Below are 57,424 nucleotides of genomic sequence, written 5' to 3'. Positions count from 1 at the left end.
TATCTGGCAGAAAACCAGCCCTGCAGATGCCAATAATATGTGTACCTGGGCCATGCGTTGTCTGCTGATTGAAGATGGTGACCGACTAATTTTAGTAGACAATGGCATAGGTGATAAGCAGGACGAGAAGTTTATGGGACATTACTACCTCCATGGTGAGGATACCCTCGACAAATCACTTGCAGCAAAAGGCTTCTCCAGAGCAGACATTACTGATGTATTCCTGACCCACCTTCATTTTGACCACTGCGGAGGATCCATTGTACGTGAAGGTGATAAACTTAGACCTGCCTTTAAAAATGCGTTTTACTGGAGTAATGCCAAACACTGGGACTGGGCAGTAAACCCTAACGATCGGGAAAAGGCTTCCTTTTTAAAAGAGAACATCCTCCCAATTCAGGAAAGTGGCCAGTTGCGCTTCATAGAAGATGTTGAAGGTGTCCGCTTTCATGAAGGCATTAATATTCGTTTTGCTTACGGACATACTGATGCGATGATGTTGCCACAAATTCAATACAAAGGACATACCATCGTGTATATGGCAGATTTACTCCCTTCTGTCGGACATATACCCCTACCCTATGTGATGGCTTATGATATGTTTCCTCTAAAAACCCTCTCGGAAAAAAAATCCTTTCTTCAGGAAGCCGCAGAAAAACAATATATCCTGATGCTAGAACATGATGCGGTAAACGAATGTTGTACAGTTCAACAGACAGAAAAAGGCATCAGGCTTGATCGTACCTTCGACCTGGCCAGTCTGTAATCAAACTTATTTTAAAATCCAGCAGGCGGAGCGCAAAACTCCGCCTTTTTTTATTTCCAACTAAGGTGCTTTTCTTTTAAATACGATCCTGCATTAATCATTAGTTAAGCCCACTAAACAGGTGCTTTTTAGCTCTTCTGAACTTGCTAATGTTTTGCTTTTATGTTGCTCCGACAAGAGCAAAGTAATACAAATTCAAAGCAATAGCAAAACAGTAGCAAAACAAATAGCGAATTCCAGCCCCATAAAATCCATTGAAAAAATTGGATCTATTTCAGCATTCTTGCTGACATTCCAGGGCAGCGTTCAGCCCGTTTTTCAAAATACTAAAATACTCTTAAATATATTAAATAGAAATATTTATTTCCACAAAAGACTTGTTTTATTCACCTAATAAAACACAAGAAAATGGCATATTTACCAGGTATGCGGTAGAAACTCACTGATACTTAATATAATGATCATCATTAGATATTGTTTTAATGTATTATTTTTTATAAATTGAAATAAAATTTCAACCTGGAAACAGAAAAAACCAAATACAAATAAACGATTATGGGAAAATTCGAAATCAAAACAAGGAAAAATGGCGAATTTCAATTCGATTTGAAAGCAGGTAATGGTCAGGTAATCCTAAGCAGTGAAGGCTATACGACTAAAGCGAATTGTCAGAACGGAATTGAATCCGTGAAAAAAAACTCCAAAGATGACAGCAAGTTTGAAAGAAAAACTGCTACCAATGGAAAACCTTATTTCAACTTAAAAGCGACAAATGGGCAAGTAATTGGTACTAGCGAGATGTATGAATCTGAAGCGAGTCGCGACAACGGAATTGAATCTGTCAAAAAGAATGCACCAGAGGCAGAAGTTTCAGACCTCACCTAGTCGTTGTAAATAACGATCCAACAGCCTGTCAGTTTCATTTAAAAAACTGACAGGCTTTATTTACTATCCTTCTTTACGGTATTCTAAAAGATCTCCAGGTTGACAATCCAATGCCATACAGATGGCCTCAAGTGTTTCGAACCGAATGGCCTTTGCTTTCCCGGTTTTTAAAATGGAGAGGTTCGACATGGTAATCCCTACCTGCTCCGTTAATTCTGTCAATGACATTTTGCGCTGCGCCAACACCACATCTAAATTCACCACTATCGCCATATGTTATATCGTTAATTCCTGTTCTTTTTGCAGCTCGTATCCCTTTTTGAAAACATACATGATGGCCATGGCCGTCATTCCGGCTGCAAATAAAACATAGTTAAAATCAAATTGGTAACTTACCTGATAGGGAGTAAAACTAAATAATTCCTGTTTCTTTAGAAAAAGAATCACATCAGCAGTCCACAACAACACACTTAAAGCAATGGCATAAAATCCTATTTGTTTAATTCTATCTATATTTTTTAAGGTAAAGATCTCCCCTTTAGAAGAGTCGTCCAGAAAATAGTATAATTTACTGAACACTTTGAAGCTAATAATGAGCACTATCAATCCAAGTAAAGCAATTAAACCGGCGTAAATTGAAATCATCATATTGTCTTGCTTAAGATTATAAACAGTTCCTTCCACGAGCCGTTGCTGCTGTAAATTAAAAACATAGCCTGCCTTTCCAGTAATATGCAGAACATCTCCTGTTTTATAGATGACATTCTGGAATACAGCTTCCTTAAAACGAGGTTCTGCAGTTTGCAATTCATCAAATGAATTCCAGCCTTTCATAAAAGCTGAACTATGATCATAGATGGCTAGAATCAGTAAAACACCAGAAACCAGGATCAATACCCCCTTAATCATCCGAATAAATTTAAGATCTTTTCTCATTTTAAAAGTTTTTGCAGTATTTATCTGGTCTTTTCATTTTTTGTCAGCTGACAGTTTCGCTGCCTTTCAGGAAATTAAAATTCCGTACTAAAGAATTTCACATTCTGACTTCTGCTAGACAAAGCATAATTCTAAACAAACATAATGGATTATTTATTATAAATCAAAATATCTTTATTGTAAAACAATAAATATACACCTATTCACAATACCGCTATAAAATACTGACAAAAGTATTTTGGAATAATTATTGCTACTTAAAATTTGTAGAAATAGCAGTTGTAAACTGTAACATTTTCAGGAATTTAAGTTTTCAAATTGCCTTTAAATTCTTACTTTTGCAAGTTCAAACACATAACGAGTACCAAAGCATATAAATGAGACAACTCAAAATCACGCAATCCATTACCAATCGCGAAAGTCAATCTTTAGACAAATACCTTCACGAAATTGGTAAAGTAGATTTAATCACAGCCGAAGAAGAAGTAATATTAGCAAGAAAAATTCGCGAGGGAGATCAGGCCGCATTAGAGCGTTTAACCAAGACCAATTTACGTTTCGTAGTTTCTGTAGCGAAACAATACCAAAATCAAGGTTTAACACTAGGAGATTTAATCAACGAAGGTAACCTGGGTTTAATTAAAGCTGCAAAACGTTTTGATGAGACTAAAGGTTTCAAGTTCATCTCTTATGCTGTTTGGTGGATTCGTCAGTCTATATTACAGGCGATTGCTGAACAAAGTCGTATCGTTCGTTTGCCATTAAATCAGGTGGGTTCATTAAGTAAAATCAGCAAGGCTTTTTCTAAGCTTGAGCAGGAATATGAGCGTGAGCCTTCTCCGGAAGAATTGGCCGACATCTTAGAAACTACAGTAGATAAAATCTCTGACACACTAAGTAACTCAGGTCGTCACGTATCTATGGATGCGCCATTTGTGCAAGGTGAAGAAAATACATTATTAGATGTATTGGAAAATCATGAGCCAAATACAGATAGCAGTTTGATCAACGAATCGCTTTCTGAAGAGATCAAACGTTCTCTTTCGACTTTAACAGAGCGTGAGCGTGAAATCATCGTACTTTTCTTCGGATTGAGCACAAACCATCCCCTATCTTTAGAAGAGATCGGCGAGAAGTTTAACCTGACCCGTGAGCGTGTACGTCAGATTAAAGACAAAGCTTTACAACGCTTACGTCATACTTCAAGAAGTAAAATTTTAAAATCTTATTTGGGCTAAGTCAATTAGTTCCTTTTAACACCTTGTGTGATAAATTTATAAAGTAAAAAGGTTGGGTATCTCGCTCAATCTTTTTTACTTTTGTGGCATTCTAACCAAAAATATTGCCACATGCTAAAGAAGTACCAATCCGAATTCCAAAATTGGATTGAAAAAGAAAAAAAAGCCATCGAGCTGATTAATGTCGTAGGCCAACTCTGGTTCGACAGATCCATTGAACTTGTATTGTTCCGCAAACCTTTATTTGATGTTGGAAGTAGCGAAATTCTTGCTCATCACCAATATGCAAAACAAATCAGTGGAAAAGACATCAGTATTTATGAGACGCTGGAATTGGCACTGACCATTTCAAAATGCAACCTTGCCCCTTCCCGTATTGACATTGGCCGACTAGCTTCAGAATGGTTGGACGACAATGGAAACTATCCCACCATTCATGATTTTGTGGTGAGTAAACTGAACAAACACATCGGTAAAGACAAAAGAAACTTAGTTCCTAAAGATGTTGTGTTGTTTGGTTTTGGCCGTATTGGCAGAATTGCTGCCCGTGAGCTGATTTTACAGGCAGGTAAAGGTGAACAATTGCGATTAAGAGCAATTGTAACCCGCAGTTACAGCGATGAGGAGCTCATCAAAAGAGCAGAGCTTTTAAGGACAGACTCTGTTCATGGGCCATTCAATGGAACAATTACAGAAGATTTCGAAAATAAAGCTTTGATTATAAATGGACAAACCATCTATTTTATTGAGGCAAAAGAACCGGAAGATGTAGATTATACCTCCTACGATATTCATGACGCATTACTCATCGACAACACAGGTATTTTCCGTGACCGTCCCAGCCTGAGCAGACACCTGGAGGCAAAAGGAATCAGCAAAGTTTTATTGACCGCTCCTGCAAAAGGAGACATCCTGAATGTGGTTGCCGGAATTAATGACGCATCAATTGATTATGAAGCAGAAACCATTTTATCCAATGCTTCCTGTACCACCAATGCCATTGTACCGGTATTGAAACTAATTGACGATGCTTTCGGCATTGAAAAAGGCCATATTGAAACCGTTCATTCTTATACCAACGACCAGAATTTACTGGACAACTATCATAAAAAATATAGACGAGGCAGAGCTGCTGCATTAAACCTGGTAATTACAGAAACCGGTGCAGATAAAGCGGTAGCAAAAGTAATCCCTCATTTGGGTGGTAAGCTTACTGGAAATGCAGTACGTGTTCCTACACCAAATGTTTCCCTGGCCATCTTGAACCTGTCGTTGAACACGATAACCTCCAAAGAAGAAATTTCTGAAATACTTAAACAAGCTTCTTTATTTGGTGATTTATCAGAGCAAATCGAATATTCTATCTCAAATGAGTTGGTGAGTACAGATTTGATTGGAAACAGTCATGCCTCGATTATTGACGGTCCGGCTACCATTATGGCGAAAGATAATAAATCAGTGGTATTATATGCCTGGTATGATAACGAATATGGTTATACCAGACAAGTAATTCGCCTGGCGAAGAAGTTAGCTGGTGTTGTGAGACTCACTTACTACTAGCCAATTACCTCTAAAACATTTGATATTCATCTGTTTTGAAGGAAATAATTTTTAAAAAAAAGGCAGATGTATTTATACCTGCCTTTTTTCTTAAAAAACAGTAATGCAGCTCAGATTACACGCAATCAATAGTGCAGCATTAAAACTGCGGCAAATGTGGTTTCGTTTGCATGATGTCCTCGATATCCGTCATCACTTTTTCAGTAAGCAAAGGCAAGACTTCCAGCGTAGTCAGGTTCTCTTTGAGCTGTGCTGTTTTTGAAGCGCCTAAAATTACAGTGCTTACATTCGGATTTTTTAAGCACCAGGCCAAGGACAATTTAGCCAGAGGAATGTTCAATTGATCTGCCAATCCCTGAAGTTGCTCAGCTTTTTTCAGCTTCTCTTCATTTAACACGGCATCCTTCAACCACTCCATCCCTTTCAATTCCAGACGGGTATCTTTTGTGACACCGCTGGTATATTTCCCAGATAACAACCCGGAAGCCAGGGGCGACCAGATCGTGGTCCCTAATCCGTACTCTTTAAATAACAGAAGGTATTCATTTTCCAGCTTATTGCGCTCCAAAAGATTGTATTGTGGCTGCTCCATAGTTGGCCCAATTAAATTATACTGTCTGGCAACACGAATCGCCTCCATAATTTCTGAAGCACTCCATTCTGAAGTTCCCCAATACAGAATTTTCCCTTGCTGTAACAAAGTATTCATTGCCCATACGGTTTCTTCAATCGGAGTATTTTTATCTGGCCTATGGCAAAAATAAAGATCCAGATAATCTACCTGTAGCCTTTTTAAAGCCCCATGACATGCCTCTATCACATGTTTACGGGAGAGGCCCATCTGATTTGGACCTTTGTTTTCTGTCCCAAAAAACACTTTACTGGACACCAGGAAGGACTCCCTTTCCCATTTATGAGCTTTAAGGATTTTCCCCATGACGATTTCAGACTTCCCCGCTGCATAACCTTCTGCATTATCAAAAAAGTTTACTCCTGCATCGTACGCAATCCCCATTAATTCATCAGCAGTCTGATCACTGATCTGTTGTCCAAAAGTAAGCCAGCTTCCCAAAGAAAGTGCACTAACCTGTAAACCTGATTTACCTAAACGCCTGTATTCCATCTCTTGTTGTTTTTATGTTTCTGATTCAGCCCATTTAACGGACAATTAACAAACATCATATCTGAAATTAAGTTTTCCCTGCTTGTTATTTAGGCAGTTCCCCCGCATTTTTTTACCTTTATATCACAAGCCCCAATAAAATGAGAGTTTACCTCCTGATTCCTTTATTTGCATTGCTGAGTTGTAATGCCCAGAAAAATCCCGGTCAAGCACAAAGCATAACTAGCTTTTCCAAATCAGATCAGCAATTACTAAAGGATGTGGAGACCTTATCTTCTGATCGTTTTGAGGGACGAAAGACCGGTACAAGGGGGGCTGAAATGGCTAGGACATACATTGCTGAGCGATTTAAAGAAATTGGCTTAAAACCAATTCCTTCTCGCCCTGGCTACGAACAGGCTTTCTCATTTAAAGACCGAAAAGGAGCTAAAACTGAGGGGATAAACATGCTGGCTTATATTCCAGGTAAAACTGAGGAAATTATCGTGATTTCTGCACATTACGACCATGTAGGGATCATCAATAACCAGGTGTATAATGGTGCCGATGACAATGCTTCTGGTGTGGCCGCATTACTGAAAATTGGAGCGCATTACCTCAAAAACAAGCCCAATTATAGCCTTGTTCTGGCTGCTTTTGATGCAGAAGAAATGGGATTACAAGGCTCCAGGGCATTTGTCAGCGAAGCAATCGTAGCCCTGGACCAGACCAGGTTAAATGTAAATATGGATATGATCAGCCATAATGACAAAAACGAACTTTATGCTTGTGGTACCTTTAAATATCCGGAATTAAAGAAATACTTCATCACCAGTAAACCTACTATAAAAGTAATCTTAGGACACGATGACCCAAAAACTGGCAATGAGGACTGGACCAATCAGAGTGATCAGGGTTCTTTTAATGCAAAAGGGATACCCTTTTTATATTTTGGAGTGGAGGACCATAAAGACTATCATCAGGCCTCAGATGAATATCAAAACATCAATAAAAAGTTCTTTACCAATGCTGCCGCTTCCATTCTGGAAATCATTAACAACATTGATAAAGAACGTCATCTGCAATCTATTTTCAGAGAAAAATTGCAGATTAAAAAGCAATAGGATTAAAATTCTATTGCTAAAAGGCTACTTAAAGGGATATGAATCCCATTTTTTAATTGCAAGTATTTTTCTGTTACCTGCCATACCGTTGTAGAAACGGTTTTAGGCCCTTCTTTGGTATTAAAGGAAATATCTGCTTTTGATTTAAATTCATTTCCAAGGCGTTGCGCAGAATTCAACTTATCTCTTAATTCTTCAGAATGGTTCTGTTCAGCAGGTATGATCTGGCTGATGTCTATTGCTTCTTTTTCTATTAATTCCCCTATCATAATTCGCTGGCTTTTTGTAATAAATATGCGTTTCTAAATTTAAAATCGCAATAAATTGCCATAGATCAAAGTCATTTTTCAGCTATTGTGTAAATAATAGTTTACATTATTTTTAACTACACTGAATCATAAGCATTTATTTTTTCAGTTTGTAACGTGTTTCCACCATACCTGAGGGGCCCATATTGTCATTCGAAAAATTGGTTTTCATCATTTTCAGCGGAATATCAGCACTTCCAGCAATGCCATTTGAGGAGCTGCGACTGGCCACAGCAGATTTAGCTACCGGCGCCAATATGGAAAGTGCTTTTTCCAGGTAACTCTCATTTGGATCTCCGAAATCATGGGTGGCATCATCAAAAAGAACAAAATCACCAGTATCCATATAATCTGGTATCATTCCGCTGTAATAACCGCCCTCTCCATTTTTATTTTTGCTCTCAAAACTTGGCAGATAAACTGAATAATGTTTATCCAATGTAATCGGAAAGAATCCAACTGGTTTACCATAAGTTGTTTTTCCTACAAGTTTTACACTCTGCATGTATGGTTTAATACTATTGATCAACAGCTCACTTGCGGAAGCGGTATTATTAGAAACCAGAAATATAATGTTCTTCAATCCGTTTAATGATCCTTTCTTTGAAAAAGAATAAACATTTCCTGCATCAGACCAATCCACATCATTCAAAGTATACATTTTACCAGTACTGGTATTATATTGGATTTTACCATTGGCATCTGTCAATGGCTGATTGGCGAGAATGGTAGCTTTTCCATTCTTCATCGTGCTATTGTAAGTTTCACTGAACATCACTCCCGAGGTACCTGCAGGAGCAAGCAGATTCAACAGATACTCTGCAGTTTGCACAGATCCTCCCCCATTATATCGTAAGTCAATTACCAGATCAGTAATATTATTGGTTGCAAAACTGGCAAAAACGGGATCAATTCTCGTATCTGATGGGCTCTTACTGTCAGGGTTTGTCAACACCGAAAAAAGCGAATAAGCCAGATACCCCACCTTTTTACCTCCCTGTTCAATCACTTTCGAGGTAAACACCGGACTGCTGGTGTATTTTTTAACACTAAGTGCCACATCCGTAAAGGTGGTTCCATCTGGTCTGACCCCAGAAACAGTAGTACTAGTAGTAGAACCATTTAATAAGCCATTGATCGTTCCTACTTCCGCAGGGAAGTTAGTTCCTATTGAAAGGCTTCCAATTTTGGTAATCTGAGTTCCACGGGTGATTTTTGCAAGATCAGCAGGAGAATTTGGATATACCGCCTTTACATAAATCTCATAACCTGTATTGTCGCCATAACCTTGAAAATTTAAAAAGCCCATATCGAAACCAGTGTCCGATAGATCTACACTGGCTACCTTACCTGGAGCCAAACTCTGGTTACCATTTGCAGTATCTTCATCCCTGATGAATGCATATTTCGGACTGCTGGAACCTGCAACAGTTTCAAATCCGGAGTAAGTGGTAATGTTAAACAACTCACTATTGAAATTGGCCAGATCAGTCCCCAATTTTGTATAGGTTCTGGGGTCAAAAACATCATAACTAGGTAGCTTATCGTTCCAAAGATAAATCTGTTGCGCATATAAAAACAGGGAATCATTGGTCAGGGCTCTACGGTCGTTAGTAGGTGTCTGTTTGCTATTCGGTCCCAATACCGGTGGTGTCACCGGAGGTTCTGGAACGACTTTATTTTTTTTACATGCACTAAAGCTAATCAGAAATAGGGCAAAAGCTACAAATAGCTGTCTTTTTGAGGTGGCATTATTTATCATTCCTAGAGATTTTCTAAAACAAAAATAACATAATAGTTCCTCATTACAGCATGACTATCAAAGCTTTTAGTATGATTAGCCTTTTAATAACAGGTCTACAGACAGGTATTCGATCTTTAGATTTTTTGCCGCTTCCTCATCTTCGGCTTTAATTCCGATCATTAATACTTGTTCCGGACTTAATTGATGACGCTCCATAATGAGCGATAAGCCCTTTGTGCCTGGTTTTGGTTCAGATTCTTCAGAGAAATAAACGATCAGGTTCTTTTCCAAACCATTCCATTCTATTTGTCTGATTTTATTCAGTTGCATAATGGCATCACCATCCACAAATAAAAATACTTGTTTGCCTGCGGCTACAATTTCCTGTAAGAAAGTCAGCACTTTACTAAAAATCAGCAGTTTCAAAGGTAACTTTGCATTTTGCATCAACAGGTCAAAATTCATTTTATACTTCTCCGGGATTTTGAATTCCGCAGCAGTTTTTTCAAATAAACCCTCAGGCCCATGAGCTAAATATTGCTCCTGCATATATTTTACAATATCTGAACCGTTTAACTGCTCGCCATATTCAATAAATTGAGCAAACAGGTAGTAAACCTGTAATAAATAATCCTTTTCTGGATAAACAACATTGTCGAGTTCAAAAACGAATGCTTGTTTTTCTTTTAATAATTGTGCTGGCATCATGAGCTAAAATGATTAAGAATTGATGGTAAATAAAACTGGCTTTAGGCCCTCCGGGCTATCAACGGTATAAAACACACCATTCAATTTTTCTTTAAGTCCGAGTTCCTTTTGTGCTGTAGATGCATTTTCAGGAAATTTCAATACTCCATCCTGGTAAAACGCCCAATCAGCAGTCTGCTTTTCAGTACTTAGAAATCCAGGTAAATCCTGAGGTTGAGGAAGTAAAACCTGAATGCCAAATTCTTCGAAAAGCACCATAGCCTTCGCTACCGCATCAATTTCAAAATCATAAATTGGTAAGAACATTTCAACATTTTCATCCAGGCAGTTGTTCAGCAAGGTATGCGCAGTAGTGTCATCATTTCTTAGGCCTAGGGAATGCATTTGATAAGCCTTAGAAGAAAGAGCAGGCATATCGCCGTAATCAGCAAGTACGATATGGTGGTTGGCAAAAGCTTTCAGCAGCTTTAATGCTGAGGCAGATTTACCTCCTGTAATTAATATTTTCATTGGAATATATATTGTATTTCAATCCTTAATCAGCGATGATAAGGAAGTTTTATATGATTAATCCGTCCTTCATAGTGACCACCCGGTCAGAGATTTCTGCCAGTCCTTCATTGTGGGTCACGATGACGAAGGTTTGTTTAAAATTATCACGGAGGGTGATGAAAAACTCATGCAAGGCATTGGCATTGGCCGAGTCCAGATTTCCGGAAGGTTCATCTGCCAGGATAATCGCCGGATGATTTACCAGTGCTCTGGCAACAGCAATTCTTTGCTGCTCTCCTCCCGACAATTCATTGGGTTTATGCATTGCCCTATCCTTCAATCCAAGAAGATCTAGCAGTTCCATTGCACGAAGTTCTGCCTCCTTTTTACTGGTTTTCGCTATAAATGCAGGAATGCATATGTTCTCCAAAGCACTAAACTCTGGTAAGAGGTGATGGAATTGAAAAACAAAGCCTATATTTTTGTTACGAAATACGCTCAATAATTCTCCGGATAGCTGACTAACCTTTACTCCTTTTAATTCTACAGTTCCCTGATCGGGCTTATCCAAAGTCCCCAAAATGTGCAACAAGGTGCTTTTTCCTGCACCGGAAGCGCCAATAATACTGACAATCTCTCCCTGTTCCACCTCAAAATCTACCCCTTTAAGGATGGGTAAATTTCCATAAGCTTTCTTTATACCTGTTGCTTTTAGCATAAATGCAAACTTACTGTTTTTAAAACCAATCTGAAATTGTAGATTTGGACAAATTTTTTCAGCAAATGAATATCCACGAATATCAAGGTAAAGAAATACTTAAAAGTTTTGGTGTAGCCGTACAAGAAGGCATCGTTGCCCATACGGTTGAGCAGGCTGTAGAAGCGGCTAAAAAAATGAAAACCGACTACAATTCTGATTGGGTTGTGATTAAAGCGCAAATCCATGCAGGCGGAAGAGGTAAAGGCGGTGGCGTAAAGCTGGCGAAAAACCTTGAAGAAGTTAAAGAAAGAGCAACCGCAATTTTAGGTATGCAACTGGTAACTCCTCAGACTGGCCCGGAAGGAAAGAAAGTGAACAAAATTTTAGTTGCACAGGATGTTTATTATCCTGGAGCTTCTGAAACTAAAGAATTCTATGTGAGCGTGCTTTTAAACCGTTCAACAGGAACTAACATCATTATGTATTCTACCGAAGGTGGAATGGACATTGAAGAAGTTGCAGAAAAGACACCTCATTTAATATTCAAAGAAGAGATCGATCCTAAAGTTGGTCTTCAAGGATTCCAGGCTCGTAAAATTGCCTTCAATCTGGGATTAAGTGGTGCTGCTTTCAAAGACATGGTGAAATTTATCACTGCGCTTTATAAAGCATATGACAGCACTGATTCTGCAATGTTTGAAATTAACCCGGTATTGAAAACTTCTGATGATAAAATCATCGCTGTTGATGCTAAAGTTGATTTAGATGAGAATGCTTTATTCCGTCATCCTGATTATGCAGCAATGCGTGATAAATTGGAAGAAGATCCAACAGATGTGGAAGCAAGTGAGTCAAACTTAAACTATGTGAAATTAGATGGTAACGTTGGCTGTATGGTGAACGGTGCTGGTTTAGCAATGGCGACCATGGACATCATCAAAATCGCAGGTGGTGAGCCGGCTAACTTCCTGGATGTAGGTGGAACTGCAAATGCACAAACTGTAAAAGCAGGTTTCAACATTATCCTTAAAGATCCAAATGTGAAAGCTATTTTGATCAATATCTTTGGTGGTATCGTTCGTTGCGACCGTGTAGCACAAGGTGTAATTGATGCTTACAGAGAAATCGGTGATATTCCTGTTCCAATTATCTGTCGTTTACAAGGTACTAATGCCGCTGAAGCGAAACAGTTAATCGATGAGTCAGGATTAAAAGTATATTCTGCAATCGCATTGAAAGATGCAGCAGATTTAGTAACTAAAGTATTGGCATAAACACCAGTTCTTTTTTTAAAATTACAAAAGGCCAATTGTTTATTCAATTGGCCTTTTTTTTATGGAAAATACTTTCATTTTCTCTTTCTAATCTCTGCTAAATACAAAAGCGGCCTACAGTCATCCAACTGTAGGCCGCCTTAACCAAATATAAATTAAACGAGCTGAAACAAATATAGAATATAAAGGCACAAATCACAATTTATTTTAACAAAAATTCCAATAAAAACAAAAAATTATTAAAAAATGAACACAAAACAGATTAAATACAGTTCATAAAACACAAATAGCTATTAAAAAACAGAAATATGACTAAAAAACGTCATTAAAAATGTTAAAAGCTAAAAATAAAACAAAAAACAAGCAACAAAAGAGATAATTAAATCAAAAAACAAAGGACATCAGAAGAAAAACACAGGCAAAACAAGAAAAACACTAAAATTAAAACCTAATTAGCTTCTAATTTTAAAGAAATATAAAAAACAGAACCTTTATCAAATTCGCTTTCGAACCAAATATTTCCTTGTTGTTTTTCTGTAAACTCCTTACACAAGAGTAAACCAAGACCGATGCCTTTTTCATTATTGGTCCCGTAAGTGGTGGACGCATTGAGTTGAAACAAATGTTGTTGTTTTTCAGCAGTAATGCCAATTCCGTTGTCTGATATGATGATCATCCCATCCGATCCTCTGTAACGGGTAGATATAATAACCTCTCCTCCCTCAGGAGTAAATTTGATCGCATTAGAGACCAGATTTCTGATCACCAGATGTAACATATCATAATCAGCCATCACGTGTAATTGTCCGGCCGTTAACATCCTCAAACGAATTCCCTTTTTAACAGCAATCGCCGATTCTATCTTTAACCAATCCTTAAGCACCTCATTTACATCGATTGCCTTCAATTGCACATGACTTCCTTTTAACTGCGTTCTGGACCAGGACAACAGGTTCATCAGCATTTCAGAAGTATCTCTGGTAATTTGCAATAACTGGCCCTCGATCAATTGCTTCTCCTCTTCGTCCAATCCTATGGAATTCAGGATCTCCAAATATCCTTGTATAGAGCTCAAAGGCATTCTGATGTCATGAGCAACAATGGATAGCAACCGATCCTTTTCTCTATTCATGTATTCAAGTGCCCCCTTCTGGAGTAAAATTTCATCCTTCTGTGCTTCGATTTCCCGATTGCGCTGCTCCACAGACAAACGTTCATGCTCATAATTTCTTCGCATGTAGCTGATAGATAAAAAGATTAAAATCGCAGACACCAGATAAGTAACTCCAAAATCAATTGTTTTTGCCAATGAACTGAGGTAAAGATCTGGTGCTAATTCAGGCCAGTAATACTCTACAGCCAGCACAGAAAATACGACCAGCATGTTAACTGGAACCCAGATTTTATACTGTGTTTTTGGAACAATCGTGATGATGATGAAAAAAGAAAGTGCAAAAAGCAACAGATTGGGACCCAGAATCCCTGAATCGTAAAAATAACAATAAACGAAAGTAACGTTACAGACAATGCAAAACAGCGTAATTGCAATAGAAGATTTTCGCCTGATTTTTGAAAGGTAATATAGTCCGGCTATAAACACCAGACTTACCATACAGAGCCAGCCCAGTTCCTTAAGCCCCGCAAAGTAATTGTATGGCGCTTCTATCAGCATGGCAAAAAAGGCAAAAATACACATGGTGTTAAAGATGCGTTCCTCTAGAGAGAACTCTGTAATACCACCAATGGCATTCTGCCAAAAAGATTTATTATGATTCGATTGCACGTTAATAAGATTGAGATGTCGCTCCGCAAACTTAATATAATAAGAAAGATAAAAAAAATCAATCTACAATTGAAGATAAGGACTTACTTCTTTCTTGGTTTATTGATTAAATCCTTATTTTTGAACCTCTCCACAATAAAATCATGATCAAAAGAGAAAAAGTAAAAAGCCTGTTAGAAACAGAGCAGTTCGACAGAGAAGTAACAGTGATGGGTTGGGTGCGTACTTTCCGCAACAACCAGTTTATTGCTATCAATGATGGTTCCTGCATGGGAAACATCCAGATTGTTGTTGACTTTAATAATACCCCTGAAGATTTATTGAAACGCATCACTACCGGCGCTGCAATTGCAGTTACTGGTATTATCGTAGAATCTGTTGGTAAAGGTCAGAGAGTTGATGTTAAAGCCAATTCTATTGAAATATTAGGAGACAGTGATCCGGAAAAATTCCCATTGCAGCCTAAAAAACATAGTTTAGAGTTTTTAAGAGAAATTGCTCATTTACGTTTCCGTACCAATACTTTCAATGCGGTTTTCAAATTGCGTCATGCTTTAGCTTTTGCCATTCATCAGTTTTACAATGAAAGAGGCTTTACTTATATGCACACCCCTATCATTACGGCTTCTGATGCAGAAGGTGCTGGTGAAATGTTTAAAGTAACTACTTTAGACTTAGATAACCCGCCTAAAACAGAAGAGGGTAAGGTAGATTTCTCTCAGGATTTCTTTGCCCGTGCAACCAATCTTACGGTTTCCGGACAGTTGGAAGGTGAGCTGGCTGCCATGGCGCTGGGACAGATTTATACTTTTGGCCCTACTTTCAGAGCTGAAAACTCAAATACCACACGTCACCTTGCTGAATTCTGGATGATTGAACCAGAGGTTGCTTTTGCAGACCTGGAAGATAACATGCAACTGGCAGAAGACATGATGAAGTATGTCATCAGATATGCTTTAGACAACTGCAAAGAAGAAATCGACTTCCTGAACAACCGTTTACTGGAAGAAGAAAAAACAAAACCTCAGAATGAGCGTAGTGAATTGTCGTTGATCGACAAGTTAAACTTCTGCTTAGACAATGATTTCGAGCGTTTAACGTATACAGAAGCTATTGCAATTTTAAGGTCTTCTAAACCTAATCAAAAGAAACAATTCAAGTATCTTATTGATGAATGGGGTGCAGATTTACAATCAGAGCATGAGCGTTACCTGGTAGAGAAACATTTCAAAAAACCAGTGATCTTAACGGATTATCCGGCAGATATCAAATCATTCTACATGCGTCAGAATGAACCGGATGCTCAAGGTAGAAAAACAGTGGCCGCGATGGACATTCTTTTCCCTGGTATTGGGGAAATGATCGGTGGTTCGCAAAGAGAGGAACGCCTGGATAAACTGACTCAAAGAATGGAAGAGTTAAATATTCCTCAGGAAGAACTTTGGTGGTTTTTAGACACCAGACGTTTTGGTTCAGCGCCACATTCAGGTTTCGGATTAGGTTTCGAAAGACTGGTTCTTTTTGTGAGTGGTATGACTAACATCAGAGACGTGATCGCTTTCCCTCGTTTCCCTAGAAACGCAGAGTTTTAAGCTGAAAATTATAAAATAGAAAAGGCCGGGATTTTAACAATCCCGGCCTTTTCTATTTTATATCATTGGCAATACAAAGCGCTTCTTTTGATGTTAGGCAGTCCCTTTAACTTTGGGCTGCTGGCGGAAGGTTATCGCTAAAAGAGTTGGCATGGGTATAGTCCACCATAGAAACCTTATAATCTGTAGGATTAAAACTACTGGAGGAACTTAGGGCCATCCCCAGTTCAAAACGCAATGGGTATGGCGTTTTCAACAAACTCCCCTCAGGGATATAAGGAAAGGTTTCCATGTACGACTGCATCACATTTGGTGCGATCCTTCTATTGATATATGCTCTGGTGAGTTGATAAGGATGATGTAATCCAGCCGCTCCAAGCAACTCCACCGCACTTCCAATCGTATACTTATGAAAGTTATGAACCCTTACCTTTTTATCCTCTACCACCAATCCTTTCATTAAACTAGGGTCTTGTGTGGCCACACCTGTTGGACAGGTATTGCTATTACACTCCAAAGCCTGAATACAACCTAAGGCAAACATCATTCCCCTTGCGGAGTTACACAAATCTGCACCCAATGCAATATTCTTGACCAGATCAAAGCCGGAAGCTACTTTTCCTGAGGCAATGATTTTAATGTGTTTTTTCAAATCAAAGCCAGTCAGCACATCATAAACGAAAGCAATCCCCTCTCTTAGTGGCATCCCTACCGCATTAGAAAACTCCTGTGGTGCAGCTCCGGTACCACCTTCTCCCCCATCTACAGTGATAAAATCAACATAGATTCCGGTTTCTGACATGGCCTTACAAATCGCAAAGAACTCTGATCTCCTGCCGATACATAGTTTGAAACCAATGGGTTTTCCGCCAGACAAATCTCTTAATTTCTGTACAAAATCCACCAGTTCCAGTGGTGTTTTGAAGGCGGAATGTGCAGGGGGCGAAATCACATCAAAGCCTTCTTTTACTAAACGTATCCTGGCAATTTCAGGCGTTACTTTCTTTGCTGGTAAAATACCACCATGACCAGGCTTGGCGCCCTGAGAAAGCTTGATTTCAATCATTTTCACCTGTTCTGAATGCGCTTTCTCACTGAAGGCTTCGAAATTAAAACTCCCATCATGGTGACGGCAACCGAAATAACCAGTACCGATTTGCCAGATCAAATCTCCTCCCGGGCCGGCATGGTAATCACTAATCCCACCTTCTCCGGTATTGTGGGCAAAGTTCCCAAGTTTCGCTCCTCCATTGAGTGCCAGAATCGCATTCTGACTCAATGAACCAAAACTCATTGCAGAAATGTTGTAGATACTTGCTGAATAAGGCTGTTTACACTCCGGTCCGCCAACCAGCACCCTTGGATCTTCATTTAATTCGGTATGGCTGATGGCGGCAATGCTGTGGCTTAACCATTCATATCCGGTTTCGTAAACATCTAATTGGGTTCCAAAAGGGATCGTGTCATTTTCACGTTTTGCGCGCTGGTAAATGAGTGAGCGGTTTAACCTGCTGAAAGGTTTTCCATTGGTATCACTTTCCACAAAATACTGATATACTTTTGGGCGAAGGTCCTCCGCCAGATACCTTAATCTCCCCAGTACGGGATAATTCCTGACAATACTATGCCTGGGCTGATACAAATCATAGATTCCGAGCAGAACAATCGGGCCTACAAAAATAAATGCCCAATAAAAGGGTGGCCAGGCGAAGCTGATCATCAGCGTCGCAGTCACCAAAAATGCAGCAATTGCGATAAAAGCTTTTCTCATACAGGATAATTTAATGAAAACATACCAATACAACAATAATAATCCCAATTCGGCATAAAAGATTTTGTAAATTTACATATGCTTATAAAAATCTATCCTGAAAACCCAAATCCGAAGGCAATTGAAGAAGTTGTTGAAGTCTTGAAAAAAGGAGGCATCATCATCTACCCTACGGATACCATTTATGGAATGGGTTGTGACATTACCAATCAAAAAGCAATAGAGAAAATTTGTCGCCTGCGGGGCATTAAACCTGACAAGGCTAACTTCTCTTTTATCTGTTCAGATTTGAGGCACATCTCTGATTATATCAAACCGATCGATACAACGACTTTCCGGATTTTGAAAAAAGCCTTACCCGGCCCTTTTACTTTCATTTTTAATGCGAATAACAACGTTCCAAAATTGTTGAGCTCTAAAAAGAAAACTGTCGGCATCAGGGTACCGGACAACGACATTGCCCGGGAAATCGTGAAGCTATTGGGAAACCCAATCTTGTCGACCTCCATAAAAGACGATGATGAAGTGATCGAATATTCTACAGATCCAGAATTGATTCATGAAAAATATGAGGACAGCGTAGATCTGGTGATCGATGGTGGATATGGTGACAATGAGCCTTCTACAGTTGTAGATTGTACTTCCGGAACATTTGAAATCATTCGTGAAGGAAAAGGCAATCTGGAAAGTTTGCTTTAAGTTGTTGTCTAACTCCCCCTTGAATGCTATCTTTAGCACATGGCGAAACTCTTAAACTTACAAGCATTCAGGGATTTTTTCCGTTCCGGACAAATTGGAGGCATCATACTTTTGATTTGTGTGGCGATCTCCTTATTTATAGCAAACTCTTCTTTTAGCACTGGATTCGCAAATTTGCTGAGCACAGAGCTGGGCTTCAACTTTGGCAGCACCAGCATCTCTTATACCGTTTCTGCATGGATTAACGATGCTTTAATGGCCGTGTTTTTCTTACTGGTAGGCCTGGAAATCAAAAGAGAACTTCTGGAAGGAGAACTGTCTTCCATGAAGAAAGCCTCTTTGCCGGTTATCGCGGCAATGGGCGGAATGTTGGTTCCTGCAGGGATTTACTTTGCTTTTAACCGGGGCACAGCTGCCGCAGGTGGCTGGGGTATTCCAATGGCTACCGATATTGCTTTTGCACTGGCCATCATTTCGATGTTGGGTAAAAGTGTTCCTACTTCTTTAAAAGTGTTTTTGGCAGCATTGGCGATTGTAGATGATCTGGGCGCCATACTCGTGATTGCCGTATTTTATACCAGTGAGGTACATTTTGATTACCTGTTAATGGCTGGAGGCGTTCTGGCAGTGCTGTGGTTATTCAATTACCTGAATTTAAAAGCATTATATTTTTACCTGATTCCGGGAATTTTTCTTTGGTATTTCATCCACCATTCGGGAATTCATGCAACTATCGCAGGTGTATTATTGGCTTTTACTATTCCTTGTAATGAGACCAATGTAGAATCTCCTCTGGAAAAACTGGAACACCTCTTAAATGGCCCTGTGAATTACTTAATCATGCCTATTTTTGCTTTGGCAAACACCAACATTACCTTTCAGAAGGAAATGCTTGGTGGCCTGGTTTCTCCATTGGGAATGGGCATTATCCTGGGGCTGTTTGCCGGAAAAACAATAGGGGTTACGCTATTTTCATGGCTGGCAGTAAAACTCAAACTAGGAACTTTACCTTCCAGATCCGGATGGAAGCACATCATCGGATTGGGCATGCTTGCCGGAATTGGTTTTACCATGTCTATTTTTATTTCCCTATTGTCTTTCAGCGACGAGATGCAGGTTACGGAGGCTAAATTTGCCATCCTTTGCGCCTCTATTATTGCTGGATTAGCAGGTTTTATTTACCTGAAATCAATCCATAATAAAAAGAAAGCCATTACGGCTTAAATGTTTTCATAAATTCTTTCACGCTACCGGAAACATCATCGGCTTTGAGGTTCTTTACAAAAGCACTACCGATGATGGCTCCGTTGGCAAACTGACAAGCTTTGTCAAAGGTTGCTTTGCTGCTGATGCCAAAACCAATCATTGTTGGGTTCTTTAAATTCAAACCTGCTATTCTTGAGAAATAAGCCTCGGTACCTTCTGAAACCTGTAGATTTTGTCCGGTGGTAGCTGAAGAAGAAAGCAGGTAAATGAATCCATTACTTAAAGTATCAATCTTTTGAATTCGCTCGGGAGCCGTTTGAGGCGTCACCAGGAAGATATTGGTTAAACCATGTTGTTTAAAATCATCGGCATAAAACTCTTCATACTCTGCCATTGGAAGATCGGGAACGATACAACCATCTACCCCTACTTCCGCACATGATTTGCAAAAATTAGCCACACCATATTGTAATAAAGGATTCACATAGCCCATTAACAATACCGGGATACTCACTGTTTTACGCAGGTCTTTCAACTGCTCAAACAATAATTTAAGTGTCATTCCAGCATCCAATGCGGCTTTACTGCTGGCTTGAATCACCGGACCATCGGCAACAGGATCAGAATAAGGAAAGCCGATTTCCAATACATCTGCACCAGATCTTTCCAACTCTTCTGCAATGGCTACTGTATCTCCCAAATTCGGATAACCCGCAGTATAATAGATGGATAATATATTTTTTTTCTCTTGAAATAACTTATTAATTCTATTCATTGCTCTTTTTATAAACCAAAATACTTCATATAGGTATCCATGTCTTTATCTCCCCTGCCGGACAAACAAACTACTACATTTTCCTTACCTGTAAACTCCATTTTCTCTAAATATGCCAGGGCATGTGCACTTTCAATTGCAGGGATAATTCCTTCCAATTGCGTCAGTAACAGGCCAGCCTGTAAAGCTTCATCATCCGTTACAGAAACATACTGCCCCCTTTTTGTTTTAAACAAATGTGCATGCTGAGGGCCAACACCCGGATAATCCAAACCTGCTGATACGGAATAAGGCTCAATCACCTGTCCGTCTTCAGTTTGCATCAGAATACTTCTACTGCCATGCAATACACCTTCTTTACCTAGTGCGGTAGTTGCAGCAGAATGTCCGCTATCTACGCCCATACCAGCCGCTTCAATTGCAATCAGTTTTACATTCTCATCATTGATAAAATGATAGAACATGCCCATAGCATTACTTCCACCACCTACGCAAGCCAATACATAATCTGGTTGATCATTCCCTGTCTGCGCCAATAATTGTTTTTTTGTTTCTTCAGAAATGATGGATTGGAAAGTAGCCACCATATCCGGATAAGGATGTGGCCCTACTACAGAACCAATGATATAATGGGTATCTACCGGATTGTTGATCCAGTCGCGCATCGCCTCATTGGTTGCATCTTTCAATGTTTTACTACCGGAAGTTGCCGGAACCACAGTAGCCCCCAGCATTTTCATTCTGGCCACATTTGGAGCCTGACGCTGGATGTCAATTTCGCCCATATAAACCACACATTCCAAACCACGTAAAGCACATACCGTAGCGGTAGCTACACCGTGTTGTCCGGCACCGGTTTCTGCGATGATACGTTTTTTACCTAAACGTTCTGCCATTAAAATCTGACCAATGGTATTGTTGATTTTATGTGCTCCTGTATGGTTCAAATCTTCTCTTTTCAAAAAGATATTGGTTCCATACTTTGCAGATAAGCGCTTAGCCAGATACAATGGGGAAGGTCTGCCCACATAATCCTTTAACAATTGATGAAACTCCTTTTGAAAGCCTTCATCAGCGATAATTTCCAGGTATTTGGTCCTTAACTCTTCTACGTTAGGAAACAACATTTCAGGGATATATGCGCCTCCAAAATCTCCAAAGTATCCCTTTTCGTTTACAAAATAGTTCATAATCTTGTTCTTATTTCTTTTATTGATCTTGATCAGATTGTTTTCAGGTTTGTTTATTCTCCATAAAACAAGACTCTAAATCAAGATCTTTCTGTTTTATTCTAATGTTATTATTCTCGCTTCGTTTCCAGGATTTCATTAATTTAAATCTAGATCCTTTAATCAAAGTTTAGGATAGTTTACTGATAAATGCTTTCAATTTACTCAGGTCTTTTAAACCAGGTTCTATTTCAAATTTACTATTGACATCAATGGCAAATAGCCTTTGGTCTTTCATTCCATTTAACAATTCTGCGCTTTCTACACCAATACCACCACTTAAAAAATAGGGAACATTTAAAGTATATTTATCCAGAATTTGCCAGTTGAACTGCCTGCCAGAACCACCATGATCCGGGCTTTGTGTGTCGAATAAAAAATAATCAACCAGGCCAACATAAGCGTTCAATTGATCAAAGTCAAAGTCATCACTTAGCCCAAATGCTTTAATCAATTGGACGTTTCCGGCATTCTCCCTGTTTAAGCTTAATTTCAGTTCCTCACAATACTCAGGAGATTCAGCGCCATGTAGTTGCAAAGCATTTAAATGATACTTATTCAAGAGCTCCAGTACCATATCCTGCGTTTCATTTACAAAGACACCTGTTTTCTTTATGTTTTCAGGTAGGTTGGCCAAAACTTCCGGCGAAACTGCTCCTGCATAACGTTTAGATCCTTTAAAAAAGATAAAGCCCAGGTAGTGGGGTTGTAAAGCGGCCACTTCGCTGATGTTTTCGGGATGCAGCATCCCACATATTTTCAATAGCGGATAACTCATTACCCAATCAGACTTTTAAAGCGTTTCAATGCGTTTTTGCTAAACAAAGATTCTTCTGCTTCATAGAAGCAATCGGCAAAAGATTTGGTGTCATCTATAGTTTGCAAGGCCAATGCCGCATTACAAAGCACTACATTATGCTGTGCATCTGTTCCCTCTCCATTTAAAACCTTCATAAAGATTTCTGCAGAAGAGGCAACCGTATCGCCGCCTTTGATGAGCGACTCATCCATCTCTTCAAAACCGATATCTGAAACCTTAACCAATGCTTCTCCTTTTTTACTGAATACTTTATAGTCGCAGGTCAGGGAAACCTCATCAAAGCCATTTACAGCATGAAGAATCGTATAGTTTTTATCGGTATCCTGATATAAATAGGCATATAAACGGGCAAGTTCCAGACTAAATACGCCTACCAATTGATTTTTCGGCTGTGCCGGATTACACATTGGACCCAACATATTGAAGAATGTTTTCACTCCTAATTCTTTACGAATAGGTGCTACAGTTTTCATCGCTGGGTTAAACAATGGCGCATGGATAAAGCAGATTCCTGAAGTATCAAGGTTTCTCTTTAAGGTATCGGCATCGCTTGTAAACTGATAACCCAGGTATTCAATAACATTGGAAGAACCGCAGCCGGAAGAAACACCATAATTACCATGTTTTGCTACCTTATTTCCGGTTCCTGCCACCACAAAAGAAGCCAGTGTAGAGATGTTGAAGGTATCTTTCCCATCACCACCAGTACCACAAAGGTCCACCAGTTCAAAATCTGAAAAGTCGAGCTTTACACATAAGTCCAGCATCGCATCTCTAAATCCCTGTAGTTCTTCAACAGTAATGTTACGCATCCCGTAAGCAGTGATAAAGGCTGCAATTTGCGAAGTATTGAACTCACCTAAAGCAATAGCAGTCAGTATTCTTTGTGCCTCAGCTCTGCTGAAGGTCTTATTTTCAAATAAGTGATTAAGTATTTTCTTCATGGGTATAAAACAAAAAAGGTTGCTTAAAAAGCAACCCTCAAAATATTTTTATGTAAATAAAACGTTCAAATAGGGGGTTACACTACGCTATTGCGTTGTGCCACCACCAAAGATTAAGTCCGTTTGTTTGTATCATCTGAAGCAAAGATGGAATAGTTTTTATTATTTGCAAAATTTTTCTTAAAATATTAAACAATTAAGACCCTAATCCAGCAGAATTAGCAAAAATTGATAATTTTCATTTAGTTAGCCAAATGAAATTTTAGACATGGGATTAATATTGCGCCACGAAATCCAGGATCTTTTGGTACAGCTGGTTGTTTCCAAAGATCATCTGGCTAATCATGCCTACATGTTTTTTTCCCTTAATCACCGTTAGTGTACTGGGCACCTGCTGCCTTGTCAGCTCTTTCTGGATACGTTCTGATTGTAATTGTATAGCCGGGTAGGTTTTTTCACCATAAAAAATCAAATGAGGATTCCTGATGTGTTCCACATAGTTTAATGGTGATCCCTTGGTCCATGTTTCAGGATCCGTTGTAAATGTGCGAATAAAGTTATGGTAATTGTCGTCCTTCTCGGCTTTGCTCAAATACTCGTTCATATCCAGGCCGAAAGCGTCATTTAAAATGACCCCGCTGATTTTCCCTTTAAAGCCCGCTTTTTCCAGGTATTGAGGATCTGCATTGATCAGCTCTGAAAGGTGGCCTCCTGCCGAATGCCCCATCAGGAATATCCGTTCCGGATTCCCCCCATAAGCAGCGATGTGCTGGGATACCCAGTTAACCGCCGTTGCACAATCCCCAGCCATTTGCGCATATTGCTGATTTGGAGCTAAACCGTAATTGATCATCACTGCTACCAGTCCCTTACGGGCCAGATTTCTACCCAGCCACCAATAAGTTTCTTTTTTACCTCCAGACCAGGAACCTCCATGAATAAAAATGATCACTCCCTTTTTAGCGAGGGTATCTTCCGGATAATAAATATTTAACTGGTTGCTGACCTTGCCTTGCTCCTTACCGTAATCGATATTTTTAGCCAGCCTGATCTGGGCAGCAGTAGTAAATATTTGTCCAACAAAAGCAAGTATCATAAATAACAACCTGGTTTTCATTATCCCTCTTTTTTATTTAATCAGCGCGTTCTTCTCTTTGGTAAAATGATTGAACACCAATTTATCCGCCAGTGCAGGCAACAGTTTATTGATCCATACCGTTAATTTCCCTTGTCCTGTCATGATCAATGTACGTTTTCTGGCTGCAATACCATTTACAATCCGATGCGCAACCTCATCTGAAGTCATCATTTTACCTTCTTCCATACTGGTTTCCCCATGTGCAAGACCATCTTTTGCCAATGCCGTAACACGGATATTTGAGGCCGTAAAACCAGGACAAGCCACCATTACATGTACTCCTGTCTTTAACAGCTCTGTTCTTAATGCTTCCATAAATCCGTTCATGGCAAATTTAGAGGCCGAATATCCGGTACGTCCGGGCAACCCGCGGTAACCTGCAATAGAAGATACGCCAATTACACTGCCTTTGGTTTTCAAAATTTCAGGTAAAGCATATTTTGTGCAATATACGGTACCCCAAAAGTTCACATCCATCAGGTTTTTCAGGACAGAAAGATCAAGATCATTGAACAAAGCACGCATCGATAGTCCGGCATTATTAACCAGCACGTCGATTTTACCAAAACTTAGCATGGCTTGCTTAGTCAGCTCCTCACAGTCCTTTTCCTTGCTCACATCAGCTTGAACTGCCACTGCACGAATGCCATATTTTTGTTCTAATGCTGCAGTTATTTCACAAAGGGTCACATATTGTCGGGCAGCAAGCACCAGATTTGCACCACGTTTTGCGAATTCTTCGGCACAGGATTTCCCTATACCTGATGATGCACCGGTAATGATGACTACTTTATTCTTAAAATCCATGCTGATTATTTGATTAATGAGTTTTCATAAGGGACTCTGGTAACGATAGAGCGTCCCAAAGTTATTTCGTCTGCATATTCCAGTTCACCACCAAAAGCAATTCCACGTGCAATTGCTGTGATCGGTATTTGAAAATCTTTCAGACGTTTATAAAGATAGAAAAGCGTGGTATCCCCTTCCATCGTAGCGCTCAATGCCAGGATCACTTCCTTAACCGGACTTGTGGCCACACGTTGCACTAAAGAATCAATAAAAAGATCTGCCGGACCAATGCCATCCATCGGAGAGATTAAGCCTCCCAATACATGATAGACGCCGAAATATTGACCCGTATTTTCTACGGCCATCACATCTCTGGTGTCCTCAACCACGCAAATAATTTCCTTATCACGCTTATTAGCCGTACAGATTTCACAATGTAAATGGTCTGAAATATTATGACAAACCGCACAATGTTTGATCTCTTGTCTAAGTTTAATAATGGCGTTTCCGAAATTCGAAACCTCTTCCTGTTCCTTGTTTAACAGGTGTAAAACCAAGCGTAATGCGGTCTTTTGTCCGACTCCCGGTAACTTTGAAAATTCGTTGACAGCGTCTTCAAGAAGCTTAGAGGAAAAGTTCATTTTACAAATTTAGATTTATCTTCCGTTATTTGATTTTTAAAATTTGATTTTCTTACATTTAGCTGCTAAAAACATACTATGAGCCCAGCTATACTTTTGTCTTTTTTAATTGGTTACTTCCTCCTATTGATCATCATTGCTTTTGCTACTTCCAAGAAATCTTCAGACAATGCCACCTTTTTTATAGCGAACAGGAACTCAAAATGGTATTTGGTTGCCTTTGGAATGATTGGGACTGCCTTATCTGGTGTTACATTTATTTCCGTTCCAGGAGAAGTTGGTTCCCCTTCTGGTAATCAGTTCCAATATTTTCAGTTTGTACTGGGAAATGCAGTTGGTTTTATCATTATCGCGACTGTATTGCTCCCGCTATATTATCGGATGAAGCTCACCTCCATCTATAGTTATATTGAACAGAGACTAGGCTTTTACAGTTATAAAACCGCAGCATCTATCTTCTTAATCAGCAGAACTATCGGATCTGCCTTTCGCTTGTATCTCGTTGTCATTGTGTTGCAGCGCTTTATTTTCGACAGCTATGGTGTTCCATTCTGGGTAACGGTATTGATTTCTCTGGCTTTAATCTGGTCCTATACTTTTAAAGGCGGACTAAAAACCATCATCATTACGGATACTTTACAAACGTTCTTCCTGGTATTATCGGTTTTTCTAACCCTCTATTTCATTTGCAGCAGTTTGAATATGAACATCCCTCAGGCTTTTGAGGCGATTAAGACCAGTGGTTATTCCAAAATTTTCTTTTACGAAGACTTTATGACGAATGGTTTCCATTTCAGCAAACAGTTTATCGGTGGTGTATTTGTGACCATTGCTATGACCGGTTTGGATCAGGATTTGATGCAAAAAAACCTGAGTATGAAAACCATTGGCGAAGCACAAAAAAACATGTTTACTTTCACAGGAATATTTGTCATCCTGAACATCTTTTTCCTAAGTGTGGGCGCTTTACTATACATCTATGCCACAAAAAATGGCATCGCAATTCCTTTAGATCACATCACAGGGAAACCAAGAACAGATTTTCTTTTCCCGGAAATCGCCCTTAATCATTTGAGCATTGTACCTGCAATCGTTTTTATGCTGGGCTTAACTGCCGCAACTTTTGCTACTACAGACTCCGCATTAACTGCATTAACCACCTCATTCTGTGTAGATTTTCTACATATGGATAAGGGCGACAATGCGAATGCAGCTGGCGCAGTAAAGAAAAGACATCTGGTACACATTGCGTTCTCCTTATTAATGTTTATTGTGATCATCGTTTTCAATACTTTAAATGATGAATCCGTCGTTAAAGGTATCTTTAAGGTGGCCTCCTATACTTATGGCCCATTACTTGGTTTATACAGTTTTGGTCTTTTCATGAAGCAAAGAGGACTTCATGATAAATTAGTACCTTTAGTATGTATCCTGTCGCCAGCCATCTGTTACCTACTCAATGCCAATTCTGCCAGCTTATTGGGCGGATATACCTTTAGTGTAGAACTGATCCTGGTGAACGGATTGATCACCTTTATTGGACTGTTACTGATCAGTAAAAAAACAGCATCAAAAACAAGATTTTAAGACTTAAATACCTATAGAATGACAAGTGAAGAGAAAATTAGAAGCGCATTTGAAAACAAAAACTGGCAGGAAATAAAAGTTACGGATTCCTGGCAGATCTTCAAAATCATGGCCGAATTTGTAGACGGCTTTGAGAAATTAGCGAAAATTGGTCCTTGTGTATCCATCTTTGGATCAGCAAGAACTGCGGAAACGAATAAATACTATGAGATTGCGGTTGAATGTGGGCGATTGCTTACAGAACGTGGATATGGGGTAATCACTGGTGGTGGTCCCGGAATTATGGAAGCGGGAAATAAAGGTGCGCACATGAATGGTGGAAAGTCTGTAGGATTGAACATTGACCTTCCATTTGAGCAGTTTCACAATAAGTACATTGACCACAATAAATTACTGGAATTTGATTACTTCTTCATCAGGAAAGTCATGTTCATGAAGTACTCTCAAGGATTTGTTGTTTTACCAGGTGGAATGGGAACAATGGATGAGCTTTTTGAGGCGATCACCTTGATTCAGACTGGCAAAATTGCCAGATTCCCAATTGTTTTGGTAGGAAAAGAATACTGGGGTGGTTTGGTAGACTGGATTACCTCCACGATGCTGAACAAAGAACATAACATTCATGCGGAGGATTTGAATCTGTTTAGGTTGGTAGATACCGCAGAAGAAGCTGCAGAGCATATTTTCAGATTCTACGACAAGTATGTCTTGAAACCAAACTTCTAATTGATATACTTCGTATTTCGATCAGAACTTAAATAAAAAAAGATAGTTGCTCCCCTCCTCACATCTTTAGCCGAAGAGCAAAAGATTTAAATGTCGGGCTCACAACTATCTTTTTGTTATTTACAACCGAAACTTATTTCCGGCTGAATAATTCATTTAATATATCAGATATGACTCACTCCACCCGAAACCACCAATTTCATAGCCTCAGCTGCAGTCATATTTAAAGGCTTGATTTTCTCATTTTTCACCACATAAACTTGTCCCGCGAAAGAATAGGAAAATGGAAAATACACAATAGATTCTCCTGGTAGACCAATGTTGCTCAAATCACTTTGTGTTAAGAATCCGATTCGTTTTAAATCGCCTTCTACTTCTACCAGTACCGGATTATTGAATTTCTTTTCATCTCCAACAAAGGCTTCTGTCAGGTCTTTGATAGAAGAATAGATAAATTTAAGAATAGGCAGTCTGTCCAGTATTCTGGCAAACCAGTTATACATGGGTTCAGTTACAAAATTGGTCACGAAAATACCAGCAACTAATGTAATGGCTACCACCAATGCCAAACCCAGACCAGGGATATTCCTACTCGCTCCGGTTTGAGGATCCACACCCAAAATATTGTTTACGTTTAACCAGCTGTCGACCGTGGTTACCGCTACAATCACAATAAAAATACTTAGCGCTATAGGCAATACAATTAAGAGTCCTTTGATAATATATCTTAATAAGGCTCTACCGATTCTGTTCATGCTGCAAAACTACTCATAAAAATAAATCCGTTTCACCCTTTGTGAAATATTCGTTAAAATCTCATAAGGAATGGTTCCAATCTGTTCAGCAAGCATTGCTATCGTCAGCTTTCCATTAAACAGGATCACTTCGTCGCCAGTTTTCACCTCCAGTCCGGTCACATCGAGCATGCACATATCCATACAAATAACCCCAACAGTTGGCACCAGCTGACCATTCAGCAACATTTTCCCTACCCCATTACCAAACCTTCTGGTATAACCATCAGCGTAACCAATTTTAACTGTTGCAATGGTCCCTCCATTCGGTAAAAGTCCTTTTCTGCTATAACCAACAGTCTCATTTGCTTTAATTTCTTTTACCTGCGTAACGGTAGTTTTTAATACTGCCACAGTTTGCAATCCTTTATTCTGGTTCAAACCACCATCATGACCATATAAACCAATGCCCAGACGCACCATGTCCAGTTGCGCTTCCGGATGACGGGAGATACCTGAGGTATTTGAAATGTGCCAGATAAACTTATAATTGAGCCCATCTTCAATGTTTTTCGCAAATGACTTAAACCTTTGAATTTGATACTGAGTAAATTCATCATGCTGAATTTCATCACTTCCTACCAAATGAGAAAATGCCGAAACTACTTTTACCTTTTTACTATTTTGAATGGTTTCAAGTAAATCAGTAAGGTCAGTTTCTTCGAAACCGAGTCGGTGCATTCCAGTATCAATTTTAAGGTGAATCGGATAATCAACAGCGCCCTCCGGAAGAAATTTAATAAAGCCATTCAGAATATCGAGGTTATAAATTTCCGGCTCTAACTTATATTTAACAATCGCATCAAAGGCAGAAGGCTCCGGACTCATCACCATAATCGGCAAAGTAATCCCTCCTTTTCTCAAAGCTACCCCTTCATCTGTATAAGCCACTGCCAGGTAATCCACTTTATGGTATTGCAATACGTTGGCAATTTCAAAGCTTCCGCTTCCATAGGAAAACGCTTTCACCATGGCCATAATTTTAACACCTGGTTTCAGTTTATTGCGGTAAAACTGCAGGTTCTCCGCCAGGGCATTCAGGTCGATTTCCAGGACCGTATCATGCACTTTTTGGGTAATCATTTTACTGATTCGCTCAAATTCAAATTTCCTTGCTCCCTTTACCAATATGGTTTCATCATAGAAATGAATAGCCGGGAAATGGTCTATAAAATCTTGTGTACTTTCATAGAATGAGGTTTCCAGGTCAAACAAGGAAGCCATAGAAGAGATATTTGGGCCAATACCAATCAATCTATGCAGGTTCTTCTGCTTTAACAGATCTGCAATTTCCGCATAAAGCAGGGATTCCTTTTTACCGGTTTCCTGTAGATCAGACAGAATTAATGTTTTCTTAGGGTGTTGATTCTGAAGGTTCAGAAAGTCCAGGGCAATGGCGAGAGAAGGAATATCTGCGACATAAGAATCATCTATTACAGAACATTGGTTGATGCCGTTCTTCATCTCCAGCCTCATCCCTACCTTATTTAACTTTTCAAGACGGGCATCTGCCACTTCTGCTGAATAACCTAAAGAAAGTAAAGTTGCCCAGCAGATGATTCCATTTTCTACAGAAGCTCTGTCGCTGAAAGGGATCAGGCATTCTATTTCCGTTCCTTTATATATTGCCCTGATATAAGTCTTATCTTCTATGGGTTCTATAAAAGAGACCTGAAGATCCGCTTTCTGCGTTAAACTCCAGGAGAACTTACTTTGTCCGGGTAAATCCTTAGTTGGGATTCCATTCGTGTACTCCGGAGAATAAATGAAGAGTTCAGTATCTTTAAAGAGCTTTAATTTTTCCAATAATTTTGCTTTCACTGAAGGAAAACCTTCGGCATGAGCTTCACCTATATTCGTTAAAATTCCAATTGTTGGTTGAATGATGGACTGAAGTGCTTCCATTTCATTTTCTTTGGAGATTCCGGCTTCAAAAATCCCCATGGTATGTTCGCGCTGGATATTCCAGACCGACAAGGGTACTCCTATCTGAGAATTGAAACTTTTAGGACTGCGGATGATATTAAAGTCTGCAGCCAAAAGTTGGTAAAGCCATTCTTTGACTACCGTTTTTCCATTGCTACCCGTAATAGCCAATACTTTTAAATCGAATTGATTCCGGTGAACAATGGCCAGGGTCTGTAAAGCCTGACTCACATTTTCAACCAATAGCATATTTGCATCAGGAAAAGCATTTAAATATTGTTCCTCACTGATCACAAAACTTCGGATACCATTATCGTAAGCATCCTTTAAAAACTCATGACCATCACGTTTCGCCTTTAAGGCAAAGAATAAAGAACTTTCGGGATCAATCACTGTTCTGCTGTCAATCACTAATCTGGTAATGATCAATTCTGGTTGAGGAACAAAAGCTTTTGCATGAAGAAGTGTTGCAAAATGGCCGATGGAATAGGTAGTACTGCTCATGGTTTCAAAATTAAAAGATTTGTAGCGATAACCCTCCTTAACCTGTGTTTTTTTGATCAATTAGATGAGCTGTTGTTCTGGTACTAATAGTAACTGTTTGTATGAAAAACGTCAATATTCTAATATGTACAAAGATTTTAAATTCCGTCGGCAACGATTGTGTAATATTGTAACATTGGAAAATTCAGATAAAAAAACCGTAAAGTACGATCAGAAAACAGCTTTATTCAAAGCTGAACATTATTGTGCCTACCAGGAACGTGCACAACAAGAGGTCAGGGATAAGCTATATGAATGGGGATTAAGACCAGATGAAGTGGAAGAGAACATTTCTGAACTGATCAACACCAACTATTTAAACGAAGAGAGATTTGCTCAGGCTTATGTTTCCGGTAAGTTTAACATCAAAAAATGGGGTAAAATTAAAATCAAGCAGGCCCTTAAATTAAAAAAGGTCCCTGAGAAAATGATTTTAAAAGCGCTGAACACGATTGATTATGATGATTACCTGAAGGCAATATTGATTTCTGCGGAGAAAAAGTCGAATTTAATCAAAGAAACAGATCCTTATAAAAGGCGAAATAAGCTCATCACCTATCTCATGACAAAGGGTTTTGAAAATAATTTAGTGATTGAAGTATTGAAAGACAACAACTTACACTAACCACTAAAATTATTTATAAAAAAAACTTGACGGATAAATAAAAGTCCCTATATTTGCATTCCCAAACGAAACAAAGGGTATTACGAAATACACTTTAAGAACTTGGAAACATCGGATGATGTTTAAATAAAATCCATGCGAAAGTAGCTCAGTTGGTAGAGCACGACCTTGCCAAGGTCGGGGTCGCGAGTTCGAATCTCGTCTTTCGCTCTAAATAACTTCAGAATTTTGAAGCTATTTACCACAGGTTTAACACCTGCTCAGATGGTGGAACTGGTAGACACGCAGGACTTAAAATCCTGTGACCTTAAAAGTCGTGCGGGTTCGATTCCCGCTCTGAGTACAAAGCCTCTTTACGAAAGTAGAGAGGCTTTTTTTTTACAAAATGTGAAACATTTCAAAAAAGACTGCGTCCTTTAGGTTATGAAAATCTTAGGCCCGCTATTTATCTTGTTTTCCTGTTGCTCCACCATATTATTTGCACAGAAAAAAACTCCTGCTTTTATCACAACTGACATCGACAATTTCTGGCTGGCTTATGATAAAATCAGTAGTAGCAAGGACAGTGCTGCTCAATACAATTATCTGAATCAATTCTATCTGAAAAAAGGAACTCCTGGCTTAAAAGCCATTATGGAAGCCCGGGACTATACCGCTAAATCTTATATTGATGCCATCAACAGGTATCCCCTATTTTGGAATTCTGTTAGAAAAAACACTTTAAAGGCAAAAGAATATGCGAAAGTAATTGCTAAAGATGTCGCCAAAATGAGAAAATTATATCCTGAACTCAAACCGGCAGATGTTTATTTTACGATTGGTGCATTGAGAACCAATGGAACTATATTAAATGGAAAAGTACTGATTGGCGCTGAACTGGCGATGGCAGATCAACATACGGAGACAAAAGAATTTCCTTCGGAATACCGCCACCTGAAATCTTTCTTCGACAGCAATCCCATCCAGGACATTGGTTTTTTAAATGTTCATGAATATGTACACACCCAACAGAAAACTACGATTGCAGACAACCTGCTTGCACAATGCACCATGGAAGGTGTGGCAGAGTTCCTGGCGGTAAAAGCAACAGGAAAACCCTCTCCATCCCCAGCGATAGCTTACGGGAAAGCCAATGAAGGAAAAATAAAGGCAGTCTTCTCTTTACAGATGTTCAACCCTTCTACTGGTTTCTGGTTATATAACAATACAAAAAATCAATTTGGAATACGTGACTTAGGATACTATGTGGGCTATGCGATTTGTGAGCAATACTATGAAAAAGCAAGTAATAAAAAACTGGCGATAAAGGAAATGATAGAATTGGATTACAACGATAGCACTGCATTGGCAAAATTTGTGGATCAATCCGGATACTTTCCAGAATCTGTACAAAACCTCCGTGAGGAATACAACCGCAATATTCCCAGGGTGATTGGCATCAAGCAGTTGAAAAACCATACTGAGGGAGTTAATCCTTCCATCACGCAGCTGACTATTGAATTTTCCATGCCAATGTATAAAGAAAGTCGGGGGTTTGATTTTGGGCCTTCAGCAGGAAGAGATAAGGTATTACGTGTTCAAAATGTTCTTGGATTCTCTGAAGATGGCAGGTCTATCACTATTGAAGTCGCGCTTTTACCTGGAAAAGATTATGAATTGCTCTTAACTGAACGATTTATGAATACCAATTTCAGTCCGATAAGTGCATACCTCATTGCATTTAGAACTGCTGCTAAATAAAGGAAAGATCAAAAACTGATACCCGATCAGCTTTCATTTAAAATTTTAATCCTTGAATTCCAGCTTCTTCGATTTTTTATAAAAAAGACATGCTGGAAAAATGAAAACTATCCCTATCTTCGTGGCACGTTAACAGCGAAAGTAGCTCAGTTGGTAGAGCACGACCTTGCCAAGGTCGGGGTCGCGAGTTCGAATCTCGTCTTTCGCTCAAAAGCCTTCCATTCGGAAGGCTTTTCTGTTTTTAGCCTGAAATCATTCAAAAAATCAAGAGTTGCAAATCTGAAAGCAACTTAAGAGTCTTTCCCACTTCCTATCATGATTGAAAATTAAAACTCTTCAGGTTTCATCAATTTTTGCATACCCAGTTCCAAAATTTCAACCTTAAAATGTGAAGTTCTACTAATATTTGATAATCGGTATCTATTTTTTGAAAGAAAACAAGCACAGTCAGGCTAACAAAAACTCAGTTAGAAGGTATAAAACCGCTATTTTCAAATAAAAACAGCTGCTGTAAAAAATTATTTGTTTTTTTTCTACTTGAAATCCAGCGCATTCGCTAAAATCTTCAGACAGGAGTATAAAAAAGTCAAAACAATACCTATCTTCGTATCGTCATCAACGCGAAAGTAGCTCAGTTGGTAGAGCACGACCTTGCCAAGGTCGGGGTCGCGAGTTCGAATCTCGTCTTTCGCTCCAATATCTTCCAGATAGAAGATATCTAATTAAAAGGTTTAACACCTGCTCAGATGGTGGAACTGGTAGACACGCAGGACTTAAAATCCTGTGACCTTAAAAGTCGTGCGGGTTCGATTCCCGCTCTGAGTACATTGCCTCTTTACAGCTCGTAAAGAGGCTTTTTTTTGCCTAAATTTCTAAAGCTCTCCCATCCTCTATCAGAATAATTCTTAGCTTTATCTCCTATGAAAGCTCATTTATTTAGTATTGCGCTACTCCTTATCAGCGCCACTACATTTGCACAAAAACACAATCAGGCCACTGAAGCGGTAATTACTTACGGATCCCGTAGCAACGGTAAAGAAGTTGGCGGAGAGAAAAAACTCTTTATAAAAGGAAGCCAGGCCAGAATCGCTGGTCAGGATCGTCAGGCAAAGCAAGAACAATTCCTTCAATTTGAGGAGGCTGTTACCTATCAGGTGCTGAATAGCAATGGAAGCACCTATACTTTTAAAAAACCTTTCTCTGAATATGCAAAGGCAGAATTGATTGCTGGTATAGATACCATACTGGGAATCCCATGTAAAAAAGCAAAAGTATTTATCCGATCTAATACCATTGAAATCTGGTACAGCAACGACCTGAAGATTAAGGGAACGCCCGACCTCAGTATCGCTCCGGGAATAGGTTTGGTTTTAAAAACCATCCGCAATGGAAATTCGGAGACCTATGCAAAAAACATCGATTACCGTAAAGTAAAAGCTGAAGAATTAGCCTGGCCGAAACAATGGGGTACCCTACTTGATGAAGCGGCTTATCAGCGCCAGATCATCGAAAGCCGCTATCAAACGGTCAACATCTTCCATAATGAAAAGATCAGTTTTGGAAATAAAATTGAAAACCCGGCTGCTGATCAGGCCAATGTCACTTATCATTTCTCTGGTGGCACTGTAATCCTGAAAAAAGTTAAGCTTCCGGCTGTAAAACCTGGACAGTCGGTATTTGCCGAGCTCATTCAAAATTCTAATGGTGATGCATATGACAGGACAGGTTCTGTTTTTATGATTCCTGTAGATAAATCGGTCTCTTTCCTGGATGCCTTACAAAAGGGATTACAAACTTTACCAGTCTACAATGCACAAAACGGTAAAAAATACCAGGGTGTAATCGCTACAGATCAATACCTGCCGCCTTTAGAATTGATGCGCTTTTTCACTTCCTTCGGCGTGAAACACTTTAATGAGCAAGCAAAAATTAAAGGATACAACTGGGCTGACTCTACAATTTACAAACAAGACATTACCGTACTTTCACCAAGACTTCAGGGAGAAGTCTGGATCGGGGTATTTATTGGAAACTATGATAAAGGCGGACACAATGTTAGCCTGAACCTGAACTACTACCCTGGTTATGAAGGTGAAAAAGAGAAAGAAAAGAAATCATTCATCCAGCCTGTTTTTAACACCACAAATCTAATGGAGATGGCTGGACAGGAATATGGGACTATGTTCGATAAAGACTCCCTAACTGTAATGATTGATGTCCCTCAAGGTGTAAAAAATCTTAGATTAAGGTACCTGACTACCGGACATGGCGGCTGGGGTAAAGGAGATGAATTTGTTCCAAAAATGAATGAGCTATTTATTGATGGCAAAAGAGTCTATCATTTTATTCCATGGAGAGAAGATTGTGCAACCTACCGTTTTAGCAATCCTTCTTCCGGCAATTTTGGAAATGGTCTTTCCTCTTCTGATTTAAGTCGTTCAAACTGGTGCCCGGGAACACTTACACTTCCCGTAGAAATCCCATTGGAAAACCTGACACCAGGTAAACATAAATTACAAGTTGCAATACCGCTTGGAAAGCCAGAAGGCACAAGTTTCAGTTCCTGGAATGTTTCAGGTGTATTGATTGGCGATCAGGAATAACGAATCCCATACCAATGATAAAAATGCCCCGGGATTTCCAAATAATTCCGGGGCATTTTTATGAGCAGCAAATTGTTTTTGATCATTTACAAGCCATACGACACTTCAGGCCTACCTGATTTCCCCAACTAAAAACAATTCATAAATTAAAGAATCAAACTAAACAACCAACAGTCAAACTACTTAAAATCTTACATTTAGCTGTTTATACTTTTTTGTACAAACAATAGTTTAGCATTACCTTTATAAGGTACAGTTATTGTGACAACAACATAAAAGACCGATATCATGAATGAAGATTTGGATATGTTGGAGCAATCCGCACTAAATGACTACAAGTACGGCTTTGTGACCAACATTGATACGGATACCATCCCAAAAGGGTTAAATGAGGAGATTATAGCACTCATTTCTAAAAAAAAGAACGAACCAGAATGGATGCTTGCCTGGCGACTCAAAGCCTATGCCTATTGGCTAAAGTTGGTAGAACCTGATTGGGCCAACATCAAACACCCTCCTATTAATTATCAGGACATTATTTACTATGCTGCTCCCAAACAAAAAGAACAACTCAACAGCCTTGACGAGGTTGATCCGGAGCTGTTGCGTACTTTTGAAAAACTAGGCATTTCTTTAGATGAACAAAAACGGTTAACAGGAGTAGCAGTGGATGTAGTGATGGATAGTGTATCCATTGCGACCTCTTTTAAAGAACAATTGTCTGAAATTGGGGTCATTTTCTGCTCCATCAGTGAAGCCATTCAAAAGCATCCCGAATTGGTAAAGAAACATTTAGGTTCTGTAGTCCCAATGACCGACAATTACTTTGCGGCTTTAAATGCAGCCGTTTTTACCGATGGCTCTTTCTGTTATATTCCTGAAGGCGTACGCTGTCCGATGGAACTTTCTACATATTTCAGAATTAATGCGGAAAACTCCGGACAATTTGAAAGAACATTGATCATCGCTGAAGAAGGAAGTTATGTGAGCTACCTGGAAGGCTGTACTGCACCAATGAGGGATGAAAACCAATTGCACGCCGCAGTAGTGGAGCTCATCGCCATGAAAAAAGCGGAAATCAAATACTCTACCGTTCAAAACTGGTATCCAGGTGATAAGGAAGGAAATGGAGGAATCTATAATTTTGTGACCAAACGTGGCATTTGTCAGGGAGATCATTCAAAAATCTCATGGACCCAGGTAGAAACTGGTTCGGCCATCACCTGGAAATACCCTAGTGTAATCCTGAAAGGAGATCATTCTATCGGGGAATTCTATTCAGTAGCATTCACCAACCATCACCAGCAAGCAGATACAGGGACAAAGATGATACATCTTGGAAAAAATACAAGAAGTAGAATTGTATCGAAAGGCATTTCCGCAGGTCAAAGTCAGAACAGTTACCGTGGCCTCGTTCGTGCAGCTAAAGGGGCAATTCATGCGCGCAATTATTCGCAATGCGATTCTCTGCTTTTGGGTGATCGCTGTGGCGCACATACTTTTCCTTATATAGAAGTAAAAAATAAAACTGCCATTGTGGAGCATGAGGCCACTACCTCAAAAATCGGAGAAGATCAGCTTTTTTATTGTCGCCAGAGGGGAATTGATGCAGAAGCCGCTGTGGCATTGATCGTCAACGGTTTTGCCAAAGAAGTGATGAACCAGCTTCCTATGGAATTTGCCATTGAGGCGCAAAAATTACTAGCCATCAGTATGGAAGGGAGTGTAGGCTAATTTCTAATGTTATAAAATTTCAAATATGATGTTATCTATCAAAAACATACATGCAAATATTGACGGGAATGAGATCCTGAGGGGAATTAATCTGGACATTAAAGCCGGCGAAGTTCATGCCATCATGGGACCAAATGGCTCAGGAAAAAGTACCCTGGCATCAGTCCTTGCAGGAAGAGAAGAATATGAAGTGACTGAAGGTACTGTTACCTTTTTAGATAAAAACTTATTGGATTTATCTATTGAAGACCGTGCAAGAGAGGGCTTGTTTCTGGCATTTCAATATCCGGTAGAAATTCCGGGAGTAAGTACGACCAATTTCATTAAAGCTGCAGTCAATGAAAAAAGAAAGTATCAGGGTGAGGAGCCTTTGGATGCATTGGCTTTTTTGAAAATCATGAAAGAAAAGATGGCCCTGGTGGAGATTGACCAATCTTTGCTTAGCCGATCTATTAATGAAGGCTTTTCTGGAGGAGAAAAGAAACGGAATGAAGTATTCCAGATGGCCATGCTGGAACCAAAACTCGCGATTTTGGATGAAACAGATTCAGGACTGGACATTGATGCCCTTCGTATTGTCGCCAATGGCATTAATAAATTGAGAAATGAACATCGGGCAATTTTATTGATCACCCATTATCAGCGTCTTCTGGATTACATTCAGCCAGATTATGTTCATGTACTGTACAATGGCCGTATTGTGAAATCCGGAACCAAGGAACTGGCCCTTGAACTTGAAGAAAAAGGATATGATTTCATTACGGAGGAAAGCGAAAAATAACCATCGGTTCCTCCTCAAAAAGAAAAAATAATGACTAACATCGCTTATTTTAAAGATCAATTTGAGAGTTTAGCAGATGCTGATTCCGCTGATGACATCAGGGCGCTCAGTAAAGCGGCTTTCGACATGTTTAATCAGTCAGGATTACCTACCTATAAGCTGGAAGAATGGAAATATACCAATATCAGCAGCCTGTTCGACAAAGACTACCGCTTTTCTAAAGACCATTTACAAAAAGAGTTAAATCCTATTTTCCTGCAGGCACTACATTTACCTGATTTTGGTCTGGTGAATGAACTTTACTTTATCAATGGGCAATTTGCAGCTCATTTATCAAGAATTGTTCCTTCCGACAAAGAACTGATCGTTTTACCCTTAGCAACTGCAGCAAAAGGCCCCTATCAAAAGATCATAGCAGCGCATCTTGGCAAAAGCAGTCAATATCTTAAAGACGGACTACATGCCCTAAATACTGCATTTATACAGGCTGGCGTGTTCATATACCTCCCTAAAGGGCTGCAGCTTTCCTTTCCTGTATATATTCATCATATTACTGATGCCAATACTGAAAATACGCTGGCTCAACCCCGTAGTCTGGTATATTTAGCAGAGAACACAAATCTGCAACTCGTAGAAACCTATACCACTGTAGGGAGTATGGAAAGTTTCAACAACGAAGTAATGGAAATTGTATTAGAGGAAGACGCATTTTTAACCTATTACAAAATTCAAAATGATCGTATCAATGCGTCCCAGGTGAGCAGTACACAAATTCACCAGATCGGGAGAAGTTATGTTCAAACCTTAACCATTTCCCTGAATGGCGGTGTGATTCGCAACAACCTGAACCTGATCTTAGATGCTCCGGGTAACGAAACCCATCTATACGGTCTTTCTCTTTTGAAAGGCAACTGTCATGTAGATCACCATACGCTGGTCGACAATAAGCAGCCAAACTGTTTCAGTAACCAGCTTTACAAAGGAATTGCAGACGATACAGCTACAGGAATTTTCAGTGGAAGAATTATTGTACGGCCTGATGCACAAAAAACAAATGCCTACCAATCCAGCAAAAATATCATTTTATCTGAGCGCGCCAGCATCAATGCCAAGCCTCAGCTGGAAATCTTTGCGGATGATGTAAAATGTTCTCATGGCTGTACCGTAGGTCAGTTGGATGAAGAAGCCCTGTTCTATTTAAGGGCCAGGGGAATTCCTTTAAAAACTGCCGAATCATTATTATTACAAGCATTTGCATCGGATATCCTCGATCAGATCAGACTGGAACCTTTGCGTAAGCACGTTGAACAGTTAATTGTTGATCAGCTAACCCATTCCTGATATGAAAGCTTCCCAGTCCAATATTGAACAGAAAAAAATAGCATTCGATGTTCAAGCCATAAGAACACAATTCCCTATCCTGAGCAGAAAGGTGAATGATCAAAATCTGATTTATTTTGATAATGCTGCAACTGCTCAAAAGCCTCAATGCGTAATTGATGCAATAAGCGACTATTACTCCCGCTATAATGCCAATATCCACCGCGGCATACATACTTTAGCAGAAGAGGCTACATTAGCTTATGAAGCCAGTCGCCATGCCGTTCAGGAGTTCATCGGTGCAGCAGCAGTAGAAGAAATTATCTTCAGCCGCGGAACAACGGAAGGGATCAACCTGGTTGCCTATACCTGGGGCCGACAAAATATTGGGCCCGGTGATGAAATTCTGATCTCCGGAATGGAACACCATTCTAATATTGTTCCATGGCAAATCCTTTGTCAGGAGAAAGCTGCTGTTTTAAAAGTGATTCCTGTGCTGGATAATGGCGAACTTTCTATGGAAGATTACCGCTTACTACTTACAGAAAAAACGAAGCTGGTGGCCATTGTACAAGTATCCAATGCATTGGGAACAGTCAATCCGGTAAAGGAAATGATTGAGCTCGCACATCAGTTTGGTGCAAAAGTTCTGGTAGATGCAGCGCAATCTGCGGTACATCTGGATATCAATGTACAGGATTTGGATTGTGATTTCTTTGCCTTTTCCGGACATAAACTATACGCTCCTACCGGAATTGGAGTTTTGTATGGTAAAAAACAATTACTGGAACAAATGCCGGTTTTTCAGGGAGGAGGAGAAATGATCAAAGAGGTCAGTTTTGAGCTGACCACCTATAACGATCTTCCTTATAAATATGAAGCCGGCACCCCGAACATTGCAGATACCATTGCCTTAAAAACCGCTTTAGATTTTATCAAAAGCATAGGAAAAGATCAGATCAGAAAACATGAAAATGAGTTACTCGATTATGCGACAGCACAGCTGGAAAATATCCCTGAACTGCAAATCATTGGTCAAGCAAAAGAGAAAGTAAGTCTCATTTCGTTTGTCCTCAAGAACATGCATCCGCATGATGTGGGCGTATTACTTGACCATCAGGGCATAGCCTTGAGAACAGGTCACCATTGCACTCAACCACTCATGAAAAGATTTGGTATTCCTGGTACCATTAGAGCATCTTTTGCACTTTACAATACAAAAGAAGAAATAGATCTCCTCGTTGCAGGACTTTATAAATCCATTAAAATGCTATCCTGATGAATCAAAAGAACATCTCCGAAATTGAAAGTGAAATCATTGCAGACTTTTCTATGTTTGAAAACTGGGAAGATAAGTATGAATACCTGATTGATTTAGGAAAACAATTGCCTCCATTAGAAGATGCCCTTAAAACGAATGATCACAAAATAAAAGGCTGTCAATCCAATGTATGGCTGATCGCTGACTATCAAAATGGTCGGGTGTTTTTCAGGGCTGATAGTGATGCGATGATTGTAAAAGGCCTGGTCAGCATGCTCATTAAAGTACTTTCCGGGCAATCACCCAAAGCCATTCTGGAAGCCAGGCTGGAATTCATTAAAGAGATCGGCATGTTTAGTCACCTCGCGCAGACCAGATCTAACGGATTATTGGCGATGATCAAACAAATGAAAAATTATGCGCTGGCTTATCAATCCATTGAAGAACTTGAAAATAAATAGATCATGGACAAAGAAGAATTGAAACAAAAAGTAATAGACTGCCTGCAGACCATATATGATCCGGAAATACCAGTCAGCATTTATGAACTTGGCCTCATCTATGAAACAGAGATCATGCCCCCCTTTAATAATGTCCAGATTGTGATGACATTGACCGCTCCTGGTTGCCCGGCAGCACAAAGCATCCCTCTGGAAGTAGAGGAAAAGTTGAAAAAGATTGAAGGGGTAAATGAAGTATCCGTTGTTGTGACATGGTCTCCTCCCTGGAACAGGGATATGATGTCGGAAACTGCTAAATTTGAATTGGGAATGATGTAAAGTACCAACAGAAGGAATCACATGAAAATTACAGCACAAGAAGAGTATGGCTTGCGGATATTGCTCCGTGTAGCACGGTCGGATCAGAAAGAAGGCATCAGTATCCCGGCATTAAGCGAGGTGGAAGGTCTGTCCGTAGCATATGTGAGCAAACTGAGCAGAATATTGCGAATTGCAGGGTATCTGTATAGTACGCCCGGAAATAAAGGGGGCTATGTATTGGCCTTACCTGCCGCAGAAATCAACATCAATCAGGTTTTAAAAGTACTTGGAGGGGCACTATTTAGTAAAAATTTCTGCGAAGAATATCCTGGTGCTGAGAAACTATGCACAAATTCTGTAGACTGCTCCATCAGATCTCTTTGGCAAATGATACAATTGACGGTAGATCAATTGCTGGACAGAGTGAGTCTACAAGACCTCATCAGTCAGGAGCAAGCCTCTACTGATCTACTAAAAAGTCTGCTGAATCCAGATCATCTACTAAAACCCGCTACTACGGACAAGATTATTGGTTAATAAATCCACTCTTAGTACTTAAAAAGACAGTTGGTAAAGTATTTTAAAATAAAGACTACTAAATTAGTATACTTTATATATATTTGCTGCTGTAGGCAGATCAGCTCAATCATAGTCATGTGGCCGAGTGGTTAGGTATGGGTCTGCAAAACCTTTCACGGCGGTTCGAATCCGCCCATGACGTCATTAAAAGCTTGTCTCCGGACAGGCTTTCTTTTTATTTTCCATTGGAAAATTAAGGGCAAAAAGAAACGGGGATATAGCTTCCAGCCACATCCCCGTCATCTAAATTAACGCTCTCATATATAAGACGACTAAATCAGCTGATTATTGTATCCAACTTAAAAAAATTATTTTTCATAGAACTCTATTGGGAGTAAATCAGGATCAGCAATAAAGGTAAAACGCTTGTTTGTAAACTCATCAATTCTAATGGGTTCAGACAGGACTTCTTTTTCTTTCAATACCTGAATTACCTTTTCCAAATCATCTACCTGAAAAGCGAGGTGTCTCAACCCCAGTGATTCCGGTCTGGTAGGTCGTTCAGGTGGATTTGGAAAAGAAAAAAGCTCAATCACATACTCGCCGTTTAATGCAAGATCGAGTTTATAAGAATCTCTTTCTTCCCTGTACACCTCCCTGATAATGGTTAATCCCAATACATCTGTATAAAAAGACTTAGAAACATGGTAATCACTGCAGATAATTGCAATGTGGTGAACTTTACTTAGCATGGAATTATTTTGGAGTTATAGTTAAGCGATAAATCTGCCCTTTATTCCCTGCAAGCAGGATTAAATCACCGGCTTTAGATTTTTGAATTACATTCATACTCACCACCGAGATGTTATACCAGTTTCTACCACCATCAGAAGAAACATCAGTGCCTGAACTACCAGTAGCCACTAAAGTTTTATCATTGATATAAATGACTCCGGAGCGGTAGCCATCCACTGGTTTAGCAGGCTTTATCCAGGTTTTACCACCATTACTGGTGAGTAAAACATTATTTTCATTTTCTTTATCTTTCAGGTAATCCCCTCCTACAATTACTCCATGATCTTCATCATAAAAGTCCATAGAAAATGGTCCTGTACTATTTTCTCCCTGCAAAATCGGACATTCAAACACTTGCCAGGTAGAACCATAGTTACTGGAATAATAAATATTGGAAACTTTTCCTCCAGTGGCAATCCATACTTTGCCATTACCTATCGTTTTAATAGTGGTTCCACTGGCTGCAAAAGCCGCTTCTCCGATACCCATTTTGGCATGGAGGTTTTCAGAAATGTCATTCCATGAACTTCCACCATCAATCGTCCTTAACAACTGCATTTTACTATTGATCGGATCACCAAAAACAATACCCCGCTGATCGTTCCAAAAACCCATGCCATCCAAAAATATAGCAGAATCCAGGTTCTTATAGCGCTCGGTCCAGGTTTTTCCTCCATCAGCAGTTTGCAAAATATATGCAGGGGAACCTGCATTTACAACAATTGCCCTATCCGCATCAAATGCTTCGATATCTCTAAAATCCAGTTTTTCAAATCCAGCAGGTTTGATCCATTCCCAGGTTTTACCTGCATCTGTAGTTTTACCGATATGACCGTTACTCCCACTTACCCAGGCCACTTCCCCAGAAACCACACTCATTCCCCGTAAACTCGTGTTTTCCCCTGAACTAAGTGGAATCAAGTCGTAGGTCTGTGAAAATGAAAACAGCGGCAAAAACAACAAACAAAAAATAATTCTCTTCATTTATTTAAACCTTTTCCACACATCCGTTCTACCTATTAATGAAATTCCAATGTAGCCTCTAACATTCAAGTCTCCATTGCTTTTCAGACTCATGTTACAGCTATACGTTTTTCCTACTTTTGGATCATAAATGGTTCCATCTACCCATTTACCATTGTCATACACAAAGTCCTTCAGCATTTCCATGCCTAATACCGGTCTCGATTTTAAATTATCCGAAGGGTTTTTCACATCCAGCTTAGGATTGCCCTTATCGTCTTTTGGCTCTTTTAACCAGACAATTTTACCAAAAAAGCGATCTCCTTTTTTAAAAATGTCAATGTGCGCTTCACCTGAAGAATTAACCCATTGCCCCAAAATAGCATCGCTTGTCTGAGCAAATCCGGAAAAAGAAATTGCGGTGAATAGAAGTAACAGTGAAATGTATCTCATATTTCATATTTTAAATGTATCTAAAGTTACTAAATAGCCCCTAGAATAAATAAGCAACAGTAAAATTAGCGCATTGTTTGTTATTCCGCTATTTGATAAGGGATATCAAACTTAAAATGAGCACCTTTTCCGGCTTCACTTTCCACGCTGATGTGTCCATTTTGAAGTTCAATCAGCTGTTTACAGATGTAAAGGCCTAATCCTGTACCAGGTTTCCCAGATGATTTGTTGGCCTGATAATACCGGGTAAAGAGTTTTCCCTGTTGATCTTTAGGGATGCCTATACCAGTATCAATGATACTCACTTTCAGCAGCATAGTATTTGCGTCTGTTAAATTCAAATCTACTTTTACAGTTACTCCACCCTGATCCGTATATTTCACCGCATTGTTCATCAGGTTGAGCATGATTTGTTTTAACCTAAAAGGATCGCCCATTACCAGGCCTTCTTCCTGACCGGTAAATTCCGCAGCTAAAGAGATTTGCTTTCTTTCCGCAATAAAAGTCATCGCAGCAATGGTTTCTTTGATCTCTACACAAGGTTGAAAAGAAACTTTTTTCAAAGCAGTTTCTTTCTGGTGATCAATTTTACTCACATCAAGAATATCGTTGATGGTATCCATCAGCATACTCGAAGATAAATTGATAGCGTTTAATTTCTTTTTCTGATCTTCATTCAGCGGGCTACGGTTTAACAGGAAAATCAAACCGGTAATGGTAGTTAAAGGATTTCTAATCTCATGACTCATGATCGCCAGCATCTCTGATTTTTGTTCTGCCAATGCCACAGCACGTTCATTTTCACGAATATAGTTGTCTTCGGATTTACCTGCTTTACGGATATAAATGATCAACAACACAATAAAGATCAGGATCATCACGATGGCTACTCCGGTAAAATTATTCATATCTTTCGTAGCCGATTGGTACTGGTTGAGCATTTCCGTTCTGGCTTTTTCCCAATCATTCAACTGAATATCTTTCAGCTCCTGTACCAACTGATGCAGTTGAATGACCAAACTTAGATTTGCTGAGATCAATTGTTGATTGGATTTTGCCAGCCGTCCATTTTCTTCATTCAATTTTCTGAGAATATCTCCCTGCGAGTGGCTTTGCTTCCTGAGTATAGACCTGTTCACAGAATCCCTGACCTGCTTTTCACGATTTACAGTAACTACTTTAACAGACTGTGCCACCTCCTGCTTATTCTCTATGGCGTCCTGCAATCGCTTAAACAACCCTTTTTTCTTCGGTTCAGGCTTGATAACACGTACAGTGGTATCTGCTTTACCGACACTTTTCTTTACAGTATTGAACTTATACTTTTCAATAAGATCTTTGGAAGGTTGCCCTCCAATATTTTGAATGTTTGTAATCCTCAGCAGAGAATCAAAGTTATGTTTGAGGCTAAAAATTTCATTAGAAATCGACAATTTATCATCAAAGGCTTTTCCCAATTGCGATTTATTCGCAGATAACATCCGTGTACTGTCCAGGTCATACTTTTTCAGAATCACTTCAATCTGATTAAAGGTTCGGGTCAATTTAGATTTATAATCTTCCAGCTTTTGATTCTCCCCATATAAAATGGCCTGTTGAAAATCGCTTTCCGCTCCGTTTAGATCGAGCAGGATATTACTGATTTCTTGATTCTGGGCATGCCCACGCAATTGCTCTGCTAAAGTATCCAGTTTTTTAAAGATCGAATGCCTCAGCAACAATGAGCCAGCTGCGATGAGAAAGGTAAATGCAAGAAATAAAACAAAAAGTTTGCGAAGATTATTAGCGGTTTCACCTGATTGATTAGCGAGCATAGTAGATATAAAAATTCCTTCCAAAAAATTAATGGACTGCAAATTTATCATATTTTACCAAGTATAATGGAAGAAATATCAGTAAATCAACATTATACATCAGCAAGCAACTTATAAAAACTATAAACCCCTCCCTATCGCTGATCATTCCTCCGGGATATTTCTTATTTTACATCATGAATTTCAGTAGAATTGAAGCACATCCCGACCTGAGTGAATTCATTGAATGTTATTGGACCATGCAATCCGAAGAGACACAGCCGAGCATTGAAAAAATCATACCCGATGGCTTTACGGAACTCATTTTCAATTATGGGAGTGTGTATAAATCAAAAACCAAAGAAGACTGGTGTTTACAAACTCCAAATCTGCTTGCTGGCCAGATCAGTAGTTATTTTTATCTGGAAAATACCGGGCCAACAGCATCTGTTGCCATTAAGTTAAAGCCAGCAGCATTAAGCCAATTGTTTTCTTTAAACATGCATCAATACCTGGATAAAATTGTAGACCTGGACACCTTTCCAAATCCTGAACTTGCTCATCTTAAAGAGATCATATTCCCCTTTAAAGATGAGGCAGAGCTGAAACAAATTTTAGACAATTACTTTATTTCCCGTTGCCATACGGCAAGTGATAACCCTATTAAAAACACTCTTTCCTTGATATTTAGCAGTAATGGAATGGCGAGTGTTGCTGAAATGATTGCTGTTTCCAAGCTAGGCGAACGACAACTGGAACGTTTGTTCAAAAGGTATGTGGGTCTTTCTCCAAAATATTATTCCCGTATTATACGCTTCAACTATATTTTTCAACTCTTAAAAACTAAAGATTGTTCCTGGTCTGAAATCGTATTCAGATCGGGTTATTATGATCAGTCCCATTTTATAAGAAACTTTAAAGCCTTTACAGGAGAAGACCCTTCCCATTATTTTTTTGAAGAAAAAAACATGGCAAATTTCTTTTTAAACAAAGCGGAGAAGTAACAAGTCGGTTTTGTACAATACAAGCTTTTTAAATGCCCCTATTTTTGAAATAAAAAACATCATGAGCAAATTTAAAACACTCTTCATTATTTTCGCCTTCCTATTCATCCATATTGCAAATGGACAGGAAAGCAAAATTCAGAATTTGGAATGGATAACCGGCAAATGGCTTCGTACAAATGCAAAATCCGGACAATCGGGTTATGAAATCTGGACGAAATCTTCTGACTCAAAACTCAGTGGAAAGGGTGTTACCCTAAAGGGAAAGGAAATCCTGTTCATAGAAAATATGGAGTTTCAATTCAAAGGTAAAGAACTCTATTTCGTGGTGTCGGTTACTGGCGAAAAGGAAGCCACATTTTTTAAAATCACAGAATTAATCCCAAATGGATTTACCTGCGAGAATCCTCAACATGACTTCCCGAAAAAGATCAGTTATAAAAGAAATGGAAAATATTTAAAAGCAGTAATTTCCGGGGATGGACAAAGCGTCGACTATAACTTCATCAAAGAAAACTAGGAAAGAAAAGCGAAATCAAAAAAGCATTGCTTTTCCGATTAAATTAAAAAATGATGACCTTTACAATTACCCATTTTTAGGTACAAAAATTACTGCTTACAGATAAAATATAAATTTAATGAGAGAAGAAGAAGTGATACTGGTTGACGAAAATGATCTTCCCATAGGAAAGATGCCAAAACTCAAGGCACATCTTGATGGCAGACTCCATCGGGCATTCTCAATTTTTATCTTTAACAGTTCCGGACAACTTTTATTGCAACAACGCGCACTTGATAAATATCATTCAGCAGGAAAATGGACCAATACCTGTTGTAGTCACCCCAGACCAGGAGAACTTACCGCAGAGGCGGCACATAGAAGACTGAAAGAAGAAATGGGAATGGAATGTACACTTAATCCTATATTTAGCTTTTCTTATCGTGCAGAAGTTGAAAACGGATTGATTGAAAATGAATATGACCATGTTTATTTCGGCCTAACTGATACGCTGCCAATTCCTAATCCAGCTGAAGTTGCCGACTTCAAATACGTTGCAATGGAAGTATTGGCCTTAGATCTGGTCGAAAATAATACGATCTATACAGAATGGCTAAAAATATGTTTTGACCAGGTGATGGTACATTACCGTAAAATTCTGGTTTAGATATCTGAAATTATAAAAATTGAGTAAGAAAAGCCTTTGCCAAATTCAACTGTCAGCGCTTTAGAAATTTCCTACAATAAACCTTCTCCATAAAAGGCTCTTTCTTCACCATGCTATTCTTGCTCAACAATACGTTTTCCGATAAGCCAATATGCCTGAACCATTGTTGAGTTCACAGCAGTGTAAGCGTTTTGTCTGGCTGCAGCTAAGATACCTCTGATTTCTTCAAAATAGATGCTCACATTCCATAATTTATAGAAAACAATCAATGCAACGTTAAATTTTAAGAAGAAGTTAAATTTTAAGAAGAATCCAAAATGTATAATAAAACTTATGAGTTAATATGAATTACATATATTTAAACATCTATATTTCAAGATAAAATAGCAATGCCTACAATAGAAATAGTTTCAATTAATTCGACAGGACTTGGATTGAACCAAACTGACTTTGAGATAACAATAATTGAAGAAAATAAGCTTGAAAGTCATCGGGGACTTTTTTATGAATTGCTTCGACAACAAAGTGGAACTATAGTTCATGTTGGTAACCCTGACTTTAAAAATCAAAAAGATGGTGGATTTTATGCCGGCGAGATAGTTGATTGGAGTATTGAATCAAATGAAGAAATTACAATACCAATCAACAATTTGGATAACCCAATTTATGATAGCGGAGCAAGTCAACAGTTCAGATTTAGGTTCTTGGATCAATATAAGGCCGACATCGATAAACTATTAAAAACAGCGCTTGACAAATCACCTATTAAGAAAACCTGTATTCTCACTGACTATCAATTTGGACCTGAAAACGAAAGGATCGAAACTATATATACCATACAGGACTTTTGGCAACAACATGATAATGATGGATTGATCTTTAATACATTGTATGAAATGTATGGATGATACAAATGCTGAGCCATGAGCAGGAATACTTTAAACAATTTTCAAACAGCTAAAAACATCGATTTTTCATAAAAAAAGCCGGACTTTGAAATGTTCAAAGTCCGGCTGTACCCAGAAGCAGATTCGAACTGCCACGCCTTTGCAAGCGCCACCCCCTCAAGGTGGTGCGTCTACCAATTTCGCCACCTGGGTATTTGTCCTGCAAATATATATTTATTCGCAGAATATACTTAAGCCATCATAGGCTAATTTAATATTTTTTGGTAATTTTTTTTCTACTTCCTCATGCAGGCCTAAATTATGACTGATATGCGTCAGATAAGTAGTCTCTGCACCAATCTTTTGCGCAAATTCTATGGCCTCTTCTAAAGTAAAATGAGATATATGTTCTTCGTGCTGCAAAGCATTGATCACCAAAACTCTGGAGCCTTTTACTTTGGCAATTGTTTCCTCAGATATCGTTTTGGCATCAGTAATATAAGTGAAATCATGAATTCTAAAGCCTAGAATTGGCAATTTATAATGCATAATATTCAATGGAATCACCCTGGTATTGCCAATTTCGAATGGCTGATCACTGATCGTATGTAAATCAATCTGCGGCAATCCAGGATAATGGTTTTCTGCGAAAATATAAGAAAACTCTCTTTTTAAGGCTTCCTGAACACGGGTAGTCGCATAAATATCAATGTTCTTCTTTAATAAATAATTAAAAGGTCTGATATCATCTAAACCAGCCACATGGTCTTTGTGCTCATGCGTATAAAGAATGGCATCCAGGTCTTTGACATTTGCGCGTAACATCTGGTACCTGAAATCAGGTCCGCTATCAATAACGATCGTCTTATCTCCCATTTCAACCAATACGGAAACCCTTAATCGCTTGTTCTTATGGTCTGTCGACTGACAAACAGCACAATTGCAAGTGATCACCGGAATCCCCTGGGAGGTACCTGTTCCTAAAAATGTAACTTTCAAAATTGATGAATTGAGACCATATCTTCAAAAATAACAAATTACCTTAAGTCTACAACTTCAACTCCTGGATACTTCTTTGGATCAAAAGAAAAAGTACTTTCCGGAACTTTCAGATTTGTCACTGTCTTGCTCAGGGTATAGCTGTATTTATTTCCGCCTTTATCAAAAATAACAACAGTACCAATCTGTTTGGCCTGTTTATCAATTCCTAAACGGATCTTAAAGTATGATTTGCTGACGTCTACAGGTGCCAGGTCAATCATTTGATATACCTTTCCTCCAACCTTACTTTCACCGGTATAGCCGTATTTAAAACCTTTCTCGTAGATAGTGAAAATTTGAGCAGGATTTAATGCATCACTACTGTGATCTGCATCTGTCACCTGTACTTCCTTATCATCTTTTAAATAAGTCCATTGTGTTTTACCGTCACTAATCAATTCCTGCTTCGTCATCGTTACGCGGTACTTATTGGATTTCGCCTTAACGATTAAAGCTCCTTGTTGAGTCTCTTTTAGCTTTGCTTGCGGATTGTCGAATGTAAAAGTAAAGTCAGCTTTTACGACCTCCGCAGCACGATATTTCTTACTTACCTCCGCCAATATTGCTTTCGCCTTTGCGTCCTGCTGTGCATAACCAGACAATCCAAAACCTGTCAATACCAGCAACGACCATATCATTTTTTTCATCTATTTCTATTTCTGTGTTAATTGTTCTTCAGGTCATTCAAGAACTGTTCCAAAGCATAATCGTCAGGAATGAGCACCTCTCTGGCTTTACTGCCTTCAAATGGACCTACTACTCCCGTAGCTTCCAACTGATCGATAATCCTGCCAGCCCTATTATACCCCAACTTCAACTTCCTTTGAATCAAAGAAGTAGAACCTTGCTGATGCATCACAATTAAACGCGCTGCATCCTCAAACATTGAATCACGATCTTTAGGATCGAAGTCCAGTTTAGCCGATTCTGCTGCCTCATCTATATATTCAGGAAGTTGATAAGCTTCCGGATATCCTCTTTGATTACCAATAAACTCAGAAATACGGTCCACTTCTGGTGTATCTACAAATGCACACTGCAAACGAATCAGGTCATTTCCTGTTGACAACAACATATCTCCCCGACCAATCAACTGATCCGCACCACCGCTATCAAGGATTGTTCTGGAGTCAATCTTCGACAATACCCTAAAAGCCAGACGTGCAGGGAAATTCGCTTTAATTGTACCGGTAATGATGTTTACCGAAGGACGTTGAGTCGCCAAAACCAGGTGGATCCCAATCGCACGTGCCAACTGTGCCAAACGGGCAATCGGTGCTTCCACCTCTTTACCTGCAGTCATCATCAAATCCGCAAACTCATCAACAATCAATACAATGTATGGAAGGAAACGATGTGAGTTATTTGGATTCAGCTTTCTTTTGATAAACTTTTCATTGTACTCTTTCAGGTTTCTTACCTGAGCATCTTTTAATAAATCATAACGCTGATCCATCTCAATACAAAGTGAGTTCAAAGTATTAATCACTTTTTTCGTATCCGTAATAATGGCATCCGCTTCGCCCGGAAGTTTAGCCAGGAAGTGACGCTCAATTTTATTAAACAAGGTCAGCTCCACCTTCTTTGGATCCACCAACACAAATTTCAGTTGTGAAGGATGCTTTTTGTAAAGCAGGGAAACCAAAATAGAGTTAATTCCTACCGACTTACCCTGACCGGTAGCACCGGCCACCAATAAGTGAGGCATTTTGGCCAGATCTCCTATATAAACCTCATTAGAAATGGTTTTACCCATCGCAATTGGGAGCTCCATCGTGGTGTTCTGGAATTTCTCTGTAGCCAGAATGCTCTTCATAGACACCATTTCAGGATGCAAATTAGGTACCTCAATACCAATGGTTCCTTTCCCTGGCATTGGTGCAATGATTCTGATCCCTAAAGCAGCTAAACTTAAAGCGATATCATCTTCCAGATTTTTAATTTTGGAAATCCTTACGCCTGGCGCCGGTATAATCTCATATAAGGTTACTGTTGGACCAATCGTTGCTTTAATCTTGTCAATTTCAATATTGTAATGAAGGAGTGTATTGACAATTTTGTTCTTATTCGCTTCCAATTCATCCGCATTCACAGAAATCTTATTGGAGCCATAATTCTCTAATAAATCAAGACCCGGATATTTATAGCTGGCAAGGTCCAATGTAGGATCATAATTACCAAATTGCCTAACCAGCTCGTCAGAGGTTTTCTCTTCCTCCGATTTTTCAATAACCAATTCCAATTCAGGCTCATCTTCCAACTCTGGTTCTGGCTCTAATTCCAGTTCAGGTACAGCAGCAGGAGTGACCTCCATCGGCATCTCTACAACATCTCTGATCACTGGAGCTGCTGGTACTACAGGTGGTATCGGTGCCGGTATCGGAACCACAGGTGGAATCGGAACGATAGGTGTAGTTTCCAGTTGTACATTGGCCATTGGAGAAATTGGAGCGCTACGTTCAGGAATAATTTCTCTTTCTTCAGGCTCTTCAAACCGTGTGGAAGGTTGAATCCCCACCTGTTGGGCTTTCCTTTGATCTCTCGCCAGGCGGTCGTTTAAAGTAAATTCTACTGAGCCTGATCGCATTTCATTTTCCGTTTCTTCTACTTCCTCTTCAGAAAGATCAGGAACAAGACTTTCCTTCTTTTTACGCTCTGGCAGTTTAAAATCAATATTATAGGCAATAATCAGGATAGATAAACCTAAAAAGCCAATTAAACCCGCTACACCAGCCTTGCCAATCTGTGCAGTCAAAAGTTTATTTGTCCAAAAACCAAACTCCCCCTCCAGGTAATGTGGCGCATCACTAATGAAAGAATGGGCAAAACCAAGGGTAAGTGAGATGAACAATAAAAAGAACAAGCTATAAGCGAGTGTTTTTTCAATAGAGAAGATTTTCACCTTAAACAATAGGCGATATCCGATCACAAAAAATACAAAAATGAATAAGAATGAAGCTAAACCAAACCATTCATAAATGAACTGATGCGCCAATAAAGCGCCAATCTTTCCCAGCCAGTTAGAAACCACCGGATTGATATTGACTTGCTGTAGCTCCTCAAAAGTTTTAAAAAGATTCCCCCATCCACCGTTGGCATCAATCACATAGCTATGATCGTCCTGCCAGGTGAAAAGATAAGAAGTAAAAGCGATCAGAAAATATAAAGACAAAACCACAAAGACCAATCCGATGATCTTAAACAATCTGCCATTCTGAAAGTCCAGTCGAGGCATGATGTTAAATCTTTCTTTGGATGGTCTGGACGCTGTTGACTTCGAGCTCTGTTTATCGCCAGATTCGTTTTTAAACGAATTGGACCTGAATTGATTTCCCCTTACCGACATTTTTCCTGACTAATATTATACACAACAAATATAAAACATATCCTTGTATGTACTAAGTTATTATAAATACATTTAAACGTATGCGTATGGAATAAAATTTCTTACCTGCTTAAATAAATAAAATCAATAGAATCTAAGTTCATCATTAAACCTTCTAACCATATCATAGTCATATCAGTAGCGTTTAAGTTTTAATTAGAGATAAGTTTTGTTTTAAGTTTATTCCCGGCAGATAAAAATATCTGCCGGGAATTTTTTTATCCTGATGTCATTTAAAATTTGTTAATTTATTCCCGTATTTTAAGATTTAAATCTAACAATGGACATCTCTCAGCTCGAAAAACTAATAGAAACAGACAATAAACAAGAGATTTCTGTTTTACTGACCAAACACCCGGAGCTCACCAGCCAGGAAACCAGTCACGGGATTTCACCACTCTTACTCGCTTGCTACTATAAAAAACCGGCTACCGCAGGAATCATCGCTGGTTTTTCTAAAAACATTACGCTATTCGAAGCCTGCGCTTTAGGCAAGTATCAGGAAACAGAGCATTTACTCCTCCAACAACCTGAATTACTGAACACCACTTCAAAGGATGGCTTTACAGCTTTAGGATTAGCCGCTTATTTCGGCCATGAAGAAATTACCCGCTTGCTACTTTTCAAAGGAGCTGATGCAAATATCCCTGCCAGTAATGGATTTAGTGTTTTCCCGATTCACTCCGCTGTTGCAGCAAAAAGCTTTCCGATTACCCAAATGCTTTTAGAGGCAGGAGCTGATGTCAATGCAAAACAACAGGCAGGATTAACCGCACTACATGCCGCTGCACAAACTGGGAATATTGAAATTATCATCCTGCTGTTAGAACATGGAGCTGCTCTAAACATCCGAATGGAAGGTGGTAAATTGCCTACAGACCTTGCTGAGGAAAAAGGATTTCCAGAAATAGCTGCGATTCTAAAGGTTTAAACATCCCAGATTCGCAACCGGATTTTTTTGACATAATGTCTGACATCCAGTACCAAAGCGGCCAGGATGTAAAAGATTATTGGAAAACCAACCGCCAAAAAAGAGGAATAAATGAAAAACAGCCGGATTTTACTGATCGACATATTCAGGCGTTCCGCAAGGTAAGTGCATACCCCAAAACTCTGCTTTTCAAAAAATGTGATGATACGTTGGAACATATTATTCGTTTAATATCTTAATTCCGATACCACAATTTAAGCATTTTTTCTGAGCACAATAGTATTTATTAATTTGAAGCACAGCTTGTGAGAAAAAAGCGTTATCAATTTTGATACCTGCCTGAAGGTAAGACCTGGTAATGGCATTACTTTCAGGAGGAAGCTGCTCTAGGAATTGCAAAGCCCGGTCAATCAAATCTGCTTGCTCTGAATACTTGCCATAAGCCATAAGAAAAAGGCAGACCACATTAATCATCAAATGATCAACTGAAGCATCCCCCATTTGTAGCGCTACCTTTTTAGTCGCTTTTTGAAAATGGTAATGTGTTCTCCAATAAGAATGAACAGGAAGGCTTTGCAACATTTTTTTCAAACTGAATAAATCTTCCAGCGCCATCAGCCTGGAGAATAAACGATCTGAATTTAACAATAAAGCAGAAAACTGAGCCAGCCTGATGGTAGGAAAGTTCTGTGGACGCATCCTTAAAAAACGCCAGGCTCCTACTCCAATCGGACTTAAACCGTACTTCTTCTGTAGAAATTGATATTCCTTTTTTAACTGTTGCGGGTACACATCCTTAAAAGCTCCGGTTAAAAAGCCGGCCTGCCCAAACACCAGGGCTTCTACCTGCAATGGATGATCCAGGTGTTTTCTAAGCAGCCACAAGGGCAAGGAAGAAGCCAATAATTCAAAAGGAATTTCATTCACTTTAAAGCCAAAGCTTTTTGCCAGGAAATGATAAAATGTACTTTCCCAATCCCCATTTACTTTTGCCAGATGATCAAATACTTCCACTGATTTCTGCGCTAAACGCTCAATCAACATCCGGGACAAAACACCATTGACAATCACCGGATCTATCCCATGAATTTGCTTTTCGCATGGAAAAGAGTGCAAAGAATTGACTAAACTTTCATAATGTATAAATAGAGTTTCGGGAAATAGATCTTTTAACACAAGAACTGGAATTATACTCCCATCCTTGCGGTAAATCACCTGATCATGCTCATAAACCACATGTAGGATCACTGCAGCATAACCTGGATCGTCCTGATGCCCATGTAAAAACCAATCGGAAGACTTTAGATGAATTTCCACATCACCAACCCAGGTACGCTCTCCGATCTTTAATTTAGACTGACTGAAATCCGGACCTGCATGCTTGTTGGGCATCCCTACTCCCAATATATACAGCGCCTCTCCTGTTGTACAGAACAGGTTTAAGACCTGGAACAATCGAAACTGCCAGATAAAATGAAGAAAACTTTCAGGAAACCTCATGTGGTCTAACTTAACTCAAAAGAATTAAATTATCACTATAAGATTGTGCAATTATTATTTCCTCCGGTAATTTGTGATAAATACCCCCGCAATAATCAGCACTGTTGCAATCAAAATGTCTACAGTGATGACTTCATCCAATACCAGCCAGCCCAGAAATAGTGCAATCACGGTATTGAAATAGGTGAGAATAGAAACCTCTGTAGGAGAAACCCTTTTCAAGGCATAATGGTAGCAGAAGAAAGTAAATACTGAACCAAAAACAGCAAGATAGCCCACTGCCAACAAACTATGTAAACTCCAGCTGCTTACAGCAGTTGGGCCCGAAAAAAGAAATGCCAATGCAAACTGAGCGACCGCAG

Annotated in this window: 56 protein-coding genes and 7 tRNA genes (2 of these 63 cut by a window edge); 32 read left to right on the top strand and 31 right to left on the bottom strand. The window is 39.2% G+C overall.

The genetic code is table 11. The features are described from left to right. Together R2Q94_RS09375 and R2Q94_RS09370 are read left to right on the top strand one after the other, a co-directional pair. On the top strand, positions 1–766 hold the 3' portion of the coding sequence (locus tag R2Q94_RS09375) for an MBL fold metallo-hydrolase (RefSeq protein ID WP_316821194.1). 74 nt of this gene lie to the left of the window's left edge; only the last 766 of its 840 coding nucleotides appear in the window; its start codon lies off the left edge, out of view; it ends in the stop codon at positions 764–766. A gap of 552 nt (positions 767–1,318) precedes the next feature. Then, positions 1,319–1,651, top strand: coding sequence for a YegP family protein (locus R2Q94_RS09370; protein ID WP_410478538.1), 333 nt, complete (start codon positions 1,319–1,321; stop codon positions 1,649–1,651). A gap of 63 nt (positions 1,652–1,714) precedes the next feature. Here the strand turns inward: R2Q94_RS09370 and R2Q94_RS09365 are convergent, their stop codons facing one another. Together R2Q94_RS09365 and R2Q94_RS09360 are read right to left on the bottom strand one after the other, a co-directional pair. Then, positions 1,715–1,924, bottom strand: a complete 210-nt coding sequence (locus tag R2Q94_RS09365; protein WP_316821192.1) for a helix-turn-helix transcriptional regulator — start codon at positions 1,922–1,924, stop codon at positions 1,715–1,717. A 3-nt stretch (positions 1,925–1,927) separates the two neighbouring features. Beyond that, positions 1,928–2,587, bottom strand: coding sequence for a DUF2975 domain-containing protein (locus R2Q94_RS09360; RefSeq protein WP_316821191.1), 660 nt, complete (start codon positions 2,585–2,587; stop codon positions 1,928–1,930). Positions 2,588–2,964: 377 nt separating this feature from the next. On the opposite strand from R2Q94_RS09360, the gene R2Q94_RS09355 reads away from it, so the two are divergent. Both R2Q94_RS09355 and R2Q94_RS09350 read left to right on the top strand, forming a co-directional pair. Then, positions 2,965–3,825: an RNA polymerase sigma factor RpoD/SigA gene (locus R2Q94_RS09355; protein WP_008242129.1), complete on the top strand. Its 861-nt coding sequence runs from the start codon at positions 2,965–2,967 to the stop codon at positions 3,823–3,825. A gap of 111 nt (positions 3,826–3,936) precedes the next feature. Further along, entirely contained in the window at positions 3,937–5,385 is a 1,449-nt protein-coding gene (locus R2Q94_RS09350; protein ID WP_316821190.1) for a glyceraldehyde-3-phosphate dehydrogenase, read from the top strand. 139 nt (positions 5,386–5,524) lie between these two features. On the opposite strand, the gene R2Q94_RS09345 is transcribed toward R2Q94_RS09350, so the two are convergent. Beyond that, a complete protein-coding gene (locus R2Q94_RS09345; protein ID WP_316821189.1) occupies positions 5,525–6,508 on the bottom strand; it encodes an aldo/keto reductase in 984 nt (327 codons plus the stop codon). Positions 6,509–6,648: 140 nt separating this feature from the next. Here R2Q94_RS09345 and R2Q94_RS09340 point away from each other — a divergent pair, with 140 nt between their 5' ends. After that, positions 6,649–7,611, top strand: a complete 963-nt coding sequence (locus tag R2Q94_RS09340; protein WP_316821188.1) for a M28 family peptidase — start codon at positions 6,649–6,651, stop codon at positions 7,609–7,611. A gap of 2 nt (positions 7,612–7,613) precedes the next feature. Here R2Q94_RS09340 and R2Q94_RS09335 read toward each other — a convergent pair whose 3' ends face one another. The 5 genes from R2Q94_RS09335 to R2Q94_RS09315 form a co-directional block, all read right to left on the bottom strand. Then, entirely contained in the window at positions 7,614–7,880 is a 267-nt protein-coding gene (locus tag R2Q94_RS09335) for a hypothetical protein (protein ID WP_316821187.1), read from the bottom strand. A gap of 136 nt (positions 7,881–8,016) precedes the next feature. Continuing rightward, positions 8,017–9,681, bottom strand: a complete 1,665-nt coding sequence (locus R2Q94_RS09330) for a S41 family peptidase (protein WP_316821186.1) — start codon at positions 9,679–9,681, stop codon at positions 8,017–8,019. 75 nt (positions 9,682–9,756) lie between these two features. After that, entirely contained in the window at positions 9,757–10,371 is a 615-nt protein-coding gene (locus tag R2Q94_RS09325) for an HAD hydrolase-like protein (protein ID WP_316821185.1), read from the bottom strand. Positions 10,372–10,383: 12 nt separating this feature from the next. Then, positions 10,384–10,881, bottom strand: coding sequence for a hypothetical protein (locus R2Q94_RS09320; protein WP_316821184.1), 498 nt, complete (start codon positions 10,879–10,881; stop codon positions 10,384–10,386). A gap of 49 nt (positions 10,882–10,930) precedes the next feature. Next, positions 10,931–11,581 (bottom strand): ABC transporter ATP-binding protein, encoded by a 651-nt coding sequence (locus R2Q94_RS09315; RefSeq protein WP_316821183.1) that lies wholly within the window; start codon positions 11,579–11,581, stop codon positions 10,931–10,933. Between the two features lie 65 nt (positions 11,582–11,646). Here R2Q94_RS09315 and sucC point away from each other — a divergent pair, with 65 nt between their 5' ends. Next, complete coding sequence (gene sucC, locus R2Q94_RS09310) at positions 11,647–12,837, top strand: ADP-forming succinate--CoA ligase subunit beta (RefSeq protein ID WP_316821182.1); 1,191 nt, start codon at positions 11,647–11,649, stop codon at positions 12,835–12,837. Positions 12,838–13,285: 448 nt separating this feature from the next. Here the strand turns inward: sucC and R2Q94_RS09305 are convergent, their stop codons facing one another. Then, entirely contained in the window at positions 13,286–14,620 is a 1,335-nt protein-coding gene (locus R2Q94_RS09305) for a HAMP domain-containing sensor histidine kinase (RefSeq protein WP_316821181.1), read from the bottom strand. Positions 14,621–14,763: 143 nt separating this feature from the next. On the opposite strand from R2Q94_RS09305, the gene asnS reads away from it, so the two are divergent. Then, positions 14,764–16,212: an asparagine--tRNA ligase gene (asnS, locus tag R2Q94_RS09300; RefSeq protein WP_316821180.1), complete on the top strand. Its 1,449-nt coding sequence runs from the start codon at positions 14,764–14,766 to the stop codon at positions 16,210–16,212. Between the two features lie 106 nt (positions 16,213–16,318). Here asnS and R2Q94_RS09295 read toward each other — a convergent pair whose 3' ends face one another. Next, a complete protein-coding gene (locus R2Q94_RS09295; RefSeq protein WP_316821179.1) occupies positions 16,319–17,983 on the bottom strand; it encodes an FMN-binding glutamate synthase family protein in 1,665 nt (554 codons plus the stop codon). 78 nt (positions 17,984–18,061) lie between these two features. Here R2Q94_RS09295 and R2Q94_RS09290 point away from each other — a divergent pair, with 78 nt between their 5' ends. Then, on the top strand, positions 18,062–18,682 hold the full coding sequence (locus R2Q94_RS09290) for an L-threonylcarbamoyladenylate synthase (protein WP_316821178.1): 621 nt from the start codon (positions 18,062–18,064) through the stop codon (positions 18,680–18,682). 39 nt (positions 18,683–18,721) lie between these two features. Then, positions 18,722–19,906: a Na+/H+ antiporter NhaA gene (gene nhaA, locus R2Q94_RS09285; protein WP_316821177.1), complete on the top strand. Its 1,185-nt coding sequence runs from the start codon at positions 18,722–18,724 to the stop codon at positions 19,904–19,906. On the opposite strand, the gene trpA is transcribed toward nhaA, so the two are convergent. From trpA to recR, 7 genes are all read right to left on the bottom strand, one after another. After that, complete coding sequence (trpA, locus tag R2Q94_RS09280; protein ID WP_316821176.1) at positions 19,896–20,663, bottom strand: tryptophan synthase subunit alpha; 768 nt, start codon at positions 20,661–20,663, stop codon at positions 19,896–19,898. The two genes, nhaA and trpA, sit on opposite strands and share 11 nt — an antisense overlap. An 8-nt stretch (positions 20,664–20,671) precedes the next feature. Then, positions 20,672–21,853, bottom strand: coding sequence for a tryptophan synthase subunit beta (gene trpB, locus R2Q94_RS09275; RefSeq protein ID WP_316821175.1), 1,182 nt, complete (start codon positions 21,851–21,853; stop codon positions 20,672–20,674). A 169-nt stretch (positions 21,854–22,022) separates the two neighbouring features. Then, entirely contained in the window at positions 22,023–22,670 is a 648-nt protein-coding gene (locus R2Q94_RS09270) for a phosphoribosylanthranilate isomerase (RefSeq protein ID WP_316821174.1), read from the bottom strand. Continuing rightward, positions 22,670–23,656, bottom strand: a complete 987-nt coding sequence (gene trpD / locus R2Q94_RS09265) for an anthranilate phosphoribosyltransferase (protein WP_316821173.1) — start codon at positions 23,654–23,656, stop codon at positions 22,670–22,672. Before trpD ends, R2Q94_RS09270 begins: the two co-directional genes overlap by 1 nt. 274 nt (positions 23,657–23,930) lie before the next feature. Then, positions 23,931–24,773, bottom strand: a complete 843-nt coding sequence (locus R2Q94_RS09260) for an alpha/beta hydrolase (RefSeq protein WP_316821172.1) — start codon at positions 24,771–24,773, stop codon at positions 23,931–23,933. 12 nt (positions 24,774–24,785) lie between these two features. Beyond that, on the bottom strand, positions 24,786–25,601 hold the full coding sequence (locus tag R2Q94_RS09255) for an SDR family oxidoreductase (protein WP_316821171.1): 816 nt from the start codon (positions 25,599–25,601) through the stop codon (positions 24,786–24,788). Positions 25,602–25,606: 5 nt separating this feature from the next. Further along, positions 25,607–26,224 (bottom strand): recombination mediator RecR, encoded by a 618-nt coding sequence (gene recR / locus R2Q94_RS09250; RefSeq protein WP_316821170.1) that lies wholly within the window; start codon positions 26,222–26,224, stop codon positions 25,607–25,609. 78 nt (positions 26,225–26,302) lie between these two features. Between recR and R2Q94_RS09245 the strand changes: the two genes are divergently transcribed. Both R2Q94_RS09245 and R2Q94_RS09240 read left to right on the top strand, forming a co-directional pair. Further along, positions 26,303–27,811 carry a sodium:solute symporter gene (locus R2Q94_RS09245; RefSeq protein WP_316821169.1) on the top strand — a complete coding sequence of 503 codons (1,509 nt, stop codon included), beginning with the start codon at positions 26,303–26,305 and terminating at the stop codon, positions 27,809–27,811. Positions 27,812–27,829: 18 nt separating this feature from the next. Next, positions 27,830–28,537 (top strand): TIGR00730 family Rossman fold protein, encoded by a 708-nt coding sequence (locus tag R2Q94_RS09240; protein WP_062547368.1) that lies wholly within the window; start codon positions 27,830–27,832, stop codon positions 28,535–28,537. Positions 28,538–28,701: 164 nt separating this feature from the next. Here R2Q94_RS09240 and R2Q94_RS09235 read toward each other — a convergent pair whose 3' ends face one another. Together R2Q94_RS09235 and R2Q94_RS09230 are read right to left on the bottom strand one after the other, a co-directional pair. After that, positions 28,702–29,292, bottom strand: coding sequence for a DUF502 domain-containing protein (locus tag R2Q94_RS09235; protein WP_316821168.1), 591 nt, complete (start codon positions 29,290–29,292; stop codon positions 28,702–28,704). A gap of 9 nt (positions 29,293–29,301) precedes the next feature. Continuing rightward, entirely contained in the window at positions 29,302–31,761 is a 2,460-nt protein-coding gene (locus R2Q94_RS09230; RefSeq protein WP_316821167.1) for a bifunctional UDP-N-acetylmuramoyl-tripeptide:D-alanyl-D-alanine ligase/alanine racemase, read from the bottom strand. 124 nt (positions 31,762–31,885) lie between these two features. Here R2Q94_RS09230 and R2Q94_RS09225 point away from each other — a divergent pair, with 124 nt between their 5' ends. The 16 genes from R2Q94_RS09225 to R2Q94_RS09150 all read left to right on the top strand — a co-directional run bounded on the left by R2Q94_RS09225 (position 31,886) and on the right by R2Q94_RS09150 (position 43,346). Next, positions 31,886–32,425 carry a regulatory protein RecX gene (locus tag R2Q94_RS09225; RefSeq protein WP_316821166.1) on the top strand — a complete coding sequence of 180 codons (540 nt, stop codon included), beginning with the start codon at positions 31,886–31,888 and terminating at the stop codon, positions 32,423–32,425. 137 nt (positions 32,426–32,562) lie between these two features. Then, positions 32,563–32,635: transfer RNA gene (locus tag R2Q94_RS09220), tRNA-Gly, on the top strand. Positions 32,636–32,683: 48 nt separating this feature from the next. After that, positions 32,684–32,768 (top strand) — tRNA-Leu (locus R2Q94_RS09215). 80 nt (positions 32,769–32,848) lie between these two features. Further along, positions 32,849–34,165, top strand: coding sequence for a hypothetical protein (locus tag R2Q94_RS09210; protein ID WP_316821165.1), 1,317 nt, complete (start codon positions 32,849–32,851; stop codon positions 34,163–34,165). A gap of 135 nt (positions 34,166–34,300) precedes the next feature. Further along, positions 34,301–34,373, top strand: a tRNA-Gly gene (locus R2Q94_RS09205). 412 nt (positions 34,374–34,785) lie between these two features. Then, positions 34,786–34,861: transfer RNA gene (locus tag R2Q94_RS09200), tRNA-Gly, on the top strand. Positions 34,862–34,905: 44 nt separating this feature from the next. Continuing rightward, positions 34,906–34,990 (top strand) — tRNA-Leu (locus R2Q94_RS09195). A 95-nt stretch (positions 34,991–35,085) separates the two neighbouring features. Beyond that, the gene (locus R2Q94_RS09190; RefSeq protein ID WP_316821164.1) at positions 35,086–36,768 is read left to right on the top strand and encodes a PNGase F N-terminal domain-containing protein; all 1,683 of its coding nucleotides are present in this window, start codon (positions 35,086–35,088) and stop codon (positions 36,766–36,768) included. A gap of 288 nt (positions 36,769–37,056) precedes the next feature. Beyond that, entirely contained in the window at positions 37,057–38,502 is a 1,446-nt protein-coding gene (gene sufB, locus R2Q94_RS09185; RefSeq protein ID WP_316821163.1) for a Fe-S cluster assembly protein SufB, read from the top strand. Positions 38,503–38,530: 28 nt separating this feature from the next. Next, positions 38,531–39,283, top strand: coding sequence for a Fe-S cluster assembly ATPase SufC (gene sufC, locus R2Q94_RS09180; RefSeq protein WP_316821381.1), 753 nt, complete (start codon positions 38,531–38,533; stop codon positions 39,281–39,283). A gap of 30 nt (positions 39,284–39,313) precedes the next feature. Further along, positions 39,314–40,624, top strand: coding sequence for a Fe-S cluster assembly protein SufD (gene sufD, locus R2Q94_RS09175; protein ID WP_316821162.1), 1,311 nt, complete (start codon positions 39,314–39,316; stop codon positions 40,622–40,624). Position 40,625: 1 nt separating this feature from the next. Beyond that, complete coding sequence (locus R2Q94_RS09170) at positions 40,626–41,882, top strand: cysteine desulfurase (protein ID WP_316821161.1); 1,257 nt, start codon at positions 40,626–40,628, stop codon at positions 41,880–41,882. Continuing rightward, on the top strand, positions 41,882–42,325 hold the full coding sequence (locus R2Q94_RS09165) for a SufE family protein (RefSeq protein WP_316821160.1): 444 nt from the start codon (positions 41,882–41,884) through the stop codon (positions 42,323–42,325). The genes R2Q94_RS09170 and R2Q94_RS09165 overlap by 1 nt, the downstream gene beginning before the upstream one ends. Before the next feature lie 3 nt (positions 42,326–42,328). Continuing rightward, positions 42,329–42,643, top strand: a complete 315-nt coding sequence (locus tag R2Q94_RS09160) for an iron-sulfur cluster assembly protein (protein WP_316821159.1) — start codon at positions 42,329–42,331, stop codon at positions 42,641–42,643. Positions 42,644–42,664: 21 nt separating this feature from the next. Then, a complete protein-coding gene (locus tag R2Q94_RS09155) occupies positions 42,665–43,162 on the top strand; it encodes an Rrf2 family transcriptional regulator (protein WP_316821158.1) in 498 nt (165 codons plus the stop codon). 113 nt (positions 43,163–43,275) lie between these two features. After that, positions 43,276–43,346 (top strand) — tRNA-Cys (locus R2Q94_RS09150). A gap of 166 nt (positions 43,347–43,512) precedes the next feature. On the opposite strand, the gene R2Q94_RS09145 is transcribed toward R2Q94_RS09150, so the two are convergent. The 4 genes from R2Q94_RS09145 to R2Q94_RS09130 form a co-directional block, all read right to left on the bottom strand. Beyond that, positions 43,513–43,896, bottom strand: coding sequence for a VOC family protein (locus R2Q94_RS09145; RefSeq protein WP_316821157.1), 384 nt, complete (start codon positions 43,894–43,896; stop codon positions 43,513–43,515). A 4-nt stretch (positions 43,897–43,900) separates the two neighbouring features. Beyond that, entirely contained in the window at positions 43,901–44,923 is a 1,023-nt protein-coding gene (locus tag R2Q94_RS09140; RefSeq protein WP_316821156.1) for a WD40/YVTN/BNR-like repeat-containing protein, read from the bottom strand. Next, the gene (locus R2Q94_RS09135; RefSeq protein WP_316821155.1) at positions 44,924–45,355 is read right to left on the bottom strand and encodes a DUF2147 domain-containing protein; all 432 of its coding nucleotides are present in this window, start codon (positions 45,353–45,355) and stop codon (positions 44,924–44,926) included. It lies immediately after the preceding gene. A gap of 80 nt (positions 45,356–45,435) precedes the next feature. Beyond that, positions 45,436–47,169: a HAMP domain-containing sensor histidine kinase gene (locus tag R2Q94_RS09130; RefSeq protein WP_316821154.1), complete on the bottom strand. Its 1,734-nt coding sequence runs from the start codon at positions 47,167–47,169 to the stop codon at positions 45,436–45,438. 176 nt (positions 47,170–47,345) lie between these two features. On the opposite strand from R2Q94_RS09130, the gene R2Q94_RS09125 reads away from it, so the two are divergent. The 3 genes from R2Q94_RS09125 to idi all read left to right on the top strand — a co-directional run bounded on the left by R2Q94_RS09125 (position 47,346) and on the right by idi (position 49,318). Then, on the top strand, positions 47,346–48,152 hold the full coding sequence (locus tag R2Q94_RS09125) for a helix-turn-helix domain-containing protein (protein WP_316821153.1): 807 nt from the start codon (positions 47,346–47,348) through the stop codon (positions 48,150–48,152). 61 nt (positions 48,153–48,213) lie between these two features. Beyond that, the gene (locus tag R2Q94_RS09120) at positions 48,214–48,672 is read left to right on the top strand and encodes a DUF6265 family protein (protein WP_316821152.1); all 459 of its coding nucleotides are present in this window, start codon (positions 48,214–48,216) and stop codon (positions 48,670–48,672) included. A 118-nt stretch (positions 48,673–48,790) separates the two neighbouring features. Then, positions 48,791–49,318 (top strand): isopentenyl-diphosphate Delta-isomerase, encoded by a 528-nt coding sequence (idi, locus tag R2Q94_RS09115; RefSeq protein WP_316821151.1) that lies wholly within the window; start codon positions 48,791–48,793, stop codon positions 49,316–49,318. Positions 49,319–49,431: 113 nt separating this feature from the next. Here idi and R2Q94_RS22215 read toward each other — a convergent pair whose 3' ends face one another. Next, entirely contained in the window at positions 49,432–49,560 is a 129-nt protein-coding gene (locus R2Q94_RS22215; protein WP_410478537.1) for a DUF1016 N-terminal domain-containing protein, read from the bottom strand. 147 nt (positions 49,561–49,707) lie between these two features. On the opposite strand from R2Q94_RS22215, the gene R2Q94_RS09110 reads away from it, so the two are divergent. Beyond that, the gene (locus R2Q94_RS09110) at positions 49,708–50,226 is read left to right on the top strand and encodes a hypothetical protein (RefSeq protein ID WP_316821150.1); all 519 of its coding nucleotides are present in this window, start codon (positions 49,708–49,710) and stop codon (positions 50,224–50,226) included. 108 nt (positions 50,227–50,334) lie between these two features. Here R2Q94_RS09110 and R2Q94_RS09105 read toward each other — a convergent pair. The 4 genes from R2Q94_RS09105 to R2Q94_RS09090 form a co-directional block, all read right to left on the bottom strand. Continuing rightward, positions 50,335–50,418 (bottom strand) — tRNA-Leu (locus R2Q94_RS09105). A 21-nt stretch (positions 50,419–50,439) separates the two neighbouring features. Further along, entirely contained in the window at positions 50,440–51,204 is a 765-nt protein-coding gene (locus R2Q94_RS09100) for an MBL fold metallo-hydrolase (protein WP_316821149.1), read from the bottom strand. Between the two features lie 38 nt (positions 51,205–51,242). Continuing rightward, positions 51,243–51,893, bottom strand: a complete 651-nt coding sequence (locus R2Q94_RS09095) for an outer membrane lipoprotein carrier protein LolA (protein WP_316821148.1) — start codon at positions 51,891–51,893, stop codon at positions 51,243–51,245. A gap of 17 nt (positions 51,894–51,910) precedes the next feature. Next, a complete protein-coding gene (locus R2Q94_RS09090; protein WP_316821147.1) occupies positions 51,911–54,592 on the bottom strand; it encodes an FtsK/SpoIIIE family DNA translocase in 2,682 nt (893 codons plus the stop codon). Positions 54,593–54,911: 319 nt separating this feature from the next. On the opposite strand from R2Q94_RS09090, the gene R2Q94_RS09085 reads away from it, so the two are divergent. Then, on the top strand, positions 54,912–55,562 hold the full coding sequence (locus R2Q94_RS09085) for an ankyrin repeat domain-containing protein (protein WP_316821146.1): 651 nt from the start codon (positions 54,912–54,914) through the stop codon (positions 55,560–55,562). On the opposite strand, the gene R2Q94_RS09080 is transcribed toward R2Q94_RS09085, so the two are convergent. The 3 genes in view from R2Q94_RS09080 to R2Q94_RS09070 are tightly spaced (at most 54 nt apart) and all read right to left on the bottom strand, a layout consistent with a single transcriptional unit that may run on beyond the window. After that, entirely contained in the window at positions 55,559–55,780 is a 222-nt protein-coding gene (locus R2Q94_RS09080) for a PspC domain-containing protein (RefSeq protein ID WP_316821145.1), read from the bottom strand. The genes R2Q94_RS09085 and R2Q94_RS09080 overlap by 4 nt on opposite strands. 1 nt (position 55,781) lies before the next feature. Further along, positions 55,782–57,062, bottom strand: a complete 1,281-nt coding sequence (locus tag R2Q94_RS09075) for a DUF2851 family protein (RefSeq protein ID WP_316821144.1) — start codon at positions 57,060–57,062, stop codon at positions 55,782–55,784. Between the two features lie 54 nt (positions 57,063–57,116). After that, on the bottom strand, positions 57,117–57,424 hold the 3' portion of the coding sequence (locus R2Q94_RS09070) for a DMT family transporter (RefSeq protein WP_316821143.1). 583 nt of this gene lie beyond the right edge of the window; only the last 308 of its 891 coding nucleotides appear in the window; its start codon lies beyond the right edge, outside the window; it ends in the stop codon at positions 57,117–57,119.

The sequence above is a fragment of the Pedobacter gandavensis genome, assembly GCF_032678465.1.
In the GTDB taxonomy this organism is placed as follows: Bacteria; Bacteroidota; Bacteroidia; order Sphingobacteriales; family Sphingobacteriaceae; genus Pedobacter; species Pedobacter gandavensis_B.
The sequence above is the reverse complement of the archived record's forward strand: the minus strand, read 5'-3'. Positions and strand labels throughout refer to the sequence as shown.

Excerpts from the sequence above, each read along its gene's own strand:
- R2Q94_RS09125 (WP_316821153.1), top strand. The coding sequence starts at position 47,346 with ATGAATTTCAGTAGAATTGAAGCACATCCCGACCTGAGTGAATTCATT.
- R2Q94_RS09350 (WP_316821190.1), top strand. The coding sequence starts at position 3,937 with ATGCTAAAGAAGTACCAATCCGAATTCCAAAATTGGATTGAAAAAGAA.
- R2Q94_RS09330 (WP_316821186.1), bottom strand. The coding sequence starts at position 9,681 with ATGATAAATAATGCCACCTCAAAAAGACAGCTATTTGTAGCTTTTGCC.
- R2Q94_RS09090 (WP_316821147.1), bottom strand. The coding sequence starts at position 54,592 with ATGTCGGTAAGGGGAAATCAATTCAGGTCCAATTCGTTTAAAAACGAA.
- R2Q94_RS09335 (WP_316821187.1), bottom strand. The coding sequence starts at position 7,880 with ATGATAGGGGAATTAATAGAAAAAGAAGCAATAGACATCAGCCAGATC.
- R2Q94_RS09130 (WP_316821154.1), bottom strand. The coding sequence starts at position 47,169 with ATGCTCGCTAATCAATCAGGTGAAACCGCTAATAATCTTCGCAAACTT.
- trpD (WP_316821173.1), bottom strand. The coding sequence starts at position 23,656 with ATGAAGAAAATACTTAATCACTTATTTGAAAATAAGACCTTCAGCAGA.
- R2Q94_RS09235 (WP_316821168.1), bottom strand. The coding sequence starts at position 29,292 with ATGAACAGAATCGGTAGAGCCTTATTAAGATATATTATCAAAGGACTC.
- sufC (WP_316821381.1), top strand. The coding sequence starts at position 38,531 with ATGTTATCTATCAAAAACATACATGCAAATATTGACGGGAATGAGATC.
- R2Q94_RS09155 (WP_316821158.1), top strand. The coding sequence starts at position 42,665 with ATGAAAATTACAGCACAAGAAGAGTATGGCTTGCGGATATTGCTCCGT.
- R2Q94_RS09345 (WP_316821189.1), bottom strand. The coding sequence starts at position 6,508 with ATGGAATACAGGCGTTTAGGTAAATCAGGTTTACAGGTTAGTGCACTT.
- R2Q94_RS09245 (WP_316821169.1), top strand. The coding sequence starts at position 26,303 with ATGAGCCCAGCTATACTTTTGTCTTTTTTAATTGGTTACTTCCTCCTA.
- R2Q94_RS09325 (WP_316821185.1), bottom strand. The coding sequence starts at position 10,371 with ATGATGCCAGCACAATTATTAAAAGAAAAACAAGCATTCGTTTTTGAA.
- R2Q94_RS09160 (WP_316821159.1), top strand. The coding sequence starts at position 42,329 with ATGGACAAAGAAGAATTGAAACAAAAAGTAATAGACTGCCTGCAGACC.
- sucC (WP_316821182.1), top strand. The coding sequence starts at position 11,647 with ATGAATATCCACGAATATCAAGGTAAAGAAATACTTAAAAGTTTTGGT.
- R2Q94_RS09340 (WP_316821188.1), top strand. The coding sequence starts at position 6,649 with ATGAGAGTTTACCTCCTGATTCCTTTATTTGCATTGCTGAGTTGTAAT.
- R2Q94_RS09230 (WP_316821167.1), bottom strand. The coding sequence starts at position 31,761 with ATGAGCAGTACTACCTATTCCATCGGCCATTTTGCAACACTTCTTCAT.
- R2Q94_RS09140 (WP_316821156.1), bottom strand. The coding sequence starts at position 44,923 with ATGAAGAGAATTATTTTTTGTTTGTTGTTTTTGCCGCTGTTTTCATTT.
- R2Q94_RS09085 (WP_316821146.1), top strand. The coding sequence starts at position 54,912 with ATGGACATCTCTCAGCTCGAAAAACTAATAGAAACAGACAATAAACAA.
- R2Q94_RS09240 (WP_062547368.1), top strand. The coding sequence starts at position 27,830 with ATGACAAGTGAAGAGAAAATTAGAAGCGCATTTGAAAACAAAAACTGG.
- R2Q94_RS09095 (WP_316821148.1), bottom strand. The coding sequence starts at position 51,893 with ATGAAAAAAATGATATGGTCGTTGCTGGTATTGACAGGTTTTGGATTG.
- R2Q94_RS09320 (WP_316821184.1), bottom strand. The coding sequence starts at position 10,881 with ATGAAAATATTAATTACAGGAGGTAAATCTGCCTCAGCATTAAAGCTG.
- R2Q94_RS09075 (WP_316821144.1), bottom strand. The coding sequence starts at position 57,062 with ATGAGGTTTCCTGAAAGTTTTCTTCATTTTATCTGGCAGTTTCGATTG.
- trpA (WP_316821176.1), bottom strand. The coding sequence starts at position 20,663 with ATGAATAGAATTAATAAGTTATTTCAAGAGAAAAAAAATATATTATCC.
- R2Q94_RS09190 (WP_316821164.1), top strand. The coding sequence starts at position 35,086 with ATGAAAGCTCATTTATTTAGTATTGCGCTACTCCTTATCAGCGCCACT.
- recR (WP_316821170.1), bottom strand. The coding sequence starts at position 26,224 with ATGAACTTTTCCTCTAAGCTTCTTGAAGACGCTGTCAACGAATTTTCA.
- R2Q94_RS09165 (WP_316821160.1), top strand. The coding sequence starts at position 41,882 with ATGAATCAAAAGAACATCTCCGAAATTGAAAGTGAAATCATTGCAGAC.
- R2Q94_RS09315 (WP_316821183.1), bottom strand. The coding sequence starts at position 11,581 with ATGCTAAAAGCAACAGGTATAAAGAAAGCTTATGGAAATTTACCCATC.
- trpB (WP_316821175.1), bottom strand. The coding sequence starts at position 21,853 with ATGAACTATTTTGTAAACGAAAAGGGATACTTTGGAGATTTTGGAGGC.
- R2Q94_RS09120 (WP_316821152.1), top strand. The coding sequence starts at position 48,214 with ATGAGCAAATTTAAAACACTCTTCATTATTTTCGCCTTCCTATTCATC.
- R2Q94_RS09080 (WP_316821145.1), bottom strand. The coding sequence starts at position 55,780 with ATGTTCCAACGTATCATCACATTTTTTGAAAAGCAGAGTTTTGGGGTA.
- R2Q94_RS09295 (WP_316821179.1), bottom strand. The coding sequence starts at position 17,983 with ATGAGAAAAGCTTTTATCGCAATTGCTGCATTTTTGGTGACTGCGACG.
- R2Q94_RS09225 (WP_316821166.1), top strand. The coding sequence starts at position 31,886 with ATGTACAAAGATTTTAAATTCCGTCGGCAACGATTGTGTAATATTGTA.
- R2Q94_RS09210 (WP_316821165.1), top strand. The coding sequence starts at position 32,849 with ATGAAAATCTTAGGCCCGCTATTTATCTTGTTTTCCTGTTGCTCCACC.
- idi (WP_316821151.1), top strand. The coding sequence starts at position 48,791 with ATGAGAGAAGAAGAAGTGATACTGGTTGACGAAAATGATCTTCCCATA.
- R2Q94_RS09145 (WP_316821157.1), bottom strand. The coding sequence starts at position 43,896 with ATGCTAAGTAAAGTTCACCACATTGCAATTATCTGCAGTGATTACCAT.
- asnS (WP_316821180.1), top strand. The coding sequence starts at position 14,764 with ATGATCAAAAGAGAAAAAGTAAAAAGCCTGTTAGAAACAGAGCAGTTC.
- R2Q94_RS09110 (WP_316821150.1), top strand. The coding sequence starts at position 49,708 with ATGCCTACAATAGAAATAGTTTCAATTAATTCGACAGGACTTGGATTG.
- R2Q94_RS09260 (WP_316821172.1), bottom strand. The coding sequence starts at position 24,773 with ATGAAAACCAGGTTGTTATTTATGATACTTGCTTTTGTTGGACAAATA.
- R2Q94_RS09360 (WP_316821191.1), bottom strand. The coding sequence starts at position 2,587 with ATGAGAAAAGATCTTAAATTTATTCGGATGATTAAGGGGGTATTGATC.
- R2Q94_RS09270 (WP_316821174.1), bottom strand. The coding sequence starts at position 22,670 with ATGAGTTATCCGCTATTGAAAATATGTGGGATGCTGCATCCCGAAAAC.
- sufB (WP_316821163.1), top strand. The coding sequence starts at position 37,057 with ATGAATGAAGATTTGGATATGTTGGAGCAATCCGCACTAAATGACTAC.
- R2Q94_RS09290 (WP_316821178.1), top strand. The coding sequence starts at position 18,062 with ATGCTTATAAAAATCTATCCTGAAAACCCAAATCCGAAGGCAATTGAA.
- nhaA (WP_316821177.1), top strand. The coding sequence starts at position 18,722 with ATGGCGAAACTCTTAAACTTACAAGCATTCAGGGATTTTTTCCGTTCC.
- R2Q94_RS09135 (WP_316821155.1), bottom strand. The coding sequence starts at position 45,355 with ATGAGATACATTTCACTGTTACTTCTATTCACCGCAATTTCTTTTTCC.
- R2Q94_RS09255 (WP_316821171.1), bottom strand. The coding sequence starts at position 25,601 with ATGGATTTTAAGAATAAAGTAGTCATCATTACCGGTGCATCATCAGGT.
- R2Q94_RS09365 (WP_316821192.1), bottom strand. The coding sequence starts at position 1,924 with ATGGCGATAGTGGTGAATTTAGATGTGGTGTTGGCGCAGCGCAAAATG.
- R2Q94_RS09355 (WP_008242129.1), top strand. The coding sequence starts at position 2,965 with ATGAGACAACTCAAAATCACGCAATCCATTACCAATCGCGAAAGTCAA.
- R2Q94_RS09170 (WP_316821161.1), top strand. The coding sequence starts at position 40,626 with ATGAAAGCTTCCCAGTCCAATATTGAACAGAAAAAAATAGCATTCGAT.
- sufD (WP_316821162.1), top strand. The coding sequence starts at position 39,314 with ATGACTAACATCGCTTATTTTAAAGATCAATTTGAGAGTTTAGCAGAT.